51 protein-coding genes, 1 tRNA gene and 1 pseudogene (1 of these 53 cut by a window edge) are annotated in these 44,787 nt (G+C 55.9%); 38 read left to right on the plus strand and 15 right to left on the minus strand.

Going from position 1 to position 44,787, the window contains the following annotated elements:
- From HNR62_RS09950 to HNR62_RS09960, 3 genes are all read right to left on the minus strand, one after another.
- Positions 1-1,247: the 5' portion of an NADP-dependent isocitrate dehydrogenase gene (locus HNR62_RS09950; RefSeq protein ID WP_204795933.1), read on the minus strand. 985 nt of this gene lie to the left of the window's left edge; 1,247 of the gene's 2,232 nt are visible here — the first part of the coding sequence; it begins with the start codon at positions 1,245-1,247; its stop codon lies beyond the left edge, outside the window.
- A gap of 221 nt (positions 1,248-1,468) precedes the next feature.
- A complete protein-coding gene (locus tag HNR62_RS09955) occupies positions 1,469-2,983 on the minus strand; it encodes a diguanylate cyclase (RefSeq protein WP_204795934.1) in 1,515 nt (504 codons plus the stop codon).
- Positions 2,984-3,123: 140 nt separating this feature from the next.
- Positions 3,124-4,479: a hypothetical protein gene (locus tag HNR62_RS09960; protein ID WP_204795936.1), complete on the minus strand. Its 1,356-nt coding sequence runs from the start codon at positions 4,477-4,479 to the stop codon at positions 3,124-3,126.
- Between the two features lie 219 nt (positions 4,480-4,698).
- Between HNR62_RS09960 and HNR62_RS09965 the strand changes: the two genes are divergently transcribed.
- The 3 genes from HNR62_RS09965 (at position 4,699) to HNR62_RS09975 (ending at position 7,569) form a co-directional block, all read left to right on the plus strand.
- Positions 4,699-4,944, plus strand: coding sequence for a DUF2960 domain-containing protein (locus HNR62_RS09965; RefSeq protein ID WP_204795937.1), 246 nt, complete (start codon positions 4,699-4,701; stop codon positions 4,942-4,944).
- Positions 4,945-5,123: 179 nt separating this feature from the next.
- Positions 5,124-6,950, plus strand: a complete 1,827-nt coding sequence (locus HNR62_RS09970) for an EAL domain-containing protein (protein WP_204795939.1) — start codon at positions 5,124-5,126, stop codon at positions 6,948-6,950.
- A 130-nt stretch (positions 6,951-7,080) separates the two neighbouring features.
- Positions 7,081-7,569, plus strand: a complete 489-nt coding sequence (locus tag HNR62_RS09975) for a copper chaperone PCu(A)C (protein WP_204795941.1) — start codon at positions 7,081-7,083, stop codon at positions 7,567-7,569.
- Between the two features lie 300 nt (positions 7,570-7,869).
- On the opposite strand, the gene HNR62_RS09980 is transcribed toward HNR62_RS09975, so the two are convergent.
- Together HNR62_RS09980 and HNR62_RS09985 are read right to left on the minus strand one after the other, a co-directional pair.
- The gene (locus tag HNR62_RS09980) at positions 7,870-8,607 is read right to left on the minus strand and encodes a 4'-phosphopantetheinyl transferase family protein (RefSeq protein ID WP_204795943.1); all 738 of its coding nucleotides are present in this window, start codon (positions 8,605-8,607) and stop codon (positions 7,870-7,872) included.
- Entirely contained in the window at positions 8,588-9,028 is a 441-nt protein-coding gene (locus HNR62_RS09985; protein ID WP_204795944.1) for an excinuclease ATPase subunit, read from the minus strand. The genes HNR62_RS09980 and HNR62_RS09985 overlap by 20 nt, the downstream gene beginning before the upstream one ends.
- Before the next feature lie 361 nt (positions 9,029-9,389).
- On the opposite strand from HNR62_RS09985, the gene HNR62_RS09990 reads away from it, so the two are divergent.
- From HNR62_RS09990 to HNR62_RS10085, 20 genes and pseudogenes are all read left to right on the plus strand, one after another.
- Complete coding sequence (locus HNR62_RS09990; protein ID WP_204795945.1) at positions 9,390-10,103, plus strand: beta-ketoacyl synthase chain length factor; 714 nt, start codon at positions 9,390-9,392, stop codon at positions 10,101-10,103.
- Between the two features lie 19 nt (positions 10,104-10,122).
- The gene (locus HNR62_RS09995; RefSeq protein WP_204795947.1) at positions 10,123-10,902 is read left to right on the plus strand and encodes a lysophospholipid acyltransferase family protein; all 780 of its coding nucleotides are present in this window, start codon (positions 10,123-10,125) and stop codon (positions 10,900-10,902) included.
- Positions 10,883-11,143 (plus strand): phosphopantetheine-binding protein, encoded by a 261-nt coding sequence (locus HNR62_RS10000; RefSeq protein ID WP_204795948.1) that lies wholly within the window; start codon positions 10,883-10,885, stop codon positions 11,141-11,143. Before HNR62_RS09995 ends, HNR62_RS10000 begins: the two co-directional genes overlap by 20 nt.
- A 9-nt stretch (positions 11,144-11,152) precedes the next feature.
- Positions 11,153-11,398 (plus strand): acyl carrier protein, encoded by a 246-nt coding sequence (locus tag HNR62_RS10005; protein WP_204795949.1) that lies wholly within the window; start codon positions 11,153-11,155, stop codon positions 11,396-11,398.
- A 5-nt stretch (positions 11,399-11,403) separates the two neighbouring features.
- Complete coding sequence (locus HNR62_RS10010) at positions 11,404-11,943, plus strand: COG4648 family protein (protein ID WP_204795950.1); 540 nt, start codon at positions 11,404-11,406, stop codon at positions 11,941-11,943.
- Entirely contained in the window at positions 11,940-13,634 is a 1,695-nt protein-coding gene (locus tag HNR62_RS10015; RefSeq protein WP_204795952.1) for an ApeI family dehydratase, read from the plus strand. The genes HNR62_RS10010 and HNR62_RS10015 overlap by 4 nt, the downstream gene beginning before the upstream one ends.
- A complete protein-coding gene (locus HNR62_RS10020) occupies positions 13,612-14,379 on the plus strand; it encodes a glycosyltransferase (protein WP_204795953.1) in 768 nt (255 codons plus the stop codon). Before HNR62_RS10015 ends, HNR62_RS10020 begins: the two co-directional genes overlap by 23 nt.
- Complete coding sequence (locus HNR62_RS10025) at positions 14,372-15,304, plus strand: LpxL/LpxP family acyltransferase (protein WP_204795955.1); 933 nt, start codon at positions 14,372-14,374, stop codon at positions 15,302-15,304. The genes HNR62_RS10020 and HNR62_RS10025 overlap by 8 nt, the downstream gene beginning before the upstream one ends.
- Before the next feature lie 57 nt (positions 15,305-15,361).
- Complete coding sequence (locus tag HNR62_RS10030) at positions 15,362-15,769, plus strand: acyl-CoA thioesterase (RefSeq protein ID WP_204795957.1); 408 nt, start codon at positions 15,362-15,364, stop codon at positions 15,767-15,769.
- Between the two features lie 44 nt (positions 15,770-15,813).
- Positions 15,814-16,332, plus strand: a complete 519-nt coding sequence (locus tag HNR62_RS10035) for an outer membrane lipoprotein carrier protein LolA (RefSeq protein ID WP_204795958.1) — start codon at positions 15,814-15,816, stop codon at positions 16,330-16,332.
- A complete protein-coding gene (locus tag HNR62_RS10040) occupies positions 16,329-18,671 on the plus strand; it encodes an MMPL family transporter (RefSeq protein ID WP_204795960.1) in 2,343 nt (780 codons plus the stop codon). Before HNR62_RS10035 ends, HNR62_RS10040 begins: the two co-directional genes overlap by 4 nt.
- On the plus strand, positions 18,646-19,878 hold the full coding sequence (locus tag HNR62_RS10045; protein ID WP_204795961.1) for an NAD(P)/FAD-dependent oxidoreductase: 1,233 nt from the start codon (positions 18,646-18,648) through the stop codon (positions 19,876-19,878). The genes HNR62_RS10040 and HNR62_RS10045 overlap by 26 nt, the downstream gene beginning before the upstream one ends.
- Positions 19,866-20,420 (plus strand): DUF3261 domain-containing protein, encoded by a 555-nt coding sequence (locus tag HNR62_RS10050; protein WP_204795962.1) that lies wholly within the window; start codon positions 19,866-19,868, stop codon positions 20,418-20,420. The genes HNR62_RS10045 and HNR62_RS10050 overlap by 13 nt, the downstream gene beginning before the upstream one ends.
- Complete coding sequence (locus HNR62_RS10055; RefSeq protein ID WP_338044098.1) at positions 20,417-21,586, plus strand: beta-ketoacyl-[acyl-carrier-protein] synthase family protein; 1,170 nt, start codon at positions 20,417-20,419, stop codon at positions 21,584-21,586. Before HNR62_RS10050 ends, HNR62_RS10055 begins: the two co-directional genes overlap by 4 nt.
- Positions 21,583-22,032, plus strand: coding sequence for a hotdog family protein (locus tag HNR62_RS10060; RefSeq protein WP_204795963.1), 450 nt, complete (start codon positions 21,583-21,585; stop codon positions 22,030-22,032). The genes HNR62_RS10055 and HNR62_RS10060 overlap by 4 nt, the downstream gene beginning before the upstream one ends.
- Positions 22,032-22,757: a 3-ketoacyl-ACP reductase FabG2 gene (locus tag HNR62_RS10065; RefSeq protein WP_204795964.1), complete on the plus strand. Its 726-nt coding sequence runs from the start codon at positions 22,032-22,034 to the stop codon at positions 22,755-22,757. The genes HNR62_RS10060 and HNR62_RS10065 overlap by 1 nt, the downstream gene beginning before the upstream one ends.
- Positions 22,757-23,983: a beta-ketoacyl-ACP synthase gene (locus HNR62_RS10070; RefSeq protein WP_204795965.1), complete on the plus strand. Its 1,227-nt coding sequence runs from the start codon at positions 22,757-22,759 to the stop codon at positions 23,981-23,983. The genes HNR62_RS10065 and HNR62_RS10070 overlap by 1 nt, the downstream gene beginning before the upstream one ends.
- A gap of 159 nt (positions 23,984-24,142) precedes the next feature.
- On the plus strand, positions 24,143-24,613 hold the full coding sequence (locus HNR62_RS10075; protein ID WP_204795966.1) for an Sbal_3080 family lipoprotein: 471 nt from the start codon (positions 24,143-24,145) through the stop codon (positions 24,611-24,613).
- 185 nt (positions 24,614-24,798) lie between these two features.
- Entirely contained in the window at positions 24,799-25,053 is a 255-nt protein-coding gene (locus HNR62_RS10080) for a transposase family protein (protein WP_420827154.1), read from the plus strand.
- Between the two features lie 162 nt (positions 25,054-25,215).
- Positions 25,216-26,091: pseudogene (locus HNR62_RS10085) on the plus strand (ISAs1 family transposase).
- Here HNR62_RS10085 and HNR62_RS10090 read toward each other — a convergent pair.
- The 3 genes from HNR62_RS10090 to HNR62_RS10100 form a co-directional block, all read right to left on the minus strand.
- Positions 26,077-26,532 (minus strand): CoA-binding protein, encoded by a 456-nt coding sequence (locus HNR62_RS10090; protein ID WP_239552722.1) that lies wholly within the window; start codon positions 26,530-26,532, stop codon positions 26,077-26,079. The pseudogene HNR62_RS10085 and the gene HNR62_RS10090 sit on opposite strands and share 15 nt — an antisense overlap.
- A 118-nt stretch (positions 26,533-26,650) precedes the next feature.
- Positions 26,651-27,085 (minus strand): thioredoxin TrxC, encoded by a 435-nt coding sequence (gene trxC, locus HNR62_RS10095; protein WP_204795967.1) that lies wholly within the window; start codon positions 27,083-27,085, stop codon positions 26,651-26,653.
- A 2-nt stretch (positions 27,086-27,087) separates the two neighbouring features.
- Positions 27,088-27,528: an META domain-containing protein gene (locus tag HNR62_RS10100; protein ID WP_239552723.1), complete on the minus strand. Its 441-nt coding sequence runs from the start codon at positions 27,526-27,528 to the stop codon at positions 27,088-27,090.
- Between the two features lie 329 nt (positions 27,529-27,857).
- On the opposite strand from HNR62_RS10100, the gene HNR62_RS10105 reads away from it, so the two are divergent.
- Positions 27,858-27,934 (plus strand) — tRNA-Pro (locus HNR62_RS10105).
- A gap of 124 nt (positions 27,935-28,058) precedes the next feature.
- Here HNR62_RS10105 and HNR62_RS10110 read toward each other — a convergent pair.
- The gene (locus HNR62_RS10110; RefSeq protein ID WP_204795968.1) at positions 28,059-28,274 is read right to left on the minus strand and encodes an RNA-binding S4 domain-containing protein; all 216 of its coding nucleotides are present in this window, start codon (positions 28,272-28,274) and stop codon (positions 28,059-28,061) included.
- Between the two features lie 294 nt (positions 28,275-28,568).
- Here HNR62_RS10110 and HNR62_RS10115 point away from each other — a divergent pair, with 294 nt between their 5' ends.
- From HNR62_RS10115 to rmuC, 6 genes are all read left to right on the plus strand, one after another.
- Entirely contained in the window at positions 28,569-28,829 is a 261-nt protein-coding gene (locus HNR62_RS10115; protein ID WP_239552724.1) for a hypothetical protein, read from the plus strand.
- 32 nt (positions 28,830-28,861) lie between these two features.
- Complete coding sequence (efpL, locus tag HNR62_RS10120; RefSeq protein ID WP_204795969.1) at positions 28,862-29,431, plus strand: elongation factor P-like protein EfpL; 570 nt, start codon at positions 28,862-28,864, stop codon at positions 29,429-29,431.
- 83 nt (positions 29,432-29,514) lie between these two features.
- The gene (locus tag HNR62_RS10125; RefSeq protein ID WP_239552725.1) at positions 29,515-29,928 is read left to right on the plus strand and encodes a DUF4399 domain-containing protein; all 414 of its coding nucleotides are present in this window, start codon (positions 29,515-29,517) and stop codon (positions 29,926-29,928) included.
- Between the two features lie 15 nt (positions 29,929-29,943).
- Positions 29,944-30,783 (plus strand): PfkB family carbohydrate kinase, encoded by an 840-nt coding sequence (locus tag HNR62_RS10130; RefSeq protein ID WP_204795971.1) that lies wholly within the window; start codon positions 29,944-29,946, stop codon positions 30,781-30,783.
- Positions 30,784-30,842: 59 nt separating this feature from the next.
- Positions 30,843-31,079 (plus strand): hypothetical protein, encoded by a 237-nt coding sequence (locus HNR62_RS10135; protein ID WP_204795993.1) that lies wholly within the window; start codon positions 30,843-30,845, stop codon positions 31,077-31,079.
- On the plus strand, positions 31,079-32,425 hold the full coding sequence (gene rmuC / locus HNR62_RS10140; RefSeq protein WP_204795972.1) for a DNA recombination protein RmuC: 1,347 nt from the start codon (positions 31,079-31,081) through the stop codon (positions 32,423-32,425). The genes HNR62_RS10135 and rmuC overlap by 1 nt, the downstream gene beginning before the upstream one ends.
- Before the next feature lie 12 nt (positions 32,426-32,437).
- Here rmuC and trkA read toward each other — a convergent pair whose 3' ends face one another.
- From trkA to def, 4 genes are read right to left on the minus strand one after another with little or no spacing between them, the layout of a single operon-like run.
- Complete coding sequence (trkA, locus tag HNR62_RS10145) at positions 32,438-33,814, minus strand: Trk system potassium transporter TrkA (RefSeq protein WP_204795973.1); 1,377 nt, start codon at positions 33,812-33,814, stop codon at positions 32,438-32,440.
- Entirely contained in the window at positions 33,811-35,106 is a 1,296-nt protein-coding gene (gene rsmB, locus HNR62_RS10150; protein ID WP_204795974.1) for a 16S rRNA (cytosine(967)-C(5))-methyltransferase RsmB, read from the minus strand. The genes trkA and rsmB overlap by 4 nt, the downstream gene beginning before the upstream one ends.
- A 25-nt stretch (positions 35,107-35,131) precedes the next feature.
- Entirely contained in the window at positions 35,132-36,076 is a 945-nt protein-coding gene (gene fmt, locus HNR62_RS10155; protein WP_204795975.1) for a methionyl-tRNA formyltransferase, read from the minus strand.
- A 22-nt stretch (positions 36,077-36,098) separates the two neighbouring features.
- Entirely contained in the window at positions 36,099-36,608 is a 510-nt protein-coding gene (def, locus tag HNR62_RS10160) for a peptide deformylase (RefSeq protein WP_204795976.1), read from the minus strand.
- A 91-nt stretch (positions 36,609-36,699) separates the two neighbouring features.
- Between def and HNR62_RS10165 the strand changes: the two genes are divergently transcribed.
- From HNR62_RS10165 to hemF, 6 genes are read left to right on the plus strand one after another with little or no spacing between them, the layout of a single operon-like run.
- Positions 36,700-37,908, plus strand: a complete 1,209-nt coding sequence (locus tag HNR62_RS10165; protein ID WP_204795977.1) for a LysM peptidoglycan-binding domain-containing protein — start codon at positions 36,700-36,702, stop codon at positions 37,906-37,908.
- Positions 37,889-38,986, plus strand: a complete 1,098-nt coding sequence (gene dprA / locus HNR62_RS10170; RefSeq protein ID WP_204795978.1) for a DNA-processing protein DprA — start codon at positions 37,889-37,891, stop codon at positions 38,984-38,986. Before HNR62_RS10165 ends, dprA begins: the two co-directional genes overlap by 20 nt.
- A 2-nt stretch (positions 38,987-38,988) precedes the next feature.
- Positions 38,989-39,462 (plus strand): DUF494 family protein, encoded by a 474-nt coding sequence (locus tag HNR62_RS10175; RefSeq protein WP_204795979.1) that lies wholly within the window; start codon positions 38,989-38,991, stop codon positions 39,460-39,462.
- A 47-nt stretch (positions 39,463-39,509) separates the two neighbouring features.
- Positions 39,510-40,058: a DNA topoisomerase family protein gene (locus HNR62_RS10180; protein ID WP_204795980.1), complete on the plus strand. Its 549-nt coding sequence runs from the start codon at positions 39,510-39,512 to the stop codon at positions 40,056-40,058.
- Positions 40,059-40,086: 28 nt separating this feature from the next.
- Positions 40,087-40,650, plus strand: coding sequence for an L-threonylcarbamoyladenylate synthase type 1 TsaC (gene tsaC, locus HNR62_RS10185; protein ID WP_204795981.1), 564 nt, complete (start codon positions 40,087-40,089; stop codon positions 40,648-40,650).
- Positions 40,651-40,680: 30 nt separating this feature from the next.
- Positions 40,681-41,589, plus strand: coding sequence for an oxygen-dependent coproporphyrinogen oxidase (gene hemF, locus HNR62_RS10190; RefSeq protein ID WP_204795982.1), 909 nt, complete (start codon positions 40,681-40,683; stop codon positions 41,587-41,589).
- Here hemF and hdfR read toward each other — a convergent pair.
- Complete coding sequence (hdfR, locus tag HNR62_RS10195) at positions 41,586-42,440, minus strand: HTH-type transcriptional regulator HdfR (RefSeq protein ID WP_204795983.1); 855 nt, start codon at positions 42,438-42,440, stop codon at positions 41,586-41,588. The genes hemF and hdfR overlap by 4 nt on opposite strands.
- A 169-nt stretch (positions 42,441-42,609) precedes the next feature.
- Between hdfR and aroE the strand changes: the two genes are divergently transcribed.
- Together aroE and HNR62_RS10205 are read left to right on the plus strand one after the other, a co-directional pair.
- Positions 42,610-43,434 (plus strand): shikimate dehydrogenase, encoded by an 825-nt coding sequence (aroE, locus tag HNR62_RS10200; RefSeq protein ID WP_204795984.1) that lies wholly within the window; start codon positions 42,610-42,612, stop codon positions 43,432-43,434.
- Entirely contained in the window at positions 43,431-43,691 is a 261-nt protein-coding gene (locus HNR62_RS10205; RefSeq protein WP_204795985.1) for a DUF1488 family protein, read from the plus strand. The genes aroE and HNR62_RS10205 overlap by 4 nt, the downstream gene beginning before the upstream one ends.
- A gap of 90 nt (positions 43,692-43,781) precedes the next feature.
- Here HNR62_RS10205 and HNR62_RS10210 read toward each other — a convergent pair whose 3' ends face one another.
- Positions 43,782-44,321: a gamma carbonic anhydrase family protein gene (locus tag HNR62_RS10210; RefSeq protein WP_204795986.1), complete on the minus strand. Its 540-nt coding sequence runs from the start codon at positions 44,319-44,321 to the stop codon at positions 43,782-43,784.
- Positions 44,322-44,787 lie beyond the last annotated feature (466 nt).

Below are 44,787 nucleotides of genomic sequence, written 5' to 3' on the forward strand. Positions count from 1 at the left end.
ATCGCCATCAGACCCACGTTGGGCACTGTACCCATGGTGCGGGGATCGAAGGCGCCGTTGGTCTTGCAGAAGTTGATCACTTCCTGATAGATGCGGGCATAGGTGCTTTCCGGCATCACCGCCTTGGTGTCTTTCTGCTTGCCGTCACGGCCCCACATCTGACCGGAATTGCGGATCATGGCGGGCATGGAGGCATCTACTATCACGTCGCTCGGCACGTGCAGGTTGGTGATGCCCTTGACCGAGTCGACCATTGCCATTTCCGGGCGGAGTTCGTAGCAGTCGTGAATGGCCTGCTCGATTTCGTCCTGGGTGGACTGGGGCAGGGTCTTGATCTTTTCCAGCACGCTGTTCATGCCGTTGTTGGGATTGACGCCCAGCTCGTCGAACAGCTCGCCGTACTTTTCGAAGACTTCCCGGTAGAAGACCTTGACGGCATGGCCGAACACGATGGGGTGAGACACCTTCATCATGGTGGCCTTGACGTGCAGTGACCACATGACGCCGGTCTCTTTACAGTCTTGCAGTGTCTGTTCGAAGAAGTCCGACAGTTTACGGGCACTCATGAACATGCCGTCCAGCACTTCGCCGGCCTGCAGCGGCAGTTCTTTTTTCAGTTCGACCTGGCCGGCCTGGTTGACGAATTCGATACGAACGGTCTGATCCTTGTCCATGGTGACGGACTGCTCGCTGGAGAAGAAGTCACCGCCCTTCATGTAATCGGCGTGGGAGCGGGAGGCCTTGCTCCAGGCACCCATGGAATGCGGGTATTTGCGTACGAAGGCCTTCACCGCCGCCGGGGCACGACGGTCGGAGTTGCCCTGGCGCAGTACCGGGTTGACCGCGCTGCCGAGAATTTTGGAATAGCGCTCGGCGGCGGACTTTTCTTCGTCGGTGTTGGCTTCTTCCGGCAGATCGGGAATATCGAAGCCCTGGGTTTGCAGCTCCTTGATGCAGGCGCGCAGCTGGGGCACAGAGGCGCTGATGTTGGGCAGCTTGATGATGTTGGCATGCGGATCCTGGGTCAGCTCACCCAGCTCACTCAGGCCATCAACCACACGTTGTGCTTCGCTCAGGCGCTCGGGAAAGGCGGCCAGTACGCGGCCGGCCAGCGAGATATCGCTCAGGGTCACGTTAATGCCGGCGCTGCTGGCAAAGGTGCGCACTATGGGAAGTAACGAGTAGGTGGCGAGGGCGGGGGCTTCATCGGTCAAGGTATATACGATGGTCGGTTCTTTGGTTGTCATTATTTCGCTTGTTCCCTGCTTGATAGGTGGGTTCAACGGCTCGGCGTGGCACCAATTGTTGGCTGGCACTGGCGCTGGCATACACCGCTGGATTGCATTTCCGCCCGGTATTGTATGACATATAGGCCCCTAGACTTAAGCGCCCTGAGTAAATTCTGTGGCGTCACTCGACTAAAGAGATATTGGCGGCCGCTGGAGGCGCTGGAAAGCAGGTCCCGGGTTCAGGCCCTGTCGTCGCGATCACGGTCGTTGCGGTCACGGTCGCCGCGGTCGGTGGCCGGGAGCGTCGGTCGGGCCACGCAGGCCTGATCCCGCCCCTTGTGCTTGGCCTGGTAAAGGGCCTCGTCTGCTCGCTGCACCAGGGTATCCACGGTATCGGCGGGTTCGAGCGCCGCTATGCCGGCACTGGCGCTAATGTGTTCCTGTCCGGGGAAGCGATGCCGGCGTATGCTGGCCAGTAGTCGTTCGGCCAGCTGTCTGCACTGACCGAGATCGGTTTCAAAGCACACTATCAGGAATTCCTCCCCGCCCCAGCGGCAGATGGCGTCGGCCTCGCGCAGATTATCCTGCAGCAGTTGACCGAACCGGACCAGCACCTTGTCGCCGGTCAGGTGGCCATATTGGTCATTGACGTGCTTGAAGTGATCGATATCGAGCAGGATCACCGTCAGTGGGCGACGGTAACGTTGTGCCCGGCGCAGGTCTTTTTCCAGCGTCAGGTTCAGGCCGTGCCGGTTGGGCAACCGGGTCAGGGCATCGGTCTGTGCCATGACCTCGAGCTGCCGGTTCAGCGCCCGCAGGCGACGTGCCCAGAACAGGCTGGTGCCGGTGACGGCGGCCAGCAGCAACCCCAGACCATAGGCCAGGGTGTAATCGGTGACCACCTCCGACACCATCTGCAATGACAGGTAACGATTCATGACCTGTTGCCGCTCCTGATCGGTCATGGCATTGATGCCCCGGTTCAGAATATCGCGCAGGGTATGTTCCGACTGGAGTACCCCCATGCGCAGCCGGTTTTCATAACCGGGCACCTGTCCCGAAATTTTGAGGTTGTACCAGCCCTGCTGCTTGATGGTATGGGCCGCCACCACCAGGGATCTCAGGGTCAGATCGGCTTTGCCATCCGATACCAGTTGCATGGCTTCGGATTCCGACTCGGTGTCGATAATGGTCAGGTTGGGAAAGTCCCGGGCAAAGAGTTCGAACATGGCCGTGCCGCGGGGCAGGGCCATGGTGTGGTCGGTCAGGCCGGCCAGGTCGGAGATGAAAGGATGTTCTTCCCGGGAAATCAGCACATTGGGATCGTCCAGCAGCGGGTCGGTAAAGATAAGCCACTGTTCGCGATCCGGCGTCTGGTTGAGCAGACTCAGGGCCACGCAGTCTCCGTTACGGGAAGCGGTCAGGCTCTGCTCCCAGCCGGAGGTGGGATGCAACTGTATCTGTAGCCCCGTCTTGGCGGCGACCAGGGTGATGAGATCGGCGGCGATGCCCACATGCTGATTGTTTTTGTCTATGGCTTCGAAAGGTAACCAGTCCGGATCCACGCACATGGAGATGGTCGGGTGGGCATCGATATACACTTGCTGGGTGACGCTGAGCGGCACCCGGGGTTCGGCGGCCCACAGGCTGGTGCCGGCGACCAGCAGGAAGAGACCGAACAGCAGGCGGTAATCGGATAACCGGCGCGATATTAAAGCGAGCCTGCCCAGGGTGGGCATTGAGGCTGAATTCATCCCTGACCTCAGGCGTTGGTGTATGAGTCCATCATGCGACTTTCGACGGCCGAGGGCAATGGTTAGCAACGCCCTATTGCCGGCCTCAGGCCGGCACGGGGAAAGGGGATGCCTCTTTATGTTTCAGTGCTCCCGATGTTTCAGTGCTCCCGCTGGGGGATTTCCTCTATTTCCACAATTTTGGAGCGGCTCATCACCACTTTCCAGCGCTGGATGACCGGCGGCTTCTGGCCCTGGGTTTCACGGGTGACCAGGTTGATCAGATAGCGTTTTTCCACCGCCTGACGGGAGACCTGGCCTTCCTTGAGCTGGTAGACGTGGTGCGAGCCCTTTTCCATCAGCTTGGACAGCAGACTCAAATCCAGATGCAGCAATTCGCGGGTCTGTTCGTAGCCACTCAGAAAGCGGGTGGGCAACATGCGGGAGTGGCTGCCGTAGTGCATGACCACTTCTTCCCGCTGGCTCACGTTGGCATGGCGTGTCGCCAGAATGTCGTCGCTCAGCCGGGAGGGGCGGCGATAGTCGAACCATTCCAGCTGACGCCCCACCAGCTGGCTGCTGTGCACATCGAAATACTGTCGACGCCATTTGGGGCGACCCTTGCGCAACCAGCGCCACAGGGTGTTGCGCAAGTCGTCCTTGAACAGTTCACGCAGCGCATAAAGCAGGGCGAGGGCGAAGATCACCATCAGCGAAATGCCGCCCAGGGTTTCGCGCACCTCGTAGGCGGCCAGCGATACCGAGGTCATCACCACGGCGGTGACCCCCGCCTTGAGCAGTTTCTGTTCGCCGCCGCCCAGCTCCCGGGTTTTCTCCTTGAGTGTCACCGGATATTCGATCAATCTGCGCAGCAGCCGCATCTTGTTGGAAATGCGCGACAGCGCCTCCGTGGTATGGCTGGAGTTATATTGTTGCTTGTCACGATGCCGGCGCTCGATATCACAGATTTCCAGCAGCAGTGACTTGGTTGTCTTGTAGTCGCCGCTGCGGGGCAGGTGAGCCACCAGCGACAAGAGTCGCTGCTCGGTAAACCAGGACAGGTAGTTGTCGATATTGACGTAGTACTTGAGCAGGGTCTGATCGGTGGGCACATTGCGGCGCAGGCGGCGCAGAATATCCTGGGCCAGGGCGATCACCTCTTCTATCGCCTCCTGGCTGGCACTGTCTTTGCCGTTACGCAGCTGGTGGCTGGACTGTTCCAGCCCCACCACATACTGATAGGCGTAGAGGCTGAGACTGAGCCGGTATTGCTCCGTGGTGAGCTTGCCCCGGCGGGCCAGGCGGCTGTGCACCAGCGGCAGCAGCGGCTGGTCGCTGAAATAGGTGCGTTGTACCTGAATGGCGCCGTGGTAAAACTCCTCTTCCGGCACCACATGAGTATTCAGCCCCAGTTCGCCGGGAATAAAGAGATAAATATCCAGCCGGTGCTCGGTCGCCTCCCGCAGGATACGAGATATCTTGAGGGCGAAGCCATCTTTACGCTCAACGCTGATCACGGGCGGGATTTACACCATAATAATGAATGATGACAGCATCTTAACGTATTTTTTCGCGCGGCGCTCAGGGGCCAGAAAACCGCGGAAATTATGCCGTAGGGGCCATGCCGGGCCGATGGAGGGTGTCGAGCGCTGAAAATCCACCCGCATCGGGGGGAGCCGGGCTTGAGTCGGTATGGCGGTTGCGGCGACAATGGCGTTTTTCCGGGGAATACCAGCATGGCTTTTCGTATCAGTTACCACTATCACAAGCAGCAAAAAGAAATCGGTTTTGCCAATGACAAGCACCACAGCGTCTATGATGCCATCGCCACGGCGGAAGGGGTGGATCTGACCGAGTTTCATCGCATGGAAAGCCAGGTGGCCAATGTCAGCCGCAACGATCGCAAGACCATGAAGGACTTTCGCGAAGAATATTTCCGCAAGCTGGGCTTCAGTCAGGTAACCATAGTGCGTGAAGACTAATGCTGGGTACGGACAGCGCCAGCCTGCTCATGTCTGTTCCTGCCAACCCGCGGATACAGGCTGCATCTGCGTGAAAAATGGCTCTGGCTCGTGGTTTTAATCACCTCATCGGCAAGGATGTGGACAGCGTCAAATGGGTTTGCCATGATAGATGGAACGCAACAGTCAACGGATGACATGTGGAACAGATTCAGAGCTTTTTCGGTTATCACAAGGCCCTGACGCAGCTGGTGCATGGCCGGCGTTTTATCGGGCTGGACAAGCGCAAGAAGCTGGAAGCCTTGAGTGCCCTTTGTGGCGAACTGCTCCGGGTCGACAGTGTCGGCATCTGGACGCTTAGCCTCAGTGATGACCATCTTGAGCGTGACTTGTGTTATCCACGGGGCCTGGATGGCCGGGGTCAGGGTCTCAGCCTGAGTCGGGACCAGCATGAGGTCTATTTTTCGGCGCTGGATGCCGCCGAAATCATCTGTACCCATGATGTGAGCACGGATCCTCGTACCCGTTCCTTTCATCCGCGTTACCTTAATGAAACCCAGCTGGTCGAGTCCATGCTGGGCGCACCTCTCTACGACGGCAATCGTTTATGTGGTGTTATCGGCCTTGAAAGCCGGCAACGACGACAGTGGAGCCTGGCCGATATCGCCTGCGTGACGGCCGTCGCCGATACCATCAGCCTCATCAATACCCACGAGGCCTGGCTGAACAGCCGCAAAGAGCTGGATTACATTACCCATCACGATGATTTTACTGGTCTGCGGAACCTTCGCGCATTGCGTAATTATATACAGCAGCAGATCGAACAGCAGGCGGAGGAATCCTTTGCCCTGTTGTGGTTCGATATCGACCGGCTCAATGCCATCAATAACGGCATGGGGCAGCAGGTGGGTGACGCCGTGGTGAGCGAAGTGGCAGCCCGGTTGCGGGGCATGCAGTTGCCGGGCAAGGAGATGGTGGCGCGGGTCGGCGGAGACGAGTTCGCCATGATCTGCCGTTTTCCACAGGGGCGGGGGACCATGGACAAGGCGGTGGATGCCATTCTGGAAACCATCAACTATCCCATCAGGATCGGAGAGCAGAAAGTCCAGATCAGTGCCAGCATCGGCATTTCCTTTTTCCCCGATGATGGCGGAGATGTACCCACCCTGATTCGTCACAGCGAGTCGGCCATGTACTACGCCAAGGCCTGCGGGCGACGTCAGGCGCAGTATTTCAATCAGGATATCTCGAGTACCGCCAGGGCGCGTTTTCTGCTGGAAAGCCAGTTGATCGAAGCCATCGCCGCCGGTGGCCTGAGTGTCTTTTACCAGCCGATCATGTCCGGCGACGGTCGTGCCGTGGTCAGTGCCGAAGCCCTGGTGCGCTGGCAGCACGACACCCTGGGCTGTATGTCACAGGCGGATTTTTTGCCGCTGGCCTACGAGGCCGGGCTTATCGCCGACCTGGATCTCTGGGTGCTGGAACGGGTATGTCGGGATATACAGCAGGCTCGTGAACAGGATGTGCCGATGCCGCCGGTGGCGGTGAACCTTTCTGCCGACTCCATCATGGATCCCCTGCTGGCGGATAAAGTCCGGGAAAGGCTCCAGCGTTATCAGGTGCTGGGCACGCAACTGGAGCTGGAGGTCATCGAAGACGCCGTCAAGGGAGACTCGACCGTTTTGCAGCAAACACTGGCAGAGCTGGTGCGCATGGGCATCAAGTTGTCCATTGACGATTTTGGCACCGGTTATTCCTCGCTGTTGCGGCTAAAGAACCTGCCATTTACCAAGTTGAAAATCGATCGCTCCTTCATTCAGGACCTGCCACAGGACACGGATGACTGCGCCATTACCCTGTCCATTCTGGGGATGGCCAAGGGGCTGGGCGTGGAAGTGGTGGCCGAGGGGGTGGAAAACAGCGAGCAGGAAGCCTGGCTGCAGCATCAGGGCTGCAATTATCTGCAGGGCTTCAAATACCACAAACCCATGCCGTTCGAAGCCTTTATGGCGCTGCTGAATTATTGATTTCAAGCGGGCATTCATCTCTCTTTGTTGTTCCGCCTTTTTGCGGGTACCGAAGGCGTGATAGTGGATGGAAATAACGACCAGCTTGCTTACAATGAACCGAATATCATCATCTGCAAGGAATGAAATAATGGCATCGTTACGCACCCTGCTGGCCACGGCCCTGCTGCTGGGCTCAGCGGTGGTTTTCGCCCACGACTACCATGGCGGTGATCTGGATATAGCCCATCCCTGGAGCCGGCCGCTGCCGCCGGTGGCCACCACCGGCGTGACCTATCTGACGGTGAGTAACAAGGGCGATGCCGAGGATGTGCTGCTGGGCGCCGAGAGCCCGGTCGCGGAAAAAGTGGAAATTCATACTCATATCAAGGATGGCGAGTTGATGAAGATGCGCCAACTGAACGAGCTGGTGATCCCGGCCGGTGGCGAGCTGATACTGGCGCCGGGTGGTCATCACCTGATGCTGATGGGTCTGAAGCAGGTGCCGGCCGTCGGCGAACGCTTTCCGCTGACCCTGTATTTCAAAAAGGCCGGTGCCCTAGAAGTGGACGTCGCGGTGGATGGCGAGCACGCGAAGCCGGAGGAAAAGGTCCATGACGACAGCCATCATCACCGCTAAATATAAGAAGGGAACGGCTGGCCCCTTTTTATCAGATCGTCTGTTCGTCCGAAGCTGGTTGGTCAAAGGGCTCTCTACCCCCGACATGCCGCAGTAAATGACACTCAGCAGTGAAACCCGCTGCGAATATTCGCCGGATGCTTGGTCTAGCGCCACTGTTTCGTTACAACACGATAGAACCTTACTGCCGGGCAACAAAGCTTCGGGTGGAAACTTCTGTTCAAGAATACGGCTGCTCTGTGTGTACCTGAGGCTGTTGTAATTTAGCTGTATTGCCTGAGCCTGATGAAGGATCCGCTCTTAATAGAGGCTGTGGTTCCCGCCGTTCCGGGTTGTGTTTTGTGGCAGTGATTGCTCCAGATTGATGAAGGTCTTGAACAGTGTAGGGGGATGGGCGCTTTTGTCACTGACAGTTGCAATCTGGTAGTTCCCCAGTTTGAATTGGGTGAGGTGCCATTGGGAGCTGTCTGTAAGTAAGGAATAATATGCAAGTGCCGGTAGGGTAGCCAAACTTTGCTCATTAGGAGAAATGGCTTTATACAGTGCTTCTTTGGCGCACCATAATCGATAGAAATAATTCAGAAGCTTGGAGTTTTGCTTCGGTAAAAGGCTTAACTCTTTTTCACTCATAAAGAGTTTGGCCATTTCTCGAAAGTTGTTTCTGGTCTTCGTCAATTCAGCATCAATTCCAATCCTTAGTGGACTTAAAGCAAAGCACACCAGGTTATAGCTGTGGCTTAGGCTGATGTGAGCTGGGGTGGGAAGGTTGTGAATGGCGGGCGTTGCCTGAGGCCGCTCTTCTATCTTCCAAAAGGTGGTAGGTCGCTGATAATTCTGACTTAAGGCAGTGCACAACAAGAGTCTGCTGTGGAGGTATTGCAGTCGACGTTTGGTGGAGCGAAGGGAGTGGTAAAAATCCTGCTGCGCCGAGGGTAGTCGAGCCAGTTTTACATCAAGGCTTGATTGGCCGGAAGAGCCGATTCTGGCGTGCCAGAACCGGATAATTACGGGAGGGGCGTTAGCGGGCAAGTTTAACAACTTCTCCGGTCAGGGCGACACCGGCGATAATCGCACCGGCATGGCATTCATACTGGGTGTTGCTGCTGACCTTGTTTTTCTTGTAGTAGCTGGCAATGTTGATAACGGCGTCGCCCCCCTCTTTTTTCACCCTGTCCTGCAAGGAGAGAAGTGCAGACAGCAGCACCCAACGGCAAGCTTTATCGTCGCTTTTGTTGAATGCATTGGTCTTTTTATTGGTTGAAAAGTCGCCAAAGCTATGTGCTACCTTGGGGTGTTTTTGGCTGCCGAAGTAGAGTTGGACGTTTGGGTCGAGTCGCTCCTTAAATTCAGAAGACTGCATTGCATCCTGAATTGGCAGCATGTGTTTGGTGTCACGGCTGAATGCCTGAGGTGACATCAAAATCAAAAAGATCGAAAGGCTGGCGGTGATCAATTTCACGATATTTTCCTTGTGGTAGCAGATTCCTGATAAACGACTGATTATAGATAGAGTTAACCCATTGAGTAAACAGCTTTCTCTTTGCATTAGCCGGGTGGACAGGTAAAATCGGTCGGCCCCTAAATAGCAGGGTTAAAATGGATTTTGTCTTATTTTTAACCAGGTAAGCCTGAGGTTATGATGTTGCCCAAGGTAAGGGTATGTTTTACTTAACTAGGCGATGAAAATTTTGCCTGGGTGTGCTTTATTTGTGTGTAAAATAATCGCATCTAAAGTGTGCTTGTATCCTGATTTAGCAGGAGTGATGTAGTCAATGGCTGGCTTGCGTTAGTTGCCGGGATAAGGGTAGGCAGGAGTAAGGATGTCTTTAAGTTTCAAGCTGCAATCATGGAATGCGCTCGCTCCTGGTCTGGAAAGTACTTCTGAGTGGCGGAGCTGGCTGGAACAGCTTTGTATTCCAACTCCCTGCCTGAATAAGGTTTCATTGCAGCAAATCCCCCCCATATTGCGGCGGCGGTTTACCGAGCTGGGCCGTTGTGCCGCCGGGGCAGCCTTGCCGTTGCTAGAAAATATCGATGCTATACCAGGCGTGTTTGCATCCCGGCATGGGGATACGCCACTCACGCTGTCGCTGCTTGAAGGCATCGCCGATGAACAGCCAATGTCACCCACTGGATTTAGTCTGGCCGTTCATAATGCCGTCAGTGGATTGATCTCCATTGCACGGAAGGACGCCAGTGAAGTGACAGCAATTGCAGCAGCCGATAATCTGATTCCCCTTGCGCTGCTGGAAGCGGCAACGCAGCTGCAGGAACGGGAACGGGTTTTGTGCCTCGTGTACGATGTCCCCCTGCCAGAACTTTACCAGCCTTATAGTTCTTGCGAACCATTTCCTTTTGCGCTAGCCATGTTGCTCAGTCGCAGTGAAGGTGTTGAGATGACTCTTGAGCAAACCCGGTTTCAGCAGAAGCTGGATGGTTCAAGCGATCTGTTACAGATAATGCGCTTTCTGTGTGAGCAGGATAATAGTGCCCGCTTTCATTCCGAATCGGGCTTTGGCTGGCAGCTCTCCTGACATAAGGCCCTGTTCAAGTATGTTGAGTCATATTAATCGTCTTTGGCGCTGGTGCGGAACAGTGTTCAGCTTTTTGGTATTCGGACTTGGTGGCGTAGTGTTGCCGCTACTTGTTCTTCCTGTGCTGTACTGCACTCCGGGAAGTACTGAGCAGCGTGAAAGAAGAGGCCAGCGTGTGATTCATCATGCCTTTCGCTTTTATATTGGCATGATGAAGTTTCTCGGTGTACTCAGTTATGAAGTTGAGTACCCGGATAGATTACGGCATGCCCGTCTGATACTGGCTAACCACCCGTCACTGATCGATGTAATTTTTTTGATCGCGCTAGTGCCTAACGCTAACTGCGTGGTGAAAGGCAAGTTGAGCCGCAACCCGTTTACTCGTGGACCCATCAAGGCCGCTGGTTATATCATCAACGAAGAAAACGAGAAGGTGGTTGCTGCGGCTGGGGAGGCGTTTGCCAAAGGCCATGCGTTGATCATCTTTCCGGAGGGAACGCGGACTACACCCGAGGCGCTGATGTCGTTGAAAAGGGGAGCCGCCAATGTGGCTGTTCGCAATGCGGCGGATATCACACCGGTACTGATAACCTGTCATCCATCCACGCTGACTAAACAGGACCGCTGGTATCAGACGCCTACTTCCAAGGTGCATATCCGCATTTGCGTGAATGAAACCCTGTCGGTGGAGCCCTACCTGCAGGAGATGGCTCCATCTGTAGCAGCACGAAGGTTAACGGCTGATCTTGCCGAATATTTTGATAAGGAGTTGAAAGTTTATGAGCAATCTGCAATTTGAAATAAAGCAGATGATTATCGATGCGCTAGACCTTGAAGATATCGAGGCAGGCGAAATCGATGATAACGAAGCCCTTTTTGTAGATGGGTTGGGTTTGGATTCAATAGATGCACTTGAAATAGGTCTGGCGTTGCAGAAGCGATATGGTATCAAGCTGAAAGCAGACTCTGAAGAAACCCGTAAGCATTTTGCCAGTGTTAATGCACTAGCGGAGCTGGTTCAATCCCAAGAAAAGCATTAAGAGAGTGTCATGTCAGGTCAGAAAGAAATTTATCAGAAAATCGTCAAGGTTCTGGAAGAGTTGTTTGAAATTGATCCGGATGATATCCATCCGGAGGCCAATCTCTACCAAGATCTGGATATCGACAGTATTGATGCAGTCGATCTGGTTGTTGAATTGAAAAAAATGACCGGTAAAAAAATTAAGCCGGATGACTTTAAGTCGGTGCGAACGGTACAGGATGTGGTCATTGAAGTTGAGAAATTGCTTGGCTGAATCCGATGCTGATTAGAACGGCTGCATTGCTGTTGACCATAGGTTATCCGCTTTTGGTTTATTGGGGGCTACACAGATTTGATGCGTTTGCCTTGCTGCCCTTGCTGCTCGTGATCTTGCTGCTACGTTGGTTCTCTGGCAAGCGAGGGTATGAGCGGTTCGTGATTATCGGTAGTGTCTTGGGTGTCACGGCAGTGGTGTTGCTGCACGGTGCTCAAATGGGGCTTAAGCTATACCCAGTTATGGTAAATCTTGGCTTGCTGTTCGCGTTTGGCAGCAGTCTCTTTTCTTCACAGCCCATCATTGAACGACTAGCACGGATCAGGGAACCGGATCTGCCACCAGCAGGAGTGGCTTATACCCGTAAAGTGACACAGGTCTGGTGTGTGTTTTTTGTTCTGAATGCAACGGTCTCGACGGCAACGATGCTCTGGGCTTCGGAAGAGATATGGATGCTTTATAATGGCTTGATAGCCTATATCTTTATTGGGCTGATGCTGTCTCTGGAGTGGCTGATCAGACAGCGGGTCAGGAGGCGCAGATGACCGGTTTGATACCGCTCTCCAACTGGTTGCTCCTGGCATCGGACAGGCCGGTTGCAACCGGTGATACGGGAATGGTTACTCGAAAAGAACTGGAGGAAAGAGTCGCTTACTGGTATCGGAAGCTTCCTGCTGAACCGGGACAGCGCTGGGCGGTATACCATCAGGATGCGGTCGAGTTTGCAGCAATACTGCTGGCGCTGTGGCAATTGGAGTGTACAGCCTGTATTCCCGGTGATAATCGACCAGCGACCAATATACGGTTGGGGCGCAGAGTGGCCGGTTTTGTTGGCCAATATCCGGAATCCGGCTGTCTGGATGAAAAGAGGTGCTCGGAACAGGCTTCGGGCGTTGACTGGCGGTCACTGCCTGTGAATTTTCCGGCCGTGGAAATATATACCTCCGGTTCCACAGGTGAGCCCAAGCCTGTTTTGAAAACCTTTGAGCAAATTGAAGGTGAGTTGGCGGCGCTGGAGAAGCACTGGCCAGGCCAGGAGCAGGCTGTGGTGGTGACCACAGTGACTCATCAGCATCTGTACGGACTGACCTTTCGTTTATTTTGGCCCCTGAGTAAAGGGCAGCTTTTCGAACGCAAAGCCTGTCAGTTTACCGAGGATCTTTTTCAAAGAGCACAACAGCATCGGCAGTTCATCCTTGTTTCAACTCCTTCTCATCTGAGCAGACTGAACCCGGCACTTGACTGGGACAGTCTGCGGTCTGGCTGTTGTGCCGTGTTGTCATCGGCTGCGCCATTGCAGCGAGTGGACAGCCTGCGGATCTCGACGTTGCTGAATGCACCGGTTCGTGAGATTTATGGCAGTTCGGAGACGGGGGCCGTGGCGTGGCGTATCCAGAGGCAAGCCAAGGAAGCCAATTGGCAGCCATTACCTGGGGTTAGGTGTGAGCTGACTCTGGACAAGACCTTGCGGGTAATAGCTCCCCAGGTTGAGGGAGGGCATCATGTGTTGTCTGATCGGGTGGAATTGGATGTGGACGGTGGTTTCAGATTACAGGGGCGAACCGATCGTATTGCCAAGATTGAAGGCAAGCGAATTTCCCTGGTCGAAGTGGAGCAAGTTGCCGAGCAGCACCAACTAATCAACACAGCCAGGGCTGTTGTCCTGAGTCATCGTCGAACTGAAATCGCGCTGGTTGTACAGTTAACCCATCAGGGTATGCAGTACTTGCAGTGTCAGGGAAAACAAGCGCTGACCCAGCAGTTACGAGAAATATTCAAACAACATTTTGAGCCGGTGGCATTACCACGGCGCTGGCGATTTGTAGAACAATTGCCCTATAACCAGCAGGGAAAAATTACGGTGGAGGCATTAATGGTTTTGTTTCAACCGGACGAGCTCAAATGGCCCGATATAGTCAGTCAGACAGGCTCTGAACAAATGGCTGAGCTGGAGCTGAAGGTGTCGGCAAAGTTGGTTTATTTCGATGGTCACTTTACGGATAACCCTATTTTGCCGGGTATTACCCAGGTGCACTGGGCTGCACACTATGGGCGAAAGCTTCTTGGCGTGGACGGAGCTTTTTGCCGTCTGGAAGTAGCCAAATTTCAGCAGGTCATTTTTCCTGAGGCAGTCGTGACCTTGAAGCTTGACTATCAGGCTGAAAAGCAGAAGCTGGTGTTTTGTTATTTTTCAGACAAAGGAGTGCACGCCAGTGGACGGATCTGCTTCAACTGATAGGGACTTCAAGGCAGCGATTGTCATTCCGGTTTACAACCATGAAGCGGCGATTGGCCTCACGCTGGCTCGAACCATGGAATATGACTATCCGGTACTGCTGGTGGATGATGGCAGCTCAGCCACGTGTCGTGATGTCTTGATCCAGCTCGAACGGCAGTATGGTGACAGGGTTAATTTGCTTCGGCTGAAACAAAACGGTGGTAAGGGGGCGGCTGTAAAGGCTGGACTCAGACAATTACTGAAGATGGGATATACGCACGCGGTTCAGATTGATGCCGATGGTCAGCATGAGCTGGCCGACCTGCCGCTGTTTATAGCTACAGGGCAGCGGTTCCCTGATACCTTGGTCACCGGTTATCCCCAATATGATGAATCCGTGCCGGTGCTTCGCTATTACGCTCGCTATCTGACCCACGTCTGGGTCTGGATAAACACACTTTCGTTTCGTATCAAGGACACCATGTGCGGTTTCAGAGTATACCCGTTGGCACAGGTGGTCCAGTTGCTGGATCAGGAGCCCTGCGGCAACCGCATGGACTTTGATCCTGAAGTCATCGTGCGCTGGGCATGGCGTGGCTTGCCGATTGAGAGCCTGCCCACCAGGGTAAATTATCCGATAGATGGCGTGTCACACTTCAATGCGGTCAAGGATAACATCCTGATCTCACTGATGCATGCCCGGCTCTTCTTCGGCATGCTGGCGCGCCTGCCCTCGATCATCGGGAATCGCCGTCATGGCTGAATACAGTAGGCACTGGGCCAATGTCGGCGAGGCGGGTACCTTATTGGGCATGAAAACCCTGCTGCGAGCCTACCGCTTGTTCGGCTGGGCAGGCTTTCGAATCTTGCTGCTGCCGGTCATGACTTATTTCTACCTGACGCGCAGGGAAGCTCGTCTGGCTTCGAGATCTTATCTTAATCGAATGATGCGCCTGCTGCCGCCTGAGCGACAGGCAGGGCTGGCGCCGTTCAGGCACTTCTGGGAGTTTGGCGAAATTCTGCTGGACAAACTGCTGGTCTGGATGGGGCATATTCGTCATCAGGATGTGATCTTTGAAACCCCGGCCGCATTCGAGGAAATCGACAAGAGTCGAAGTGGCGGCATCATCGTCGTCTCTCATTTGGGTAATACCGAAGTGTGCAGTGCGCTGGCCCATCAATTACCGGATATCAGAGTTACCATGTTGGTGTATACCCGCCATGCCGAAAAATTCAATCGTCTCATGCAGCAGGCCAACAGCAATACCGCCATCAACCTGATGCAGGTGACCGATATATCGCCGGCTACAGCCTTGCTGCTGGCGGAGCGTGTTGAAGCGGGTGAATATATCGTTATCGCGGGTGATCGTGTCCCCGTGAATGGTGGCGAACGCACCTCAACGGTTGATTTTCTGGGGGATAAGGCGCAGTTCCCCCAAGGGGCATTCATTCTGGCCAGCTTGTTACGCTGTCCGGTTTATCTGATGTTCTGCCTCAAAGAGTCCGGGCAATACCACTTGTATCTGGAAAAATTTACCCAGCAACTATCTTTGCCGCGTAAGAGCAGGAACGAAGGCCTGCAGCTAGTCGTGCAGGCTTATGCCGATCGTTTGGCTGAATATTGTCGTCGGGTACCTCTTCAGTGGTTCAACTTCTTTCCCTTCTGGTTGGCAGAACAGGATAAATGAGTGGGGTCAGAGTCCGAAAGTTGTCATTCCAACAGGCATTCGTGAGCAGGAATAAACATGGTTAAATCTGAAGTCATCCTTGAAATTCCCTTTCATGATGTTGATGTCATGCGTGTTGCCTGGCATGGGCACTATGCCAAATATCTTGAAATAGCGCGTTGTGCGCTGCTGGACAAGATTGACTACAACTGTTTACAAATGGAGGGATCGGGTTATGTGTGGCCGGTGATTGATTTACGTATTCGCTATGTTCAACCCTTGCTCTTTCAGCAGAAAATAAAGGTCGAAGCCGTTTTGGTCGAGTGGGAAAGCCGAATGAAGATCAACTACTTGATCAGTGATGCAGCGAGCGGTAAACGTCTGACCAAGGCGTATACCGTACAGGTGGCAGTGAATGCCAAGAGCGGAGATATGCTTTATGCCTCTCCAACAGTGCTACTGCAGAAGCTGGGACTGGAGTCATGAGGCGTCTTTTCGCCCTGTTTTTTTCCTTGTTATGGATGATACCGGTGTTGGCAGCACCCGGTTATAAAGAGGCGGCTTCTTTGATGGAAGCGCCGCAGGCTCTGAGTGGTAGCTTTGAACAGATCAAGCATCTGACCGCCCTGGATACCGAAATAGTGTCGTCTGGGCAGTTCGCTTATGAGCGGGACGCCAGGATCATCAGCTGGCACACGCTGATGCCGATTGAAAGCCTGCTGATACTGACTCCGGAAACTATCACCAGTGAGCAAAGCGGTACGGTATTGTCAAAGCTGGAAGCCCGAAACAATCCTGTGGTTGCTCTGTTCAGTGATATCTTCTTCGGCGTGATGACTGCTCGCTGGAGTATACTGTCTGACCATTTTGATGTTCAGACTCGCATTGAAGCATCACAGTGGCAGGCGACCCTGATCCCTCGTGAAGCGAGTGTCGAGCAGGTAGTAAGCCGGGTCGAGCTTCAGGGTGATGTCTACCTGAGAGAAATCGTGCTGCATGAGACCGGTGGGGACCGAACGCGCATACGGTTCTACGGCTTACCGAAATGAATCCGGGTAAAGCGGGCATGAGATTTGCCGCGCTGTTGTGGCTGGCCGTAATTCTGGCGGCGTGTATTTTAGCCTGGCACCGGGGGCCTGTTGTTGATACGAGTCTGATGGCGTTACTTCCGGCCAGTGAGCAGCAACCGCTGGTCAAGCGCGCCATCGAGCGACAGACAGCGGAGTTTTCGGACAAGTTGCTGATGGTTGTGGCGACGGATGATAATGACAACGCTCAGGCGGCTGTGCGGTTGGCGGCAACCCGGTTGCAGGCACTTGAGGGCGTCGCTCGTCTAACCTGGCAGGCCCCCCTCTCCGATCCCGCCCGCGACGAACTCTTCCCTTATCGTTTTACGTTGTTGAGCTCCGAGGCTCGGGAACGGCTGAACAGTGAAAATGGCGTGTTGCAGTATCAAATGGCCTTGCAGCGATTGTTCGATCCCTTGTCCGGTTTTTCTTCCGATCTATTGCGGGACCCGTTCGGACTTTACAGCGATCTGGCCCTTTCGCTGCAGTCGGGGGTGCCGATCCGTGTCGAGAATGGGCTCCTGCGGCTGGTTGCTGCAGAGCGTCCTTCCTATCTGCTGAGCCTGCAGTTAACGGCGGATCCCTTTAGCCTTAAGGTCCAGCAGGTAGTCCGCGCCGTTCTGGATCCGCTGGGGGTCGAGTTACAACAGCAGGGCGTCAGCCTGTATCGTTCGGGGTTGTTACTGCATGCTGCGGCTGGTGCCGAACAGGCTAGAGCGGAAATATCCACCATAGGGTTGGGGTCTCTGGTGGGCATCATCCTGTTAATGCTGGTGGTGTTCAGAAGTATCTGGCCACTGGGGCTGGCGTTGTTGCCGGTGGTGATTGGCTCTTTGATGGCCACTGCCGTGACCCTGCTGCTGTTTGGACGCATCCACATGATTACGGTGGCCTTTGGTGCCGGCCTGGTTGGTGTGGCAGTGGATTATGCCATGCATTTCATTTGTGAGGCCCGAGTACTACCTCGGGAGCAGATCATCAGAAAGCTGTTTTCTGGTCTGCTGCTGGGACTGGTGTCCAGCGTCGTGGCTTATGCGGGGCTGGCGCTGGCACCTTTTCCGGGGCTACGGCAAATGGCGGTATTTTGTGGGGCGGGGCTAATGGCAGCCTGGCTGACGGTGCTGGTCTGGTTACCTGTATTGGGTCGGCAGGCCCGGACTGGCCCCTTGCCTGCGGCCCTGTGGCTGGAGCGCTTGCGAAATGCTTATCCCCGGATCTGTATGTCTCCCTGGCTGGCTGGCCTGACGCTCGGACTGGTCCTGATCAGTGGAGCGATTATCTGGCACGGAACAGCCCGGGACGATGTGACACTATTGCAGACATCACCCGACAGATTGCTGGCAGAAGACCGTCAGGTACAAACCCTGCTGGGTAATGGTAGTAGTGCGGTTTTTCTGTTGGTAACCGGCGCGGATTTTGAGCAGGTATTGAGAGCCGAAGAGCGACTGCAAGCACAGTTGGTACGCCTGCAGGATGAAAATCTGTTACAAGGATACAGTGCGTTATCACAGGTGCTGCCTTCGCATCAGCGGCAGGCTGAAAACGGCCAACGGGTGAAAGTACTATATCGGTCACAGTGGTTAGCACTGGCCGACCTGCTGCAGTTATCCGGGGAGCAGCGTACTCAGGCCATGGCTCATATGGGACGAGGAGTTGAAACATTTCTGTTGCCGGAGCAATGGCACCAACTGGAGTTCAGCCACTTCTGGTCACGGCATATTATCAGTGAGCGTACAGGTGATATGGCGACTCTTATTCACCTTAAGGGAGAGATAAGTAAGTCCCTCAAGGATGCACTGACCGAGCTGGCGGAGCTGGAGCCGAATGTTTATTTCGTGGACCACATAGGTAGCCTAAACGAACTGATGGCAAGTTACAGGGACGAAATTACAAATTGGCTGTTGCTTGCCTACAGCGGTGTGATACTGATGCTGGCCTTACGCTATCGGCAGCGCGTCTGGCGTATAGTGCTGCCGCCCTTGCTGGCATCCCTGATGGCGTTTGCCGGCTTTCTGCTACTGAATGATGGATACAACCTGTTTAATTTGATCGCATTGATGCTGGTGCTGGGAATCGGACTCGATATGGGGATCTTTCTCCATGAAACCGGCGACAGTGATCATACCTGGCTGGCCGTCAGCCTGTCGGCGTTTAGTAGCTTGCTAGCATTTGGATTGCTGGCTTTAAGCCAAACCCCCGTACTTTATCACTTTGGTGCCATTGTCTTGCCGGGCCTGTTGCTGACCTGGTTGCTGGCACCTCTTATGCGCGCGTCTTCCAAAGGAGAAATAACAAATGGCAGAGCTGCAGGGACGTTATGATGTGATTGTCATCGGTGCAGGACCTTCCGGTGCCGTGGCGGCCGCATCATTGGTGAAATATGGTTACCGAGTGCTGATACTTGAACGGCAGCATTTTCCCCGGTTTTCCATTGGTGAAAGTCTGTTGCCGCAAAGTATGGAGTTTCTGGAGCAAGCCGGTATGTTGCAGGCTGTCGTGGAAGCCGGTTTCCAACACAAGAATGGTGCCGCTTTTTGCCGTGGTTATGAGTATGACTTCTTTGATTTTCGTCAGAAATTCTCGGCAGGCTGGGGAACCACTTATCAGGTGCAGCGCAGTCACTTTGACAAAACACTGGCTGACTGTGCGGAGCGTCAGGGGGCCGAGATCCGCTACGGCCAGACCGTTACTGCGATAGAGCAGTCAGAGTCTGGTGTGACGGTAGATGTGTTGCCTGAAAATGAGGCACCCTATCGGGTTGAAGCGGAGTTCCTGCTTGATGGCAGCGGTTTTGGTCGAGTCTTGCCGCGATTGCTGAAGTTGGAGAAGGCATCCACACTGGGATCACGAATTGCCTTGTTCACTCATGTCGAGGACAATATTAGTGACCCGCGCTTTGATCGCAACAAAATTCTGATTACGGTTCACCCATCGGTACCTGAAATCTGGTACTGGCTAATTCCATTCAGTAATGGCCGGGCTTCGACCGGGGTGGTACTACCCAGGGAGCTGTTTGATGAAAGCAGTATGGATGAACAAGCAACACTACAGGGGTATATTGCCGAAGGCGGTATGCTGAGCGAATTTCTGACACATGCAGTTTTCGATACACCCATGCGTAAACTGGAAGGGTATTCCAGCGATGTTGAGCAGCTCTTTGGTGAGCGCTTTGCCTTGCTGGGCAATGCCGGTGAATTTCTTGACCCTGTATTTTCATCCGGTGTCACTATTGCTCTTAAGTCAGCAACGCTGGCGGCTGCTACCCTTCACCGACAATTTCAGGGACTGGCACCTGACTGGAAACAGGAGTATGAACTCCCCCTGAGAACGGGTATCGATACCTTCAGGGTATTCGTAGATGGCTGGTACGACGGACGGCTGCAGAATGTGATCTTTGCCGACAACAAGAGTGAGTCTGTGAAGTCGATGATCAGCTCCATCCTTGCCGGTTATGCCTGGGACAGCTGCAATCCCTATGTCAACGAGCCAGCAAGGCTTTCAACTCTGGCTGAGCTATGTCGCGGCTGATACGCATACTTTTTCTCGGTTCAGTATGCCTTATGGCAGGCTGCTCTGGGCTTCGCCTAGAGCCGGAAGCGGTCGCTAAGCTTATCTTGTTGTCACCTGCAGATGGTCCTGATTCGGTGTTGTTAAAGCAGGCTGTTGTTATGCAATCTCGTGGCGAAAATCTGAAATTTATTGTTGTCAGCAGGTTTGACCGTAAGCGGACGAGGCTGGTGGCACTCATGCCCACGGGACAGTCGCTAACGACTCTGGACTATGATGGGCAGCGATTGCAGCAGACGGTTGGGATTCCGGTCGAGCTGCCAGGTGAGGCAATATTGGCGACGATCCAGTTTTCCCTTTGGCCCACCCCCGTACTGAACCGCCATTATTCGTCTGAAGCAGGGTGGGGTGTTGCTATAGAAGCGAACCGTCGACAGTTGTGGCATCATGGCGCGCTTGTGCTTGATATTGTCTATGACGAAAATATTACTCGGGTATGGAACTATCCGGAGGAGTATCAGGTAACCATCCAGACATTTGACAAAAGGGACTTGATACAGTGACCCGGTGCTATTTGAATGCCATGGCCATGGTCAGTGCCATAGGCGAAGGCCGAGAAATCGCTTATCACCGATTGAGATCGGGAAAGGCCAGATTGACTCAGACAGATAGCTTCAGTTCCGAAAGGCCCATGCCGTTGGGACTTTACTCCGGAGCCTTACCAGAAATTGTCTTGACCGAAGCCCACTGGCATAGCCGCAATAACCGTTTAGCGTTGGCGGCCCTGAACCAGATACAAACGGCAATTGCAGATGCAGTAAACAGTTTCGGTCGGCATCGTATTGGTGTGGTGATTGGTACATCCACTTCCGGTATCAGCGACACCGAAAGCTGCCTGAAACAACGAGCAAGAACCGGTGCATTGCCTCCAGGTTATGACTACCGCATGCAGGAAATGGGAGCAACAGCCGCTTTCATTGCAGCCGTTCTGCAACTGAGCGGACCGGTATTTGGTATTTCCACTGCCTGTTCATCTGGTGCCAAGGCGTTGGCGTCTGCCCGTCGGTTATTACGTTCGGGAGTATGCGACGCGGTGATTGCCGGTGGAGTGGATACGCTTTGTCACTTGACCGTACAGGGATTTTCCTCTCTTGAAGCAATTAGCGAACAGCCGTGCAACCCCTTCAGTGTCAATCGAAAGGGAATCAATATTGGTGAGGGAGCTGCTCTTTTCCTGGTTACTCGCGAGCCAGGAGTGATTGAGCTTGCCGGCGTAGGTGAAAGTTCGGATGCCCATCATATATCGGCCCCGGATCCCACAGGGGCAGGAGCGATACGTTGCATGCGGGCGGCGTTGGCGGATGCCGGCATAACGCCTAATGCGATTGGATATGTGAACTTGCACGGTACGGCCACTCAGCTGAATGATCAGATGGAAGCCCGGGCCGTCGCGGACGTTTTTGGCAATACTGTGCCCTGCAGCTCAACCAAGCCTCTGACCGGGCATACACTTGGAGCTGCCGGTGCTCTTGAGGCTGCTATTTGTTGGCTGGCGTTGAATGAGGGTTTTCTACCACGCCATATCTGGGACGGCTGGCCGGATCCTGCATTACCGGCCCTTAATCTGGTTGCAGAGCACCGGGAAGTCGATGATTTTGAGTATGCCTTGAGTAACTCGTTCGCATTTGGTGGTAATAACATCTCTTTGATTTTGAGACGAGTCGGATGAAGCCTGAATTTCATGTAGATGAACTGGTCCCTCATTCCGGGCAGATGAGCCTGCTGTCGGAGATTACGGGCTTTGGAGAGGGCTGGTTGTCAGCGGCAGTGAACATTACGCCGTCTTCCATGTTTGCGGATGAGAATGGCGTACCTTCCTGGGTGGGGCTGGAGTACATGGCGCAGGCGATAGGCGCCTACGCTGGTCTTCAGGAGCGGAAGAAAGGGCTGGAGCCAAAGTTGGGTTTCCTGCTGGGAACCCGGAAATACAGTGTACCGGTGGAATATTTTTCTCCCGGGGAGCGAGTTCATGTGAGGGTGACCAAAAACATGCAGGCTGAGAACGGGCTGTTCGCTTTTGACTGTGAACTTCGGGGGCATGGATATGAAGTCACGGCAAGTTTGAATATATATCAGCCGGAAGACGCCGACATGTTTTTACGGGATACAAAATAATGACAGCAACAATTTTGGTGACCGGCTCCAGTAGGGGGATCGGTAAAGGGATAGCTCTGCAGCTGGCGCAGGATGGTTTTGATATCGTATTGCATTGCCGCTCCGGGTTTGAAGCCGCTGAAGGTGTGGCGAGTGAAATCGAGGCGATAGGTCGTAGAGCCCGGATCCTGCAATTCGATATAGCGGATCGGGATCAATGCCGAAGGGTTCTGGAGCAGGATGTGGAAGAGCACAGTGCCTACTATGGGGTCGTGTGTAATGCAGGAGTTGCCCGAGACAATGCCTTTCCGGCTATACCGGAAGAGGACTGGGACCTGGTACTCAGAACTAACCTTGATGGGTTCTACAATGTCCTACATCCGTTGGTGATGCCCATGGTCCGGCGGAGAAAACCCGGGCGTATAGTAACGCTTTCCTCGGTTTCCGGTGAAATGGGGAACCGGGGACAGGTAAATTACAGCGCCGCTAAGGCAGGCATCATCGGGGCCACCAAGGCATTGGCCGTAGAGCTGGCAAGACGGAAAATCACGGTAAACTGTGTTGCTCCGGGTCTGATTGAAACAGATATGACTGAGGATCTGCCGGTTGATGAAGCAATGAAAATGATTCCGATGCAGCGGATTGGCTCGGTTGAGGAAGTTGCAGCCACGGTGAGTTTTTTGATGTCCAAAGGGGCCAGCTACATCACCCGCCAGGTGATTTCGGTGAATGGTGGAATGTATTGATGCAACGGGTTGTTATAACAGGCATGGCCGGTTTTTCCCCCATTGGAAATGACTGGCAGACCATCAGAGATAACCTTGCGGCCGGTCGTAGCGGTATTGTCAGAATGGATGACTGGGATTGCTATGAAGGGCTGAATACTCGGCTAGCGGCACCGGTTCAGAACTTCAAAATGCCTTCACATTACAACCGAAAGGCGCTGCGCAGTATGGGAAGGGTGGCTCAGCTCGGAGTATATGCAACAGAGAGAGCACTCAGTAATGCCAGCCTGAGCGGTAGTGAAGAGCTTGGAAATGGTCGTGTTGGAGTTTCATTTGGATCGTCAGCTGGTGATAGCCAAGCCTTTGTGGATTTTGGCAACATGCTGATGAACTTCTCATCGGATGGGCTCAATGCAAATTCTTATATCAAGATGATGTCGCACACCGCGCCGGTGAATATTGGTGTCCATTTCGGTATTCGTGGTCGTGTTATTACTACCTCGAGTGCCTGCACCTCGGGCAGCCAGGGAATAGGGTATGCCTATGAGGCGATCAAATTTGGCACTCAGGACATCATGATCGCCGGTGGCAGTGAGGGACTGTGCGCGACAGAGGCCGCAGTATTCGACACCCTGTATGCGACAAGTGTGGTAAATGATACCCCACACCTTTCTCCTCGTCCGTTTGACCGGGATCGGGATGGGCTGGTCATCGGTGAAGGGGGATGTGTCCTTATTCTGGAGGAATTGGAACATGCCAAAGCCCGAGGGGCCCGAATCCATGCTGAAATTGTTGGCTTTGGGACCAATTCCGATGGCAGTCATATCACACAGCCCAGTGCCAGCACCATGGAAATCGCGATCAGGCAGGCGTTAAAAGGGGCAGCTTTGCCTCCGTCACGGATTGGTTATATTAGCGCACATGGTACTGCCACAAGCCGGGGCGATATTGCAGAAAGTCAGGCGACGGCGGCAGTATTCGGGAGCTCAACACCGATCAGCTCATTGAAAAGCTACACGGGCCATACGCTGGGTGCTTGTGGAGCTCTGGAAGCCTGGACCGCGATCGAAATGATGAATGAAGGCTGGTTCTGTCCGACCCTCAACCTGGATAATGTGGATCCGGGTTGTGCGAAGCTTGATTACATAATGCATGAAGTGCGTAAAATTGAGACGGAATATGTTATGAGTAACAACTTCGCATTTGGTGGTATCAATACTTCATTAATCTTTAAGCGCTGGGTCTGAATTTACATTATTCAACAAGGAGCAGCTACCCAGTTAATCCGTTTAAGAGAAAGAGCAAGGTATTTAAGTGGCTAAGCGTATTCTTTCCGCTAATATTGGAAAATACGCTAAAGAGTATGCCAAGTAAAATCATGATCCACGGATGGTTGAGGTGCCTGTATGCTCAGACAATTAATCCCTGTCCTGCTACTGACAATGGTCTTGTCCGGTTGCTCTATCCAGCAAAGCGTCGAGACAGCAAAAATCGAGAATAGCGCAACTCTGTGTGTGGTACAAAACCCCGAAGTACGGGCTGGTTTTCTGCACTCTTTGGAGTCCGCCTTGGCGGATAACGGTGTCAGGTTCAGAGTGGTTGACCGCATGACCGTGCCGGCCGAGTGTCGGTGGACAGCCAACTACAATGCCAGGTGGAGTTGGGATCTGGCTCTCTACATGTCCTATGCCGAGATTCAGATTTACAAGGATGGCCTGAGGCAAGGCAAGGCACTGTATGATTCAACTGCTGGCGGAGCGAATCCGGGTAAATTTATCGATGCTGATACCAAGATTAGAGAACTGGTAAGCTCTTTGCTGAGTGTAAAAACAGCATCGATTTTTCAGAGGACTTATGGGTACTCTTCTGTCATATGAAAGATAAATGTAGTGGTTGGTTGAGCGGTTCCCTTTAGCCTCTACTTTCGACAAGAAAAATGGTCTGTTAAGCAGTTCCGCTGACCCCAGCAGCTGACCAGGGCGGGAGCATACTTTGTTAATGAAATTTGAACAGGCGTATAGCCTGTGATCTAATCAGCTCCTCTTGCCGGAGGAGCCTGACCATGACCTTGATCGAACACCTTACCCTTGTTGAAGAAACCCGCTCGGACATCAACCGCAAGCATGATCTGGTAGATGTGATGTTCCTGGTTATCAGCGCCATCATGGCGGGTGCCGAGGGCTGGCAAGACATTGAAACCTATGGTGATGCCAAAGCTGACTGGCTACGCCAGTACCGTCCCTTTACTCATGGTATTCCGCGTCGGCACACCATTGCGCCTATTCTCCGCAGCGTGGTGGTCAGGGCCGACGCATGATCGTTTTTCGAACAATTAAAGCCTGCTCAGGGTAGCATTGATGCTCAAAAACAACCTTAACTGTATGATTGTCACTCATCATAATGAACTTGAGTGGGCCTCAAACATATCCTAATTGATGCAACGTCATTAGGGTGTTCGTTTTTTGAACGTTGATGCGTCATCCCTAGCGTGGTGGTCGAGTCCTTGCTGGAAGCATTGCTAAACTGGGTCAACGAGCGCCGGACCCATCGCGGTAAACCCATTATTGCCTTCGACGGCAAGGTATTACGCGGGTCCTATCGCAACAACTCTGCCCAGGCAGTGCAGTTGGTCACCGCCTACGATACCGAAAACGGCCTGGTATTGAGTCAGAAAGCCACGCCATCCAAGAAGGGAGAAATCGCGACCGTCCGGGAGATGCTGGATGTGCTCAATCTCAAAGGTTCCGTCGTGACCCTGGATGCGCTGCACTGTCAGCGGGAGACGTTGGAGAAAATCCAAGATAAGAAAGCCGATGTCGTGGTCCAGGTGAAACACAATCAGCCTAATCTGCGCAAAGCGGTTCAGTCGCAGTTCCAGGCGGTCTTCGATGCACGAAAAGAGAAAGTGGTCGTTGAGCACAAGGAAACCGGGCATGGGCGCAAAGAAGAACGCTATGTCTTTCAGTTAAAAGCAAAATGACCAGTAGAGCTGGCAGAGAAATGGCCGACCATCCGCAGTATCATCGCCGTTGAACGGCACCGAACCATCGATGGCAAAGGGACGGTAGATACCTCTTACTATGTCAGCTCGATGTCGCCCAAGCATAAGCTGCTTGGGCACTACATCCGCCAGCATTGGCGGATAGAAAACAGTCAACATTACATTCTGGACGTGGTGTTCAATGAGGATGCCTCACGGATTGCCGTCGGGGATGCCGTTGAAAACATGGCGCTGTTCCGGCGGTTCGCGATGAACATCCTCAAGCAGAGCGAATGTGGCTCACCGAGCCAGCGCAACAAGCTGAAGCGGGCCAGTTGGAACGATGATTATCGGGCACAATTATTCTTTGGCTAAATTACAATCAAAGTATGCTCCCGCCCTGAGCAACTGCCGGTGAACCTTCTTGATGCAGAGATCCTCGACGTATGCCAGTTCGGCCTCGGCGGCGGACTCGGCCGCCGCCGTGCTCTGAACCCCCTCCTGCAGCCACAGACACAGGGCGTCATGCGCTATGGCCTCGAGCGCGATATCGGCGGCAAACTCGCCGCGGCGAAACACATTGATCAGCTGCACCGGCTGATCCAGATCGTCCAATTCGGCGATACAGGTCTGGCCGAGGATGACGGCGCCGGCCAGTTGCGGGTTGATCGGATACACCTGATATCCATGTTGCAGCAGGTACTCCATTACCTGATAGCTGGCTCGTTCCGGACGATTGGAGGCCCCCACCAGGGCGATGCTGCGCGTCTGGTTCAGAATGTGCGTCAGGCGCTGTTGTTCGAGTTGGTCCATCATGCATTCCACAGGAGTAAAAACCTCCTTATACCAGTTTGCCTGCCTGATAATCCATGATCGCCTACTCAATTTCTTCCTCGAACAGGCTTCCTCGGGCGCGGTCGGGTTTGCTTTTCATTTACCCCATCAGAGCCTGCAACCATTGTCGCAGTTGGCCGGCGGAGAGGGCGCCGGACTGGCGGGCGATTTCCTTGCCGTGATGAAAAGCGATCAGGGTAGGAATAGAGCGGATGCCGAAGCGAGCGGCCGCCGCCTGGTAGGCTTCGGTGTCCAGCTTGGCCAGCCGCAGCCGGCCATTCACCTCGCCTGCGGCGGCAGCAAACACCGGTGCCATGCTCTGGCAGGGGCCGCACCAGGGCGCCCAGAAGTCGATCACCAGCGGCAGGGTTTCGTTGGCCAGCAGCCTGTCCAGCCTGGGGTCGTCCAGCGTCAGCGGCTGGGGCGGCAGCAGGGACTCTTTGCATTTACCGCATTTGGGTGCCTGTTGCAGTCGTTCGCCGGAAATCCGGTTCTTTGCCTGGCAGGCCGGGCAGATCAGGAAGTGTTCGCTCATGATTACATCCAGTCGGCCAGTTGATAGGTCAGGGTATATTGCTCGCCAACCAGCTCCAGCTGCTGGCCCCGGTTGTTGACGGTCGCGCCCTCGGCCAGGGTTTGCAGCACGGCGGTTTCTACTTGCTGCGCGACCGGGTCGCAGGCCATCTTGGTGCTGGCCAGGGGATCGGCTTTCAGACGATTCTGTTCCAGAGTGGCGCTGCCGAAGAAGCGGTTACAGCCGGCCATGCCGTTGATGGTGAAGTGCTCGGAAATTTCCAGATCCGATGTTATCTCGGCGTCGACGGGGACGCCGTTGATGGCGGTCAGATTCCAGTGGTGATGCTGCAGGCCGGACTCTACCACCTTGAGGCCGCCGCTACAGGCGGTCAGCAGCAGGGCGGTGGCGACGAGGCCTGTTTTCATGACCAGGGCTGCTTTTATGACCAGGGCTGTTTTCATACAGACTCCTTAATTGATTTGAGTATCATAGGTTCGTTGTGGACAGCCGTTGCAGCTTGTCCAGGGTGCAACGGCAGGCCTTGTGAACCAAGCAGTGCTCGACGACAGGGTGTGGCCTATAAGGCCGACAACTGAAAAAGGCGATGTTCACCGGAGGTGACTCCATCAGGGTTCATGATTCAATGATAGTGAACAGCCGGCGACCGTTTTTCAAGGTCCGGCGGCCGGATGCCAGTGCCGTGCCGGTACCCGGCGGCACCTAAATAGAACCGGTGCTTAAAAATAGCTTGCAACAATACCGTCATTTATGTAAATTCTCGCTCCGTTGACGGCATGTAGCGCAGCTTGGTAGCGCACTTCGTTCGGGACGAAGGGGTCGGAGGTTCGAATCCTCTCATGCCGACCAGATTCACAAAAAGGGCTCATCAAATGATGGGCCCTTTTTGTTTTCCGGCGTTTGCCGTCAGCGGTGTAGCAGGCGAGGCGGGTTCACCGGTTCGGGGCTCGTTCCCAAGCCCCGCCCATCACCATTATTCGGTAACCTCGACCTCTTGACCGTTAAAGCTGACGTGCTGTCCTGCCACTATCTTGCAGCGCTTGCGCACTTCTATTTCGCCATTTACCCGTACCAGTCCCTCATCGATCACCCTCTTGGCCATGGCGCCCGAGTCGCACCAGCCGAGCACTTTCAGCAGATTGTGCAGGGGAATGAAGGCATGTCCTTCTAGACTGAATTGTTCGTTCATAAACTTCTCTTGTATGGTGTATTGATTGAGCCAAAACCTTAAAAATAGATTTTAAGCGTTGTGTCCAGGAGTTGAAGGTCGTTCTGGTGATGGTTTTTGTGCTGTTTCCGGAAATCTTGGGCCTGATGATTGGTTCAGATAACGCCACTCACTGTGCTTCAATATGCCGGCAGGTTTGTGTTCGGGATTGTACACACCCCCCCTTTCGGGCTGACCGTGCCATTCTGGGGCTGGTGATGTCCAGCGGTGTATTTGCGTCCTTTTTTCGGTATCAGGTGTTCTCAAGAGGTAATTATGTCCGGATTACTGCCCAATATCGACCCCGATGGCCTGCTGGAATATTCGGTGGTGTATACCGATAGATCCCTGAACCATATGTCGCCGCGCTTTCGGCAGGTGATGTGCGATATCTCCGCCAGTCTCAAGGAGCTGTATCAGGCCCATTCGGTGATCGTGGTGCCTGGCAGCGGTACCTTCGGCATGGAGGCGGTGGCGTGTCAGTTTGCCACCGATCAGGATCAACAAGCCCTGGCCCAAACGTTGCGGCTTGGCTAAGATGCGACTTCGGACTTTTGTGGAGGTACGCCATGGCAAGGGCAAACGAAGTTAAAAAAGGCATAGTGATCGAACTGGACGGCAAGCTGCTGCTGGTGCGTGATATCGATGTACAGAGCCCGAGCGCCCGTGGTGGTGCCACCCTGTACAAGATGCGTTTTACCGATCTCAAAACAGGGCTCAAGGTCGAGGAACGGTTCAAGGGCGACGACTTGCTCAACACCGTCGAGCTGCAGCGGCGCAACGTGGTGCTGTCTTATGTGGACGGTGAAGAGCATGTCTTTATGGACAACGAAGATTACAGCCAGTACCCGATCCGCAGTGCCGACATTAGCGATGAACTGCTGTTTCTGGATGAAAGCACCCAGGGCACTCAGGCACTGTTGGTGGACGGCCAGGTCATCGGCCTGGAACTGCCGCAAATGGTGGAGATGGTGATAGTCGATACCACTCCCGAACTTAAGGGCGCTTCCGCCTCGGCGCGCACCAAGCCGGCTACTTTCGCTACCGGCCTGACCGTTCAGGTGCCGGAATACCTGAAAATCGGTGACAAGGTGCGTATTCATACCACGGAACGGCGTTATACCAGTCGGGCTGATTGAGTCTGTCAGGGGCGGCCGAAATGGCGGGCCTCCATCATCCAGCTGCTATGCTTGGACGGTATTATCCACCGGGAGTCATGATGATGAAAAAAACGAGTCTAGTTGGTGCCGCCACCTTGCTGGCGGCTTTATCTGTATCCGCCACCCCGGCACCGGAAGGGGCCAGAGTCTATTTCATCAGCCCGGCCGATGGTGAGCAGCTGGGCGCAGAGTTTACAGTACGCTTCGGCCTGGAAGGCATGGGCGTGGCGCCCGCCGGCACGGAGCAGGAGGGTACCGGTCATCATCATCTGTTGATCAATGCCCAGCCGATGCCGGATTTGACTATGCCGCTGCCCGCCAGCGACCAGGTGCGGCATTTCGGTGGCGGTCAGACCGAAACCCGGCTCAGCCTGCCGCCGGGAGACTACCGATTACAACTGGTGCTGGGAGACGCGCAGCATGTTCCGCATCAGCCACCGGTGATGTCGGAGGTTATCCAGGTCACGGTGAAATAGCGTCAAGGGTGTTGAATGGCAAAAATACGGCTGCTGGCCAATCTGAATTGCGACCATGTATTGTTGTTGAACGAGACACTGGTCGCCGGCGGCCGCCTCTTGTATCGGGATCAGGGGTGTCGGTTGGGTGGCGGTGCGGCGAACACCGGCATTGGCTTGTTGTGGGCCGGACATGAGGTGAGCATTGCCGCCCGGGTCGGCAACGATGCCACCGGTGACTGGCTGCGGCAGCAAGCCGCCGAGCTGGGGCTGGATATTACCCATGTGGAGCAGTTTGACGGGGCAACCGGTGAGCTGTTGGTGCTAATCGACAGTCTGGGCGAACGTACCATATTGCGACAACATCGGCGGCCGGCGCTGCCCGGTGGCCTGCCCACGGAGCCGGTGGACTGCCTGTACGTCAATTATGACGGCGGTGATGTCGGCGCTTACATGGCGCAGATGGCGGAACACAGTCTGGTGGTCAGCCAGTATCCCGGGGGCGGTCGCTGGTCCCGGCCCTGCCAGGTGATGATTGCCTCTGCCGCCGATCTGGCCCGGCAGCAGAACCTGTTCGGCCATGCCCGGGAGCTGGCCGGTGAGCGGCTGCAATGGCTGGTGGTGACGCACGGCGAACAGGGTGCCGAGGCGTTTTCTGCCGAGCAGCACATTCGGGTGCCGGCCCGTCCCGTGTCGGTGGTGGATGCCACCGGTGCCGGCGACGCCTTTGCCGGTGGCCTCATTCATGGTCTGGTAGCGGGCCTGTCGATGTCGGCGACATTGATGCAGGCCGGGCAGTGGGCCGCCTATACCCTGTCTTCCAGCAGCTCCATTCCGTCGGAACAGTTAAAGAGCTATCTGCGCCGTTCCGGCTGAATTCCGTCGTGGTCGCTGTTAAGCTGTTGCCTGATCATCGGTATATTGGGACTCACACCTTGGATAACGGCTTCTTTATTGCATTTCTCGGTCATTGCTGGCGCTGGTCGGTATTCCTGATGTTTCCGCTGTTGTTATTTCTGTACAGCCAGGTTAGCGGGCTGCCGCTGGCGGAGTTCGATAATGGCGTTAATCAACACAAGTGGCTGATTATGCTGTGCTATCTTCTCTATGTTTTGCTCTGGTTGCGCTTTAACCGGCGGGTACTGGCCATGCTTGAACAGCGGAGGCGTTGATGCTGACCGACACCTGGCCCTACCTGCTGGCAGCGGCGGCAGCCCTGGCCGGCTGGGGACTGACCCGACTCGGAATGGGCACCCGGCTGCAACTGCTGGCCCAGCAGAACCGGCAGCTGCAGGAACAGCTGAACGAACGCGGTGGTGAGCTGCAGGACACCCGGCAGCGACTGGATCAGCAGCAGCAACTGGTGCTGAAAATGAACGGCCGGCTCAAGGAATATGAAACCCTGCTGCGTCAGGAGCGGCAGTGGGCGGCGGAAAAGCAGGCCCAGTTCGAGGCGAGCGAGGCTCGACTGGGACAGCAGTTCGAAAACCTGGCCCAGCGTATCTTCGAGCAGAAAACCCACAACTTCCGCGAGCTGAACCAGAGCAGTCTGGATGGGCTGCTGTCGCCGCTGCGTGAGCAGCTGGAAGGCTTTCGTCGCAACATGCAGGAAACCTATGCGGACGAAAGCCGCCAGCGCCACAGCCTCAAATTCGAAATCGAGCGGCTGGCCGAGCTGCATCGGCAGATGAGCGTGGATACCGCCGCCCTGACCCGGGCGCTGAAAGGCGACAGCAAGCAGCAGGGCAACTGGGGCGAGGTGGTCCTGTCGCGGGTGTTGTCCGAATCCGGACTGCGCGAAGGCCACGAATACAGCACCCAGCTTAGTCTGAACAACGCCGAGGGCAAGCGTTATCAGCCGGATGTGGTGATGCACCTGCCGCAGGACAAGGACATCATCATCGACGCCAAGGTCTCTCTCACCGCCTATGAGCGCTACTTCAACGGCGAAGACCCGGCCGAGCGGGAACAGGCGCTGCGCGATCACGTCACCTCGGTGCGGGGGCATATTCGCGAGCTGGGGCGCAAGGACTATCAGCACCTGCAGGGGGTGAGAACCCTCGACTATGTGCTGATGTTCGTGGCGGTGGAGCCGGCCTTTCTGGTAGCGGTAGAAGCGGATCCGGGCCTGGTGAAATACGCTTTGGATCACAATATATTGCTGGTCAGCCCCACCAATCTGCTGGTGGCATTACGCACCATAGAAAATCTGTGGCGGGTGGAGCGGCAAAACCAGAATGCGCGCAAGATTGCCGAATCGGCGGGCAAGATCTATGAAAAACTGCGCCTGTTCACGGAAGACATGGAAGCCATAGGGCAGTCGTTGCAACGGGCCGACGATAATTACCAACGTGCCATGAAGAAACTGACCAGCGGCCGCGGCAACCTGATCCGTCAGGCCGAGGCGTTTCGCGAGCTGGGGGTGGAAGTCACCAAACCCCTGCCCGAACACCTGAGGGAAAGGGCGGCCGAGGAAGCGCCGCTGCATTCCCTGCCCGGCGGCCGGGCGGCAGAGTAGGGGCTGTTGACCTTAAAGGAAGAAGGGGCTGGGCTGGAACAGCCGCTCCACTTCCGGAATGAATTTCTTGTCTACCAGAAACAGCACCACATGATCGTCCTGTTCGATTACCGTCCTGTCGTGGGCGATCAGTACCTCGTCGCCGCGCACTATGGCGCCTATGGTGGTGCCGGGGGGCAGCTTGAGCTCACCGACCTGGCGGCCCACTACCTTGGACGTGGCCCTGTCACCGTGGGCGATGGCCTCGATGGCCTCGGCCGCGCCCCGCCGCAGGGAATAGACGTTGACGATGTCGGCCCGGCGCACGTGGGTCAGCAGTGCCGAAATGGTGGCCTGCTGGGGCGAGATGGCCACGTCGATGCTGCCGCCCTGCACCAGATCGACGTAGGCGCCGCGCTGGATCAGCACCATCACCTTTCTGGCGCCCAGCTTCTTGGCCAGCATGGCCGACATGATGTTGGCCTCGTCCTTGTTGGTGACGGCGATGAACACGTCCACCTGATCGATATGCTCTTCCATCAGCAGTTCCTGATCGGCGGCGTCACCGCAGAAGACGATGGTCTGTTCCAGCAGCTCGGAAAGCTGCTCGGCTCTTCTGGGGTTGTGCTCGATAAGCTTGACCGAATAGTGCTTTTCCAGGCGACGGGCCAGACCGGCACCTATGTTGCCGCCGCCGACGATCATGATGCGCTTGTAGTCACGTTCGAGCCGTTGCAGTTCCGACATCACGGCGCGGATGTGGCCGCTGGCGGCGACGAAAAACACCTCGTCGTCGGCCTCGATAATGGTGGTGCCCTGGGGGCGTATCGGCCTGTCCTGACGGAAAATGGCCGCCACCCGGGTGTCGATGGTGGGCATGTGCTCGCGCAGGGTAGACAGGGCATTACCCACCAGGGGGCCGCCGTAATAGGCCTTGAGTGCCACCAGACCCACCTTGCCTTCGGCGAAGTCGACCACCTGCAGGGCGCCCGGGTACTGGATAAGCCGATAGATGTATTCGGTCACCAGTTGCTCGGGGGCGATCAGGTTGTCGACCGGCAGCGCCTCGTTGAGAAACAGTCGCTCCCGCTCGGCCAGAAATTCCGGCGAGCGGATCCGGGCCACCTTGTTGGGGGTGTTGAACAGCGAATAGGCTACCTGGCAGGCAATCATGTTGGTTTCGTCGCTGCTGGTCACCGCCACCAGCATGTCCGCATCCTGGGCACCGGCTTCGCGCAGTACATTGGGGTAGGCACCGTGGCCGGTGACCACCCGCAGATCGTATTTGTCCTGCAGCTCCCGCAACCGCTCGCTGTCGGTATCGACGATGGTGATGTCGTTATTCTCGCCCACCAGGTTTTCCGCCAGGGTTCCCCCTACCTGACCGGCGCCGAGAATGATGATTTTCATTGCAATTTACTCAGCCTGGCGTAGTAGAAGCCATCCCGCTGTTCGGCGCCCGGCAGCAATTGCCAGCCCGGTTGTTCGATGGAATCGCCCGGATGCAGGGGCTGATGACGGGCATCCGGGGTGCGGCTTAAAAACGCCTTGATCTGGGCGCTGTTCTCGTCCGGCAGGATGGAACAGGTGGCGTAGAGCAGGGTGCCGCCGGGCTTGAGTTGCTGCCAGAGCGCATCCAGGATCTGCGCCTGCAGAGCAGCCAGCTGGGCGATATCGTCCGGGCGGCGCAGCCACTTGATGTCCGGATGGCGGCGAATCACGCCGGTGGCCGAGCAGGGGGCGTCCAGCAGGATGCGATCGAAGGCCGGTCCCTGCCACCAGTCGGCAGGCCGGGCGGCGTCGCCCTGTATCACGGTGGCCTGCAGCCCGATGCGGTCCAGATTCTGGTGTACCCGCTTCAGCCGTTCGCCGTCCATGTCCACGGCCACCAGCCGGGCCAGCGCCGGCTGACGCTCGAGAATATGGGCGGTTTTGCCACCGGGAGCGGCACAGGCATCGAGCACGGTCTCGCCGGGAGCGGCATCCAGCAGCTGGGCGGCCATCTGTGCCGCGGCATCCTGTACCGAGCTGTGACCCAGCTCGAAACCGGGCAGGGTGGCTACATCGACCGGCCGCGCCAGACGCAGGGCGCCGTCGGCCAGGTTGTCGGGCTCGGCTTCCTGACCGGCTTGTTGCAACTGCGTCAGGTAGTCTTCGCGCGAGTGATGGCGCTGATTGACCCGAATCCACATCGGCGGATGCTGGTTATTGGCCTCGAGGATGTCCTGCCACTGCTCGGGATAGGCCTGTTGCAGGCGCTTGACCAGCCAGTTGGGGTGGGCCAGGCGTAACTGGGGCAGGGCGTCGACCTTGGCGGTCAGCTCGTTCTGTTGGCGCTGAACGTTGCGCAGCACGCCGTTGACCATACCCTTGAAGGGGTCGGCTTTCAGCAGTTTGCAGGCGTTGACGGTTTCCGCCAGGGCGGCGTGAGCCGGTATTCGGGTATAAAGCAGCTGATAGATGCCTACCAGCAGCAGCGAGTGCACCGGCTGATATTTGCCCTTGAGCGGCTTGTCCAGCAACTGCTTGGCGATGGCGTCGAGTCGGCTGTACCAGCGCAGGGTGCCGAAACACAGCTCCTGCAGCAGGGCGCGATCCTTGGCGGCCACTTCCTGCTGATAACGCGGCAGCAGGGTAGATAACGATTGGCCTTGATTGAGTACCTGATGAAGGATCTTGGCCGCGGCGGCACGGGTTTTCATATAATTACCACTGAGTTGAGTGTGTTCACGCCAGGCGATTGCCGGGCTGGAACCAGTCCTTGCGGGCGTTGAGCAGATCCTGGCAGGCCATGGCTTTCTTGCCCGGCGGCTGCAGGCTGAGCAGGCGCAGCACACCGGTGCCGGTGGCGACATCGATGCCGGCCTTGCCGGCCCGGATGAGGGTGCCGGGCGCCTGGTCGCTGTTTTCATCGAGTACTTCTGCCTGCCAGACCTTGATGTTGTGCTCGTCCACCATGAAATAGCTGACCGGCCAGGGATTGAAGGCGCGTACGTTGCGTTCGAGCTGCTTGGCCGGCAACTGCCAGTCGATGCGCGCCTCTTCCTTGGACAGCTTTTCCGCGTAGTTGGCTAACGCGTCGTCCTGGGGCTCGGCGGTGATGCTGCCATCGGCTATTCGGGTCAGCGCCTGTAACAGCGCCTCGGGACCTATGTCGGCCAGCTTGTCATACAGGCTGGCGGATGTATCTTCAGGGGTGATCGGCAGGCGGGCCAGGTGCAGCATGTCGCCGGTATCCAGCCCCTTGTCCATCTGCATGATGGTCACGCCGGTTTCCCGGTCGCCGGCCCAGATGGCGCGCTGAATGGGGGCAGCGCCACGCCAGCGTGGCAGCAGAGAGCCATGTACATTGATGCAGCCCAGGCGCGGTGCGTCCAGCACCACCTGCGGCAGGATCAGACCATAGGCCACCACCACCATGATGTCGGCGTTGAGGGCGGCAAGCTGCTGTTGTGCCTCTTCGTTGCGCAGGCTCTGGGGCTGAAACACCGGAATACCGGCCTGTTCGGCGGCGACCTTGACCGGGCTGGGGGTCAGCTTCTTGCCGCGGCCGGCGGGGCGGTCCGGCTGGGTATAAACGGCAATGATGTTGTGTTCCGAGCCGAGCAGCGCCTGCAGGTGGCGGGCGGCGAAGTCCGGGGTGCCGGCAAAAATGATATTGAGTTTGCTCAAGGGGCGTCCTTTATTATTGGAATTATTGTGCTTCTTGCTTGGCAAGCTTTTCCATTTTCTGGCGTATGCGCTGGCGCTTGAGCGGAGACAGGTAATCGACAAACAGCTTGCCGATCAGGTGATCCATTTCATGTTGTATGCAGATGGCCAGCAGATCGTCGGCTTCCAGCTCAAAGGTCTGGCCATGACGATCCTGGGCCCGGATCTTGATGCGCTCGGCTCTTTCCACCAGGGCGCGGGCACCGGGAACCGACAGACAACCTTCCTCTATGCCGGTACTGCCGCTTTGTTCGAGCACTTCCGGGTTGATCAGCACCAGCTGTTGCTGCCGATCTTCGGAGACATCGATCACGATCAGCCGTTGATGAAAGTCCACCTGGGTCGCCGCCAGGCCGATGCCCTCTTCGGCGTACATGGTTTCAAACATATCATCTACCATTTGCTGTAACATCGGTGTGAACTCGGTGACGGGTTTGGCGATGGTACGCAGCCGCTCATCGGGAAAACGTAATACTTCTAACACTTTTGCCATGATTACCTTGCTTATTTCTGTATCGATACTGATAGTATTTTAGCCATGTAAGCGCATAAAAAACAGCAAGAGTTAACGTAAGGACATGGATGTGATGAAACTGGATGTGATGAAACAGAGAAGCCGATTTTTGCTCGGGTTGCTGGCGGGGTGTTGTTTTGGCCTGCAGGCCAGCAGTCTTGAACCGAATAACAGTCTTGAACAGAATAGCAGTCTTGAACCGAACAACCGGCTTGAACCGAATAACCGTCTTGAACCAAGTACCAGCCGTCTTGAGCTGAACGAGAGCTACCCCGAGCGCTACACGGTGCGCAAGGGAGACACCCTGTGGGATATTTCCGCCCACTTTCTTAAATCCCCCTGGCTGTGGCCAAAACTGTGGCAGGCGAACCAGCAGATAGCCAACCCCCACCTTATCTACCCGGGTGATGTGCTGCGGCTGATCTGGGTGAACGGCCAGCCCCGCCTGGTAAAAGGAGAAGGTGACAAGGTGGTGCGTCTTGCCCCCAGGGTACGCACCGAAAGTGCCGTGGCGACCATTCCGCTCAGTGCAATCATGAGCTTCGTTGACATCCATCGCATCATGTCACCGTCTTTATTTGGTCATGCACCTTATATCCTCGGCGATCAGCAGGGTCGGGAGGCCATGGTAAAAGCGTCGTCGGTCTATGTTCGTGGCCAACTGACGCCGGGCACCCTCTATGGGGTTTACCGCCCGCAGGAAATGCTGATCGATCGCTTTACTCGTGCCGAGCTGGGACAAAAAACGGCACTGGTCGGCACCCTGCTGGCGAAGGAGCAAGGGGGCTATCAAATGACCAGGGCACAGGTCGGCAGCATGAAGCAGGAGATGCGTCAGGGGGACAGGGTGCTGCCCCTGACCATGGATGGCGGCCTGGCCTCGTTTTACTATCCCCGGCCGGGACCGGCGCTCGATCAGGCCTACATTCTGGCCATCGGCACCGAGGGCAGTGTCACCGGACGCCATGGCGTCGTTTTTATCAACAAGGGGCAGGCGGATGGGGTCCGGTCCGGTGATCTCTATGCGGTGATGAAACCCGGGCCTGGTGTCTACGACGTCAACTCCGGCTCTTCCGGTCGCTTGAGTTATGCGAGTCAGGCGGGGGCCTATCTGCGTGCCGGTAGTCGGCCCGAGCAACTGCCGGCCGAGGCGGTAGCCCGTATTATGGTGTTCAAGGTGGACGAACAGACCAGTGCCGCCCTGGTGCTGGATAACAGGGAGCTGGTGCAGGCGAATTATCCGCTGGGCCATGTGAGCGATGCCGGATTCGGGTCTTGAGCAGCATCCGCTGCTGCCCTGGCTGGCGCTGCAGCATACCAGTGGCATAGGGCCGGTTCGGGCCATTCGGTTGCGCACCACACTCGGTGAGCAATGGTATCACTCCGGGCAACTGAGCTCCTGTGGCCTGAGCGAAGAGCAACAAGAACAGCTGCAGACCGTCCATGTTTCGATACTGGAATCCTTGCTGGAATGGCAGCAGCGGGCGCCGAATCGTCATATTTTATCGTGGGATGACGCAGCCTATCCCGAACAGCTCAAGGCGATCCCCGGAGCGCCGTTGCTGCTGTTCGTGGAAGGCGAGGTCCCGGCCCTGGCCCGGCCGCAAATCGCGGTGGTCGGTAGTCGTCACCCCTCCTATGTGGGCAGAGAAAACGCCAAAACACTGCTCCCTCCGCTGGTGGAAGCGGGAGCCGTTATCACTTCGGGGCTGGCGATAGGGATAGATGGCCTCAGTCACAGGGCGGCGCTGGACAGCGGAGGCCTCACCCTGGCGGTGCTGGGGTCGGGGCTGGATCTCTGTTATCCCAAACGGCATCGAGCACTGGCGGACGAAATGATCGACAAGGGGGGAGCGCTGCTGTCCGAATTCTATCCCTGGGTAGGGCCGCTGGCGCATCATTTTCCTCGCCGTAATCGCATTATCAGTGGCTTGAGTCTGGGGGTATTAATCATTGAGGCCGCCGAGCGCAGCGGTTCCCTGATCACCGCCCGTTACGCCATGGAGCAGGGACGGGAGGTGTTCGCCATTCCCGGTGCCCGGCAAAATCCGCAGGCCAGTGGCTGTAACCGTCTGATCCAGCAAGGGGCAAAACTGGTTTCCGAGGCCAGCGATATTCTCGAAGAGCTGGTGGCATTTTCGGTGGCGGCGATCAACATTCGGCCACCTGACACAGAGGAATTATTGCCTTATCCGGCGTTGTTGGATAACGTAGGTTTAGAGACAACGGCGGTGGATTTGATCGCGTCCCGTTGTCAGCAGCCGGTGCAGGAGGTACTTACCCGGTTGGTCGAGCTGGAGCTGGCTGGCTGGGTGGAGGCGGTACCCGGGGGTTATGTCAGAGCGAAGAGGGGCTGATCATGTTCGATGTACTTATGTACTTGTTCGAAACCTATATCCATACCGATGTAGACGCCATGGTGGAACAGGATGCTCTCGCCGATGAATTAACCCAGGCGGGCTTCCACAAGGAAGAGATCCTCAAGGCGCTGGCCTGGCTGGAACGCCTTGCCGAATTGCAGGAAGCGGAAGCAACGCCGACATGGGCGAGGTCCGCACCTGATTCATTCCGTATCTACACCCGGGAAGAGCTGTACAAGATCGACGCCGAAGGGCGTGGTTTCCTGTTGTTCCTCGAGCAGATCAAGGTGTTGAATGCCGAAACCCGGGAAATTGTCATCGATCGGCTGATGGAGCTGGATCCGCCGGAAATCGAGCTGGAGGACCTCAAGTGGGTGGTGATGATGGTGCTGTTCAATGTGCCCGGTAGCGAGTCGGCCTATCAGCAGTTGGAAGAGCTGATTTTCGAGCAACCGGAAGGGGCGGTTCACTGAAGGCGGCCGCGCTGTTAGAATTCGCTCAATGAATTCGGAGGCGCGGTATGTCGAAAATCGATTCCAGTCTGTTTAATACCCAGGATCATGGCCCTGATTGGGCCCATGATCCTTGTCCCCGGTGCGGCGGTACCCTGGAGTTGTGCCATGGTAAACATGGTGCCTTTGTCGGTTGTGCGTCCTACCCTGCCTGCGATTATCTGCGCCCGCTCAAGGTCATAGAACATGATCAGGATGTGGAGAAAGTGCTGGAAGGCAGCCAGTGTCCGCTATGCCATTATCCTCTTGCCATCAAGAAAGGCCGCTACGGCCTTTTCATCGGTTGTACTCATTATCCCGCCTGCCACCATGTGGCCGACATCAACGATCAGGGTCAGGCCGATCCGTCGTGCCCGGTCTGCAGCACAGGTCGGCTGGTGGCAAGAACCTCCCGCTATGGCAAGCGTTTCTATGCCTGCAATCATTATCCGGCCTGTCGCTATGTGATGAATGAGCGGCCGGTGGCCGAGTCGTGCCCCGAGTGCGGTTTTGGCATACTGGCGGAGCGCAAGGGCGGACTGCATTGCCCCAACAAGGGCTGTGGCTACCAGCGTTGAGTCGTTTTATGAAGGGAGTTGTCAGTTAATGAACCCGCAAGCAATGAACGCCGCGCTCGAGCAATTATGCCAGGGCGGCATCATCGGTTATGCCACCGAGGCGGTATTTGGCCTGGGCTGCGATCCCGATAATGGGGACGCCGTACGGCGGTTGCTCGAAATAAAACAGCGGCCAATAGAAAAGGGACTGGTGCTGATTGCCGCCGATTTCAGCCAGTTATTGCCCTACCTGGATTTGGCTGCCTTACCGGAGGGGCGGCTCGAGGTGATTCTCAATAGCTGGCCCGGTCCCTATACCTGGATTATTCCGGCCCGGCCCGAGGTGCCAACCTGGCTCAAGGGGCAGTTCGGCTCTCTGGCGGTCAGGGTAACGGCGCATCGGCAGGTTCACGATTTGTGTCTGGCCTTCGGCAAGCCCCTGGTCTCTACCAGTGCCAATAAAACCGGAGAGTCGCCGGCAAGAACCGAGCAACAGCTGGCGGAATTCATGGGAACCTCGCTCGACTATATCCTGCCCGGGCAGACGGATGGGCGCGCCAATCCGTCACTGATCAGGGATGGCATTACCGGCGCCGTGGTGCGCCCGGCCTGAATATCACATTGGAAACAAGAAGGAAAAGACATGAGCGGTAAACCGGATATCACGGCCGTTAAAGCATTTTTGCTGCAGTTACAGGATGATATTTGCACTCGGCTGGAGCAGGCGGATGGCACCGGTCGTTTCGAGCAAGACAGCTGGACGCGTGCAGAAGGCGGTGGTGGCCGTAGCCGGGTCTTGCGCAACGGCAGCGTGATCGAGCAGGGGGGTGTCAATTTCTCTCATGTTCATGGCACCGCCATGCCCGCCTCGGCCACGGCGCACCGACCCGAGTTGGCCGGCCGTTCCTTCGAGGCCATGGGGGTGTCTCTGGTCATCCACCCCCATAACCCTCATGTACCGACCAGTCATGCCAACGTCCGTTTCTTTATCGCCGAGAAAGAAGGCGCCGATCCGGTCTGGTGGTTTGGCGGTGGTTTCGATTTGACGCCCTATTATCCGGTGGAAGAAGACTGTCGGCACTGGCACCGGGTATCCCGGGATCTGTGTGCGCCTTTCGGGGAGCAGGTGTATCCGGAATACAAGGCCTGGTGCGATCGCTATTTTTATCTCAAGCACAGGGATGAAACCCGGGGCGTGGGCGGCCTCTTCTTCGATGATCTGAATCAGTGGCCCTTCGAGCGCTGTTTCGACTTTATGCAGGCCGTTGGCCAGGGTTATCTCGACGCCTATCTCCCTATTATCGAGTGGCGCAAAGACATCGCTTACGGCGAAGCCGAGCGACAGTTTCAGCTCTATCGGCGTGGCCGTTACGTGGAGTTCAACCTGGTGTATGACAGAGGCACGCTGTTTGGCCTGCAGACCGGGGGCAGAACCGAGTCCATTTTGATGTCGATGCCCCCGCTGGCGCGCTGGGAATATAACTGGCAACCGGAGCCGGGGTCGGCCGAAGCCCGGCTCAACGACTTTCTGGTGCCGAGAGACTGGATTTAATCGTTGGCGGTCTGGGGGCCAAACAGGGTGATCACCTGATCGATCAGTCCCTGGCGTTCCCCACCCGGCAGATAGGCCGCATAGACTTCCCGCTTGATGGAGGGAGTGTCGTCCACAATAAACAGCTGTTCCTGCTGTTGGTAGTTGCTGATCATGGAGCTGGGCAGAAAGGTGCTGCCGCCATGGTGCAGTAAATATTCAAGAGCGATACGAACCGACCCTGTATGCAACAGCGGCGGGGTCGCGGTATTGAACAGCTTGGCGTGCTGGGTATTGAAGGAGGTGCCCCAGTCGATGCGAATATAATCCTGGGCCATGGCCTTGGTGGTATCCAGACCCGGATAAGTGGAGACCAGCTGCAATTCCATGGTGTGGATGGCGATATGACGGACCCCCTCGATACGAGCCGGATCGGTCAGAAACGCCAGATCCAGGGTGCGGCCGAGCAGGGCGCGGGTCATTTGTTCCGGAGTACGGATATCGGCACGCAGTGACAGTGCCGGCAGTTCGCAGTAAAGCCGGTGCAATCCATCCTGCAGATAGGCATCCCACAGATTGGCGGTGCCGGCCACCGCCAGTTGCTGGGTCTGACGTTCGCTCAGGGCCACCTCGTGCTGGGCCCGGGCCCAGGCCAGCAGCATGGATTCGGCGTGAGGGATCAGCGCATCGCCGGAGGAGGTCAGCTGAATATTGTTACGCAATCGGGTAAACAGCGTGACCCCCAGCTGGCTTTCGAGCTGGCGGATCCGAAAACTGACTGCCGATGGCGTCAGGTAAAGGTGTTCCGCCGCCTTGCCGAAGTGGCGAGTGCGGGAAACTTCCAGAAAGGTCTTTAAGAGTTCAGTATCCAAGGCTAGCCACAGAATTTTTGTTCGTTAGCGCAAAATCTATTCGTTTCAGCAATTAATGCAACCAAAAAAGCGTCGGTGATGGCAATATTATCATTATTGCTGCCGATACCGATTGTCGTCAGGCCTTATTCGGTACCGGCGTTTACGCCCAGTTATGAGAGCAGAATTCATGGACAGATATGCCGTCATCGGTCATCCCATCAAGCACAGTCAGTCACCTTTTATTCATGGCCGTTTTGCCGAGCAAACCGGCGAACAACTCGACTATCAACGCCTGCTTGCGCCTCTCGATGGTTTTGCCGATACCCTGAGTCACTTTGCGCGCGAAGGCGGCAAGGGGTGCAACATCACGGTGCCGTTCAAGACCCAGGCCCTGGAGCTGGCAGCCGAATTGACGGAAAGAGCCCGCCTGGCGGGGGCCGTCAATACCCTGCATCTGCAGGCGGACGGGCGCTGGCTGGGGGATAACACCGATGGTGCCGGCCTGGTGCTGGATCTCAGGCGACTGGGTTTCCCCCTGGCCGGCGCCAGAATCCTGTTGCTTGGCGCCGGAGGCGCCGCTCGTGGAGCCCTGGCGCCCTTGTTGGCGGAACAACCGGCGCAACTGGTGGTGGCCAACCGTACCCGTGCCCGGGCCGAGGAGCTGGCACAGCATTTTGGCCGGCTTGGCAATATCAGCAGCGCGCCACTTGATACGCCCGGTACCGGTTTCGATATCATCATCAACAGCACCTCCGCCAGCCTGCAGGGAGAGGCGCTGTCACTCGACGCCGCCGTTTGCCATCCCGGGACCCGGGTCTACGATATGATGTATGGACGTGAAGAAACCGTCTTTCTCGCCTGGGCCAGGGAGCTTGGGTTGGAACATCGACATGATGGCCTGGGTATGCTGGTGGGGCAGGCTGCAGAGAGCTTTTATCTCTGGCGTGGCGTGCGGCCGGACATGATGCCTGTGTTGACATCATTGCGAGCCAAACTGGAGGCAGCAACATGAATCAGGACATTATTGTAGATGACGATCTCGACTGGCAACCGGAGCGACAGGGGATTGCCTTTACCGCTCACTGGCAGGGCCGAAAAGTCGACTGTTTTCTGGCGTTGGCACACCTGGAGCACATGACCGGCCAGAGCCTGATAGATGAAGGCAATATCATGCTGGCATTCGAGTCGGTACGTTTCGATATCGAAGAGCGGGTCGCCGAGCTGGTGGGAGAGGAAGCCTTTGCGCCCGACGGCGGCTTGTATCTATAAAGCTGTGAAGGGAAAGGCGTGAGAGGTGAGGCGTAGACCGGTATCTGCACGAAGTATCAGGTCTTTCCTTATAGCCTCACGCCTCACACCTTACTGTTGTTGCAGGTACTCGTTTTTAAGATGGACGTAGTTCGCCGCCGATTCGGGCAAAAATGCTTTTTCTTCCGCAGTTAATGGACGCGCCTGTTTGACCGGCGAGCCGACATACAGATAGCCCGACTCCAGTTTCTTCCCCGGTGGTACCAGACTGCCGGCGCCCAGAATCACATCATCGCCGATCTCGGCGCCATCCAGCACTATGGCTCCCATGCCGACCAGCACCCGGTTACCGATGACGCAGGCATGCAGCATCGCCTTGTGTCCGACGGTGACGTCCTCGCCAATCAGCAAGGGGAGTCCTTCCGGTCGCGCAGCGCTCTTGCGGGTGACATGCAGCACGGTACCGTCCTGAATATTGCTCCGGGCACCAATGCGGATCCGGTTGACGTCACCGCGAGCGGCCACCAGCGGCCAGATGCTGACGTCTTCTCCCAGCTCTATATCCCCATAGAGCACGGCGGAGGCTTCCACGAAGGCTCCCTTGCCCAGCATGGGGGTGATGCCGTTATAACTTTTCAATGGTGTGATCATGATTGACTCCCTAAAGGTGAACTCTGATGCAGCCATTTTAACGGCTTTATCAATAAAAACGAGGCTTCATTGTGGGTAACTCTGTGGTTAAGCTGTGTTTTTGCTGGGTTAATAAGCTAACGGTGTTCGGTGGCCTGTTTTTATCAAAAAAGCCCTTGCGCAAAATCCGCCGCTCCCTATAATGCGCATCCACTGACACGGGGCAACACGCCAACGGTCACAAGGGTTTGAGAGACAGAAGATTAAGTCGCTTTAAACGCTTGACGAACAATACGGAATGCGTAGAATACGCATCCCTGACCTGAACAAGGTCACGCTCTTTAACAATTTATCAAGCAAACTGTGTGGGCACTCGCAGGGAGTTGGGAAACAAAAAATATTGTTTTTCAATGTCTTGTTGGAGTGCAACTAGAAATAGCAGCAAACCAGATATATTCATTGAGCATCAAGTCTTTAATTGAAGAGT

The sequence above is a fragment of the Oceanisphaera litoralis genome, from assembly GCF_016907015.1.
In the GTDB taxonomy this organism is placed as follows: domain Bacteria; phylum Pseudomonadota; class Gammaproteobacteria; order Enterobacterales; family Aeromonadaceae; genus Oceanimonas; species Oceanimonas litoralis.

Coding starts and splice junctions, on each gene's coding strand:
- HNR62_RS09955 (WP_204795934.1), bottom strand. CDS start 2,983: ATGAATTCAGCCTCAATGCCCACCCTGGGCAGGCTCGCTTTAATATCG.
- HNR62_RS09965 (WP_204795937.1), top strand. CDS start 4,699: ATGGCTTTTCGTATCAGTTACCACTATCACAAGCAGCAAAAAGAAATC.
- HNR62_RS09975 (WP_204795941.1), top strand. CDS start 7,081: ATGGCATCGTTACGCACCCTGCTGGCCACGGCCCTGCTGCTGGGCTCA.
- HNR62_RS09990 (WP_204795945.1), top strand. CDS start 9,390: ATGTCTTTAAGTTTCAAGCTGCAATCATGGAATGCGCTCGCTCCTGGT.
- HNR62_RS09995 (WP_204795947.1), top strand. CDS start 10,123: ATGTTGAGTCATATTAATCGTCTTTGGCGCTGGTGCGGAACAGTGTTC.
- HNR62_RS10000 (WP_204795948.1), top strand. CDS start 10,883: ATGAGCAATCTGCAATTTGAAATAAAGCAGATGATTATCGATGCGCTA.
- HNR62_RS10005 (WP_204795949.1), top strand. CDS start 11,153: ATGTCAGGTCAGAAAGAAATTTATCAGAAAATCGTCAAGGTTCTGGAA.
- HNR62_RS10010 (WP_204795950.1), top strand. CDS start 11,404: ATGCTGATTAGAACGGCTGCATTGCTGTTGACCATAGGTTATCCGCTT.
- HNR62_RS10015 (WP_204795952.1), top strand. CDS start 11,940: ATGACCGGTTTGATACCGCTCTCCAACTGGTTGCTCCTGGCATCGGAC.
- HNR62_RS10025 (WP_204795955.1), top strand. CDS start 14,372: ATGGCTGAATACAGTAGGCACTGGGCCAATGTCGGCGAGGCGGGTACC.
- HNR62_RS10030 (WP_204795957.1), top strand. CDS start 15,362: ATGGTTAAATCTGAAGTCATCCTTGAAATTCCCTTTCATGATGTTGAT.
- HNR62_RS10040 (WP_204795960.1), top strand. CDS start 16,329: ATGAATCCGGGTAAAGCGGGCATGAGATTTGCCGCGCTGTTGTGGCTG.
- HNR62_RS10045 (WP_204795961.1), top strand. CDS start 18,646: ATGGCAGAGCTGCAGGGACGTTATGATGTGATTGTCATCGGTGCAGGA.
- HNR62_RS10050 (WP_204795962.1), top strand. CDS start 19,866: ATGTCGCGGCTGATACGCATACTTTTTCTCGGTTCAGTATGCCTTATG.
- HNR62_RS10060 (WP_204795963.1), top strand. CDS start 21,583: ATGAAGCCTGAATTTCATGTAGATGAACTGGTCCCTCATTCCGGGCAG.
- HNR62_RS10065 (WP_204795964.1), top strand. CDS start 22,032: ATGACAGCAACAATTTTGGTGACCGGCTCCAGTAGGGGGATCGGTAAA.
- HNR62_RS10070 (WP_204795965.1), top strand. CDS start 22,757: ATGCAACGGGTTGTTATAACAGGCATGGCCGGTTTTTCCCCCATTGGA.
- HNR62_RS10075 (WP_204795966.1), top strand. CDS start 24,143: ATGCTCAGACAATTAATCCCTGTCCTGCTACTGACAATGGTCTTGTCC.
- HNR62_RS10080 (WP_420827154.1), top strand. CDS start 24,799: ATGACCTTGATCGAACACCTTACCCTTGTTGAAGAAACCCGCTCGGAC.
- HNR62_RS10090 (WP_239552722.1), bottom strand. CDS start 26,532: ATGATGGACCAACTCGAACAACAGCGCCTGACGCACATTCTGAACCAG.
- trxC (WP_204795967.1), bottom strand. CDS start 27,085: ATGAGCGAACACTTCCTGATCTGCCCGGCCTGCCAGGCAAAGAACCGG.
- HNR62_RS10100 (WP_239552723.1), bottom strand. CDS start 27,528: ATGAAAACAGCCCTGGTCATAAAAGCAGCCCTGGTCATGAAAACAGGC.
- HNR62_RS10110 (WP_204795968.1), bottom strand. CDS start 28,274: ATGAACGAACAATTCAGTCTAGAAGGACATGCCTTCATTCCCCTGCAC.
- HNR62_RS10115 (WP_239552724.1), top strand. CDS start 28,569: ATGTCCGGATTACTGCCCAATATCGACCCCGATGGCCTGCTGGAATAT.
- efpL (WP_204795969.1), top strand. CDS start 28,862: ATGGCAAGGGCAAACGAAGTTAAAAAAGGCATAGTGATCGAACTGGAC.
- HNR62_RS10125 (WP_239552725.1), top strand. CDS start 29,515: ATGAAAAAAACGAGTCTAGTTGGTGCCGCCACCTTGCTGGCGGCTTTA.
- HNR62_RS10130 (WP_204795971.1), top strand. CDS start 29,944: ATGGCAAAAATACGGCTGCTGGCCAATCTGAATTGCGACCATGTATTG.
- rmuC (WP_204795972.1), top strand. CDS start 31,079: ATGCTGACCGACACCTGGCCCTACCTGCTGGCAGCGGCGGCAGCCCTG.
- trkA (WP_204795973.1), bottom strand. CDS start 33,814: ATGAAAATCATCATTCTCGGCGCCGGTCAGGTAGGGGGAACCCTGGCG.
- rsmB (WP_204795974.1), bottom strand. CDS start 35,106: ATGAAAACCCGTGCCGCCGCGGCCAAGATCCTTCATCAGGTACTCAAT.
- def (WP_204795976.1), bottom strand. CDS start 36,608: ATGGCAAAAGTGTTAGAAGTATTACGTTTTCCCGATGAGCGGCTGCGT.
- dprA (WP_204795978.1), top strand. CDS start 37,889: ATGCCGGATTCGGGTCTTGAGCAGCATCCGCTGCTGCCCTGGCTGGCG.
- HNR62_RS10175 (WP_204795979.1), top strand. CDS start 38,989: ATGTTCGATGTACTTATGTACTTGTTCGAAACCTATATCCATACCGAT.
- HNR62_RS10180 (WP_204795980.1), top strand. CDS start 39,510: ATGTCGAAAATCGATTCCAGTCTGTTTAATACCCAGGATCATGGCCCT.
- tsaC (WP_204795981.1), top strand. CDS start 40,087: ATGAACCCGCAAGCAATGAACGCCGCGCTCGAGCAATTATGCCAGGGC.
- hemF (WP_204795982.1), top strand. CDS start 40,681: ATGAGCGGTAAACCGGATATCACGGCCGTTAAAGCATTTTTGCTGCAG.
- aroE (WP_204795984.1), top strand. CDS start 42,610: ATGGACAGATATGCCGTCATCGGTCATCCCATCAAGCACAGTCAGTCA.
- HNR62_RS10205 (WP_204795985.1), top strand. CDS start 43,431: ATGAATCAGGACATTATTGTAGATGACGATCTCGACTGGCAACCGGAG.
- HNR62_RS10210 (WP_204795986.1), bottom strand. CDS start 44,321: ATGATCACACCATTGAAAAGTTATAACGGCATCACCCCCATGCTGGGC.